This window comes from Sphingomonas sp. R647 (genome assembly GCF_020177055.1).
In the GTDB taxonomy this organism is placed as follows: domain Bacteria; phylum Pseudomonadota; class Alphaproteobacteria; order Sphingomonadales; family Sphingomonadaceae; genus Sphingomonas.
On sequence record NZ_JAIQXT010000009.1, the window covers coordinates 56,694 to 112,909 of the forward strand.

The 56,216-nt window shown below is 66.6% G+C and carries 55 protein-coding genes (2 of these 55 cut by a window edge); 21 read left to right on the top strand and 34 right to left on the bottom strand.

Annotated features, from left to right (window positions below; genetic code table 11):
- The 6 genes from K9B35_RS18975 to K9B35_RS19000 all read right to left on the bottom strand — a co-directional run.
- Positions 1-1,299 carry the 5' portion of a S41 family peptidase gene (locus K9B35_RS18975; RefSeq protein WP_224923572.1) on the bottom strand. It extends 681 nt beyond the left edge of the window, so 1,299 of the gene's 1,980 nt are visible here — the first part of the coding sequence; its start codon is at positions 1,297-1,299; its stop codon lies beyond the left edge, outside the window.
- 69 nt (positions 1,300-1,368) lie between these two features.
- On the bottom strand, positions 1,369-2,484 hold the full coding sequence (locus K9B35_RS18980; RefSeq protein ID WP_224923573.1) for a helix-turn-helix domain-containing protein: 1,116 nt from the start codon (positions 2,482-2,484) through the stop codon (positions 1,369-1,371).
- Between the two features lie 8 nt (positions 2,485-2,492).
- Positions 2,493-3,863, bottom strand: a complete 1,371-nt coding sequence (locus K9B35_RS18985; RefSeq protein ID WP_224923574.1) for a tetratricopeptide repeat protein — start codon at positions 3,861-3,863, stop codon at positions 2,493-2,495.
- 452 nt (positions 3,864-4,315) lie between these two features.
- Positions 4,316-5,926 carry a hypothetical protein gene (locus K9B35_RS18990; protein ID WP_224923575.1) on the bottom strand — a complete coding sequence of 537 codons (1,611 nt, stop codon included), beginning with the start codon at positions 5,924-5,926 and terminating at the stop codon, positions 4,316-4,318.
- Positions 5,927-5,972: 46 nt separating this feature from the next.
- Positions 5,973-9,446: a transcription-repair coupling factor gene (mfd, locus tag K9B35_RS18995; protein ID WP_224923576.1), complete on the bottom strand. Its 3,474-nt coding sequence runs from the start codon at positions 9,444-9,446 to the stop codon at positions 5,973-5,975.
- A 129-nt stretch (positions 9,447-9,575) separates the two neighbouring features.
- On the bottom strand, positions 9,576-9,842 hold the full coding sequence (locus tag K9B35_RS19000) for a succinate dehydrogenase assembly factor 2 (protein ID WP_224923577.1): 267 nt from the start codon (positions 9,840-9,842) through the stop codon (positions 9,576-9,578).
- Between the two features lie 169 nt (positions 9,843-10,011).
- On the opposite strand from K9B35_RS19000, the gene recG reads away from it, so the two are divergent.
- Positions 10,012-12,069, top strand: a complete 2,058-nt coding sequence (gene recG, locus K9B35_RS19005; RefSeq protein WP_224923578.1) for an ATP-dependent DNA helicase RecG — start codon at positions 10,012-10,014, stop codon at positions 12,067-12,069.
- Between the two features lie 125 nt (positions 12,070-12,194).
- A complete protein-coding gene (locus K9B35_RS19010) occupies positions 12,195-12,590 on the top strand; it encodes a hypothetical protein (RefSeq protein ID WP_224923579.1) in 396 nt (131 codons plus the stop codon).
- Between the two features lie 221 nt (positions 12,591-12,811).
- On the opposite strand, the gene K9B35_RS19015 is transcribed toward K9B35_RS19010, so the two are convergent.
- Together K9B35_RS19015 and tyrS are read right to left on the bottom strand one after the other, a co-directional pair.
- Complete coding sequence (locus K9B35_RS19015) at positions 12,812-13,150, bottom strand: PilZ domain-containing protein (RefSeq protein ID WP_224923580.1); 339 nt, start codon at positions 13,148-13,150, stop codon at positions 12,812-12,814.
- 114 nt (positions 13,151-13,264) lie between these two features.
- The gene (gene tyrS, locus K9B35_RS19020; protein WP_224923581.1) at positions 13,265-14,491 is read right to left on the bottom strand and encodes a tyrosine--tRNA ligase; all 1,227 of its coding nucleotides are present in this window, start codon (positions 14,489-14,491) and stop codon (positions 13,265-13,267) included.
- An 18-nt stretch (positions 14,492-14,509) separates the two neighbouring features.
- Between tyrS and K9B35_RS19025 the strand changes: the two genes are divergently transcribed.
- Together K9B35_RS19025 and K9B35_RS19030 are read left to right on the top strand one after the other, a co-directional pair.
- Positions 14,510-15,184, top strand: coding sequence for a DOMON-like domain-containing protein (locus K9B35_RS19025; RefSeq protein ID WP_224923582.1), 675 nt, complete (start codon positions 14,510-14,512; stop codon positions 15,182-15,184).
- A 152-nt stretch (positions 15,185-15,336) separates the two neighbouring features.
- A complete protein-coding gene (locus K9B35_RS19030; protein ID WP_224923583.1) occupies positions 15,337-17,730 on the top strand; it encodes a TonB-dependent receptor in 2,394 nt (797 codons plus the stop codon).
- 55 nt (positions 17,731-17,785) lie between these two features.
- Here the strand turns inward: K9B35_RS19030 and K9B35_RS19035 are convergent, their stop codons facing one another.
- On the bottom strand, positions 17,786-18,232 hold the full coding sequence (locus K9B35_RS19035) for a DUF4126 family protein (protein ID WP_224923584.1): 447 nt from the start codon (positions 18,230-18,232) through the stop codon (positions 17,786-17,788).
- Positions 18,233-18,343: 111 nt separating this feature from the next.
- Here K9B35_RS19035 and K9B35_RS19040 point away from each other — a divergent pair, with 111 nt between their 5' ends.
- The 5 genes from K9B35_RS19040 (at position 18,344) to K9B35_RS19060 (ending at position 24,647) form a co-directional block, all read left to right on the top strand.
- Positions 18,344-19,540: an exo-beta-N-acetylmuramidase NamZ domain-containing protein gene (locus tag K9B35_RS19040; protein ID WP_224923585.1), complete on the top strand. Its 1,197-nt coding sequence runs from the start codon at positions 18,344-18,346 to the stop codon at positions 19,538-19,540.
- A 215-nt stretch (positions 19,541-19,755) separates the two neighbouring features.
- The gene (locus K9B35_RS19045) at positions 19,756-20,922 is read left to right on the top strand and encodes a hypothetical protein (RefSeq protein WP_224923586.1); all 1,167 of its coding nucleotides are present in this window, start codon (positions 19,756-19,758) and stop codon (positions 20,920-20,922) included.
- Positions 20,923-20,956: 34 nt separating this feature from the next.
- A complete protein-coding gene (locus K9B35_RS19050) occupies positions 20,957-22,057 on the top strand; it encodes a DUF2336 domain-containing protein (RefSeq protein WP_224923587.1) in 1,101 nt (366 codons plus the stop codon).
- Positions 22,054-23,427: a sensor histidine kinase gene (locus tag K9B35_RS19055; protein ID WP_224923588.1), complete on the top strand. Its 1,374-nt coding sequence runs from the start codon at positions 22,054-22,056 to the stop codon at positions 23,425-23,427. Before K9B35_RS19050 ends, K9B35_RS19055 begins: the two co-directional genes overlap by 4 nt.
- Positions 23,428-23,432: 5 nt before the next feature.
- Positions 23,433-24,647: a S41 family peptidase gene (locus K9B35_RS19060; RefSeq protein WP_224923589.1), complete on the top strand. Its 1,215-nt coding sequence runs from the start codon at positions 23,433-23,435 to the stop codon at positions 24,645-24,647.
- Between the two features lie 5 nt (positions 24,648-24,652).
- On the opposite strand, the gene K9B35_RS19065 is transcribed toward K9B35_RS19060, so the two are convergent.
- From K9B35_RS19065 to gltX, 3 genes are all read right to left on the bottom strand, one after another.
- Complete coding sequence (locus K9B35_RS19065; RefSeq protein WP_224923590.1) at positions 24,653-24,844, bottom strand: hypothetical protein; 192 nt, start codon at positions 24,842-24,844, stop codon at positions 24,653-24,655.
- Between the two features lie 88 nt (positions 24,845-24,932).
- Entirely contained in the window at positions 24,933-26,207 is a 1,275-nt protein-coding gene (locus K9B35_RS19070; protein WP_224923591.1) for a citrate synthase, read from the bottom strand.
- Between the two features lie 29 nt (positions 26,208-26,236).
- Positions 26,237-27,664 (bottom strand): glutamate--tRNA ligase, encoded by a 1,428-nt coding sequence (gltX, locus tag K9B35_RS19075; protein ID WP_224923592.1) that lies wholly within the window; start codon positions 27,662-27,664, stop codon positions 26,237-26,239.
- A 178-nt stretch (positions 27,665-27,842) separates the two neighbouring features.
- Between gltX and K9B35_RS19080 the strand changes: the two genes are divergently transcribed.
- Complete coding sequence (locus K9B35_RS19080; RefSeq protein ID WP_412103492.1) at positions 27,843-29,945, top strand: ComEC/Rec2 family competence protein; 2,103 nt, start codon at positions 27,843-27,845, stop codon at positions 29,943-29,945.
- 9 nt (positions 29,946-29,954) lie between these two features.
- On the opposite strand, the gene K9B35_RS19085 is transcribed toward K9B35_RS19080, so the two are convergent.
- The 10 genes from K9B35_RS19085 to K9B35_RS19130 all read right to left on the bottom strand — a co-directional run bounded on the left by K9B35_RS19085 (position 29,955) and on the right by K9B35_RS19130 (position 37,540).
- Positions 29,955-30,332 carry a hypothetical protein gene (locus K9B35_RS19085; protein WP_224923593.1) on the bottom strand — a complete coding sequence of 126 codons (378 nt, stop codon included), beginning with the start codon at positions 30,330-30,332 and terminating at the stop codon, positions 29,955-29,957.
- A gap of 207 nt (positions 30,333-30,539) precedes the next feature.
- A complete protein-coding gene (locus K9B35_RS19090; RefSeq protein WP_224923594.1) occupies positions 30,540-30,950 on the bottom strand; it encodes a GFA family protein in 411 nt (136 codons plus the stop codon).
- 115 nt (positions 30,951-31,065) lie between these two features.
- On the bottom strand, positions 31,066-31,737 hold the full coding sequence (gene lexA, locus K9B35_RS19095; RefSeq protein WP_224923595.1) for a transcriptional repressor LexA: 672 nt from the start codon (positions 31,735-31,737) through the stop codon (positions 31,066-31,068).
- Between the two features lie 71 nt (positions 31,738-31,808).
- Positions 31,809-32,993, bottom strand: coding sequence for a molybdopterin molybdotransferase MoeA (locus tag K9B35_RS19100; RefSeq protein ID WP_224923596.1), 1,185 nt, complete (start codon positions 32,991-32,993; stop codon positions 31,809-31,811).
- A 38-nt stretch (positions 32,994-33,031) separates the two neighbouring features.
- Entirely contained in the window at positions 33,032-33,973 is a 942-nt protein-coding gene (locus K9B35_RS19105) for a PilZ domain-containing protein (protein WP_224923597.1), read from the bottom strand.
- Positions 33,974-34,137: 164 nt separating this feature from the next.
- Positions 34,138-34,608 (bottom strand): cyclic pyranopterin monophosphate synthase MoaC, encoded by a 471-nt coding sequence (gene moaC, locus K9B35_RS19110; protein ID WP_224923598.1) that lies wholly within the window; start codon positions 34,606-34,608, stop codon positions 34,138-34,140.
- Positions 34,605-35,390, bottom strand: a complete 786-nt coding sequence (trpC, locus tag K9B35_RS19115) for an indole-3-glycerol phosphate synthase TrpC (RefSeq protein WP_224923599.1) — start codon at positions 35,388-35,390, stop codon at positions 34,605-34,607. Before trpC ends, moaC begins: the two co-directional genes overlap by 4 nt.
- Positions 35,387-36,382, bottom strand: a complete 996-nt coding sequence (gene trpD / locus K9B35_RS19120; RefSeq protein WP_224923600.1) for an anthranilate phosphoribosyltransferase — start codon at positions 36,380-36,382, stop codon at positions 35,387-35,389. The genes trpC and trpD overlap by 4 nt, the downstream gene beginning before the upstream one ends.
- Before the next feature lie 76 nt (positions 36,383-36,458).
- Complete coding sequence (locus K9B35_RS19125; protein ID WP_224923601.1) at positions 36,459-36,812, bottom strand: PilZ domain-containing protein; 354 nt, start codon at positions 36,810-36,812, stop codon at positions 36,459-36,461.
- Between the two features lie 143 nt (positions 36,813-36,955).
- Complete coding sequence (locus tag K9B35_RS19130; protein ID WP_224923602.1) at positions 36,956-37,540, bottom strand: anthranilate synthase component II; 585 nt, start codon at positions 37,538-37,540, stop codon at positions 36,956-36,958.
- A 76-nt stretch (positions 37,541-37,616) separates the two neighbouring features.
- Here K9B35_RS19130 and K9B35_RS19135 point away from each other — a divergent pair, with 76 nt between their 5' ends.
- Both K9B35_RS19135 and K9B35_RS19140 read left to right on the top strand, forming a co-directional pair.
- Positions 37,617-38,183: a carboxymuconolactone decarboxylase family protein gene (locus tag K9B35_RS19135; protein WP_224923603.1), complete on the top strand. Its 567-nt coding sequence runs from the start codon at positions 37,617-37,619 to the stop codon at positions 38,181-38,183.
- On the top strand, positions 38,180-38,965 hold the full coding sequence (locus tag K9B35_RS19140) for an SDR family NAD(P)-dependent oxidoreductase (RefSeq protein WP_224923604.1): 786 nt from the start codon (positions 38,180-38,182) through the stop codon (positions 38,963-38,965). Before K9B35_RS19135 ends, K9B35_RS19140 begins: the two co-directional genes overlap by 4 nt.
- Before the next feature lie 28 nt (positions 38,966-38,993).
- On the opposite strand, the gene K9B35_RS19145 is transcribed toward K9B35_RS19140, so the two are convergent.
- Positions 38,994-40,427 carry a carotenoid oxygenase family protein gene (locus K9B35_RS19145; protein ID WP_224923605.1) on the bottom strand — a complete coding sequence of 478 codons (1,434 nt, stop codon included), beginning with the start codon at positions 40,425-40,427 and terminating at the stop codon, positions 38,994-38,996.
- Between the two features lie 33 nt (positions 40,428-40,460).
- The gene (locus tag K9B35_RS19150; protein WP_224923606.1) at positions 40,461-41,396 is read right to left on the bottom strand and encodes a D-2-hydroxyacid dehydrogenase; all 936 of its coding nucleotides are present in this window, start codon (positions 41,394-41,396) and stop codon (positions 40,461-40,463) included.
- Between the two features lie 163 nt (positions 41,397-41,559).
- On the opposite strand from K9B35_RS19150, the gene K9B35_RS19155 reads away from it, so the two are divergent.
- The 3 genes from K9B35_RS19155 to K9B35_RS19165 all read left to right on the top strand — a co-directional run bounded on the left by K9B35_RS19155 (position 41,560) and on the right by K9B35_RS19165 (position 44,650).
- Positions 41,560-43,269 carry a DUF1800 domain-containing protein gene (locus K9B35_RS19155; protein WP_224923607.1) on the top strand — a complete coding sequence of 570 codons (1,710 nt, stop codon included), beginning with the start codon at positions 41,560-41,562 and terminating at the stop codon, positions 43,267-43,269.
- A gap of 11 nt (positions 43,270-43,280) precedes the next feature.
- On the top strand, positions 43,281-43,541 hold the full coding sequence (locus K9B35_RS19160; RefSeq protein WP_224923608.1) for a twin-arginine translocation signal domain-containing protein: 261 nt from the start codon (positions 43,281-43,283) through the stop codon (positions 43,539-43,541).
- A 62-nt stretch (positions 43,542-43,603) separates the two neighbouring features.
- A complete protein-coding gene (locus K9B35_RS19165; RefSeq protein WP_263622756.1) occupies positions 43,604-44,650 on the top strand; it encodes a DUF1501 domain-containing protein in 1,047 nt (348 codons plus the stop codon).
- Between the two features lie 56 nt (positions 44,651-44,706).
- Here K9B35_RS19165 and K9B35_RS19170 read toward each other — a convergent pair whose 3' ends face one another.
- The 10 genes from K9B35_RS19170 to K9B35_RS19215 all read right to left on the bottom strand — a co-directional run bounded on the left by K9B35_RS19170 (position 44,707) and on the right by K9B35_RS19215 (position 52,322).
- Complete coding sequence (locus tag K9B35_RS19170) at positions 44,707-45,306, bottom strand: hypothetical protein (RefSeq protein WP_224923609.1); 600 nt, start codon at positions 45,304-45,306, stop codon at positions 44,707-44,709.
- 41 nt (positions 45,307-45,347) lie between these two features.
- Positions 45,348-46,778 carry a cysteine--tRNA ligase gene (cysS, locus tag K9B35_RS19175; protein WP_224923610.1) on the bottom strand — a complete coding sequence of 477 codons (1,431 nt, stop codon included), beginning with the start codon at positions 46,776-46,778 and terminating at the stop codon, positions 45,348-45,350.
- Between the two features lie 51 nt (positions 46,779-46,829).
- Entirely contained in the window at positions 46,830-47,075 is a 246-nt protein-coding gene (locus K9B35_RS19180) for a hypothetical protein (RefSeq protein WP_224923611.1), read from the bottom strand.
- An 87-nt stretch (positions 47,076-47,162) separates the two neighbouring features.
- On the bottom strand, positions 47,163-47,969 hold the full coding sequence (locus K9B35_RS19185) for a TrmH family RNA methyltransferase (RefSeq protein ID WP_224923612.1): 807 nt from the start codon (positions 47,967-47,969) through the stop codon (positions 47,163-47,165).
- Entirely contained in the window at positions 47,969-48,241 is a 273-nt protein-coding gene (locus K9B35_RS19190) for an HPr family phosphocarrier protein (protein WP_224923613.1), read from the bottom strand. The genes K9B35_RS19185 and K9B35_RS19190 overlap by 1 nt, the downstream gene beginning before the upstream one ends.
- Positions 48,238-48,645 carry a PTS sugar transporter subunit IIA gene (locus tag K9B35_RS19195; protein ID WP_224923614.1) on the bottom strand — a complete coding sequence of 136 codons (408 nt, stop codon included), beginning with the start codon at positions 48,643-48,645 and terminating at the stop codon, positions 48,238-48,240. The genes K9B35_RS19190 and K9B35_RS19195 overlap by 4 nt, the downstream gene beginning before the upstream one ends.
- Positions 48,646-48,669: 24 nt before the next feature.
- Positions 48,670-49,590, bottom strand: a complete 921-nt coding sequence (gene rapZ, locus K9B35_RS19200; RefSeq protein WP_224923615.1) for an RNase adapter RapZ — start codon at positions 49,588-49,590, stop codon at positions 48,670-48,672.
- Complete coding sequence (locus K9B35_RS19205) at positions 49,587-50,018, bottom strand: HPr kinase/phosphorylase (RefSeq protein WP_224923634.1); 432 nt, start codon at positions 50,016-50,018, stop codon at positions 49,587-49,589. The genes rapZ and K9B35_RS19205 overlap by 4 nt, the downstream gene beginning before the upstream one ends.
- Before the next feature lie 26 nt (positions 50,019-50,044).
- Positions 50,045-51,637 carry a sensor histidine kinase gene (locus tag K9B35_RS19210; protein ID WP_224923616.1) on the bottom strand — a complete coding sequence of 531 codons (1,593 nt, stop codon included), beginning with the start codon at positions 51,635-51,637 and terminating at the stop codon, positions 50,045-50,047.
- Positions 51,606-52,322: a response regulator transcription factor gene (locus K9B35_RS19215; protein ID WP_224923617.1), complete on the bottom strand. Its 717-nt coding sequence runs from the start codon at positions 52,320-52,322 to the stop codon at positions 51,606-51,608. The genes K9B35_RS19210 and K9B35_RS19215 overlap by 32 nt, the downstream gene beginning before the upstream one ends.
- 189 nt (positions 52,323-52,511) lie before the next feature.
- On the opposite strand from K9B35_RS19215, the gene K9B35_RS19220 reads away from it, so the two are divergent.
- The 6 genes from K9B35_RS19220 to K9B35_RS19245 all read left to right on the top strand — a co-directional run.
- Positions 52,512-52,811: a hypothetical protein gene (locus tag K9B35_RS19220; protein WP_224923618.1), complete on the top strand. Its 300-nt coding sequence runs from the start codon at positions 52,512-52,514 to the stop codon at positions 52,809-52,811.
- 360 nt (positions 52,812-53,171) lie between these two features.
- Positions 53,172-54,797 carry a phosphoenolpyruvate carboxykinase gene (locus tag K9B35_RS19225; RefSeq protein WP_318245990.1) on the top strand — a complete coding sequence of 542 codons (1,626 nt, stop codon included), beginning with the start codon at positions 53,172-53,174 and terminating at the stop codon, positions 54,795-54,797.
- 158 nt (positions 54,798-54,955) lie between these two features.
- Positions 54,956-55,132 carry a hypothetical protein gene (locus K9B35_RS19230; RefSeq protein ID WP_197421923.1) on the top strand — a complete coding sequence of 59 codons (177 nt, stop codon included), beginning with the start codon at positions 54,956-54,958 and terminating at the stop codon, positions 55,130-55,132.
- Positions 55,126-55,401: a hypothetical protein gene (locus tag K9B35_RS19235; RefSeq protein WP_224923619.1), complete on the top strand. Its 276-nt coding sequence runs from the start codon at positions 55,126-55,128 to the stop codon at positions 55,399-55,401. Before K9B35_RS19230 ends, K9B35_RS19235 begins: the two co-directional genes overlap by 7 nt.
- Positions 55,402-55,440: 39 nt before the next feature.
- Complete coding sequence (locus K9B35_RS19240; RefSeq protein WP_224923620.1) at positions 55,441-55,797, top strand: hypothetical protein; 357 nt, start codon at positions 55,441-55,443, stop codon at positions 55,795-55,797.
- A gap of 72 nt (positions 55,798-55,869) precedes the next feature.
- Positions 55,870-56,216, top strand: partial view of a mechanosensitive ion channel family protein gene (locus K9B35_RS19245; protein WP_224923621.1) — the beginning only. It continues 781 nt past the right edge of the window; only the first 347 of its 1,128 coding nucleotides appear in the window; its start codon is at positions 55,870-55,872; the stop codon falls past the right edge of the window.

A 56,216-nucleotide genomic window follows, 5' to 3' on the forward strand; every position in this document is an offset into this window, starting at 1 on the left:
GACGATGGTGGCGCCCGCCTTTTCCTTAAGCTGCGCGATGGCCATGGTGGTGGCGGAGCCGGCGTGCGGGCCGCTGAGGATCGTCAGCCGCCCGGTGAAGCGGTTCTGGCTGACCGGTTGCTGTTCGAAGCGGGTGTCCTGATCGGTGACCGCCGCGCCACGCAGCACCGGCGTGCGCTCATACCAGCCATCAGCGGCGCGGGTGAACGCGTCGAGCGGCGGGTTGAACAGCGCGTCCCGGTCGCCCCAGGCGCTGATATGGTTCGGCAGGTCGCCATAGCGCACCGCCTTGAGCCGCTGCGGTTTCGTCCAGACAAAGGGCTTGTCGATGAGATAGCGGCCCAGCGCCACCGGCACTTCGTCCGACCCGCCGCCATTGCGGCGCAGATCCAGGATCAGATGATCGGTCCCGGCCTCTGCCATCGCGGCGAAGAAGCCGTTCAGGAATGCGGTTGCCTGAACCGGGTTGCGGTAGTTGACGAAGGTATCGATGCCCAGCCGCGCCGTCTTGCCATTCATCCGCCAGCTGACGCTGTTGTAGAAGTCTCCACGATAGCGGGCGCCCGGCCCGGCGAGGCTGGTCCATTGCGCAAAGCGGATCGGGCGAAGATCGGCGGTGGTCGACGCGGTGTCGCCTACAGGCTTCCATTCGATCCGCCATGCATCGGGAAAGCCGAACAGTGCCGGGTAATTCTCGTTGAAGTCATCGCCCATCAGGTCGCTGTCATCGGCGAGCTTGGCCGCGATCGCCTGATCGGTCGTGCCGTCATAGGAGGTCAGCGGTGCCAGTTGGAGCAGCAATCGTGGGACCGGCATGCCGTTGATGCTGAGAATTTCGCTCCCGACCGGCGGCGCGCCGGCCTGCGCATCGGTCGAAAGCACGATCATCCGCCCTTCGATCAGCTGGAACCGCAGTGGCAGATGCGTGGGGTTGGCGGTGCGGAATGCGGTGATCGCGTCGGACATTTCCGCCTTGGTATGATCGCAGTGGATCGTCGCGAGCAGGCGGGCAACTTCGCCATGCAGGGCAAGGTCGGTGATCGGCGCGCTGGCGGCGGACTCCAGCCGCGCAAATGCTGCGTCGATCCCGGCTTTGGTGGTGTAGCGATAGAGTCCGGGATGCACCGTCTCGAGTGCGCGGCGCAGCAACGCGACATCGCGGCGCGCCTCTTCGGCGGAAAGCAGGCGGGGGGTGTAGCGCGGCGTGGCTGGAGTTTCGGCGAGATTGGGATTGGCCGCCGCTGCATTTAGTGGGAGGGGCAGGGCCAACAGGGCAGCGGCAAGATACAGGCGGTTCATCGGGGTCGCTCCAGCGGGTCGGTAACGAAGCCGATGTGGCGCAAACCCCGCGCCGTCGCGCCTCAATGCTCAGGCGGCGCGCGCTTTTTGTGATTTGAGCCGCCACTGGCTCGGGCTCATTCCCGCCATCTCCAGAAAGGCGCGGTTGAAGCTGGCCTTGGAATTGAACCCGACCTCGAACGCCAGGGTCAGCAGGTCGCGGTGTTCGTTCGGCTCCTCGAGAAGCACCTGCAACGCGATCACCCGGCGGCGGTTGATGATCGCGTTGAAATTCTCGCCCGCAGCAGCGCCCAGCCCGCGCGACAGATAGCTGGTGTTGGTGCCGAGCAGCCGCGCCAGCGCGGCCAGCGTCAACGCGGGATCGCGCCACCATTCCGCGCTGTCCAGACGGGCCAGCCAGTCGGCACCCTGCGCCGCCCAGTCGCGCCCGGTGGCGGGCTCCGCTGGGTCTGGCTGGGGCGGCGGGAGTGCGGGCGGGAACGCGGTCTCCGAATGGCGCCAGCCGCCGATGCCGAGATAGAGTACCAGCACGGAGAACGCGACGTAGAGCGGGAACTGGGCGAAATAATCGCGTGCCGGATCGGCCCATTTGGCGATCACGAACCCGGCCCAGATCAGCATGATCACCGCCAGCGCAGCGATGAAGTTGCGGATCCAGTTGGGCTCGTAATCCACCCCGTCGGTGCGGTTGCTGTCGAGCCATAGGCGGTAGGCGCGGTAGCCGCGATACGCGATCGCGGCATAGGCCGCGATGCTGATCGGCGCGGCGATGTCGAACAGCGGGTCGATGACCGGCGCATGGACATGGGTGTTCCACCAGTCCTTGGTCGCCAACGGCAACGGGAATAGCGCCGCGTAGCTGACGAACTGCACCGCCACCGGCACGAAATGCACCCACAGCCGCGCCGGGCGCTGGCCGATCAGCGCGGTGGTGTAGAGGAACAGCAGCGGGCCGAAGGCGAGGGTGTAGGACAGCGGCGCAAAGCTGAGCCAGGGCCATTTGTCGTAAAAGCCGGCATAGCCGATGATGTACGGCGTCATCAGTGCGGCGACCGCCACGATCAGCAGCGCCAGCCAGCGGTTCGCCGCCCGGTTACGGCGGGCGCGCAGCAACAGTGCGGCGAGCAACAGACCCTGTACCGCGCAGATCAGCAGCGTGATGCTCATCGGCCCGAACCGGATCATCGCCGCAGCTAGGCCCCGGAGTCCGCCAATGGCATCAGGATCAGCGTGATCCGGTCGTGGCCGACGGCGATGTCGAGCGTTTCGCCGGCCACCACATCGATCGGCGCGGGGAAGCTGTGGAGCAGTTGCAGCCAGCCGCCGTCGGTGGTGCTGGCGGGGTGGTTTTCGAAGGCGATGCCGTCCCACAGGTCGATGTGCATCCACTGGACGATGCCGATCGCGCGGCCGCTGGCGGTGACCGGGATGCGCAGTCGGGCGAGCGTCGCGTCATGCTTGTGCTGGGTCAGGTCGAGGCGGACCAGTTCGACATCGTCGGACAGGCGGTTCCAGGCGGTCATCGTGCCGTGCACCGGCAACCGCTGTGGCGCAAAGCTGGTGAAGGGCGAGAGGTCGAAGCCCGAGACCTGTCCGACAAAGGCATAGTCGGCGAGGGAATCGCTGGCGACGAGGCAGCCCATTGCGGTGGCGGCGCGGGGGATCACCAATGCGTCGGGGGCGAGGAGGCGGCGGTGGGCGTCCTCGAACGTGTCCAGCACCTTTTCGGTGAGCAGGTCGCTCGACAGGATTTCGGAGACGAGGATGTCGGCCGGGGCATCGAGTTCGGCGCCGACGGCAAGGTCGGTCGACGGCTTGGCATGCACGGTGATGCGGTCGGCATAGCCGTTATGGGCGACGATCAGTTGCGCCATTTCGGCGATCATCGGCTCCATCTCGCACGCCACCACGTTGCGCGCCCCGGCCCGCGCGGCCATCAGCGAGAGCAGGCCGCTGCCGGCGCCGATGTCGAGGACGCGGGCTTGCGGGCCGGCCATCGCCAGTGCGGCCTTGAGCGCGGCTTCGAACGCGTCGTTGCGCGGCGCGTCGTTCATCATCGGGATGTGCCAGAAGGGCACCGCGGCCGAGCCGAGCCGCCGCAACTGATGCTGAAGATGCAGATTGCCGGGCTGAAGCGTCAGCGCCCGGCGGAACTGGCGGATCGCGTCGAGCGTGCGGCCCGCATCGGCCAGCGCGACGGCGAGGTTGCCGACGGCGATCGGATTGTCGGGGTCGAGCGCGCAGGCACGTTCGAGCGCGACGATCGCCGCTTCGGTGCGGCCGAGCCAGTGGAGCGTCAGGCCCTGTTCGTGCAGCGCGATGGCGTGATCGGGTTCGATCGCCAGCAATTCACCCCAGGCGGCGAGCGCGTCTTCGGCGCGGGAGAGGCGACCGAGCAGGCCGGCGAGCAGCGGCAGCACGTCGGTCGCGCGATAGTCGAGCGCCAGCACGTTGCGATAGCCGGCCTCCGCGCCCTCAAGATCGCCGCGTTCGTGCAACGCCATCGCCGCGGCAAGCGCCGCGCGCGCCTCGGCCAGGCGATCAGGGGATGCGGTGTCGGTCACGCGGTCGTCCTTACCATATCGATCGTCCGACGCACCCGCCGATGCGCCGATCATCGCCACTAGCCGATCTTGCGGCGATTGCGATTCGCGATTGGCATTGGGTGGGGGCGGGGACGCGGTGGCCGGGCGGCGGATCGGCGAACCTGACGAAATTACGCTGAACGCGATTCATCCTGTCAGCTTCGGACGGTTTTTGCGCGGTGACGGCGGGGCGGGACTGACGAAGCTGACAAAAATACGGGTGTGTAAGGCGGGGTGTCAGGTTCGGGCCGGGGGCAGCCGAGGTCCTGCGGCGGGGCGATCGACGGGGTCAAAGAGCGGTCGGGGTTCGACCGAGGGATGAGAACATATCGGGTCCAACATTGCAAGGGGTTACTCCGCACGTTGGCAGCGCCAATCGACTTAGACGGATCATCTTAGCGAGATGAAAGCTATGATGATCAAAGTCGATCTCACGCGCACGCATCCCCTGCAAACTCCTCAAGTTGGTCCTGATAGTGTGGGGTGCTGGCTGCAAAGTAGCTCATCACTCCGGTCTTGGATTTGATGCGTTCGATGTATCGATCGTAGTCGGCGTCCGTCCCACCGACATAGGCGATATCAATTAGAGCGGGAACGCTGCCTGTCCATACGATCATTTCTCCCTCGATCTTCGCTGCAAGTGTTAATTCGGTTGCATAAGCTATATTCACAAGTCCAAGAGGAAAGCGCTTGAAGTATATCGCTTGAATCGTATCGCCTTCAACAGGCCCCGGCATGCGCACCGTGGTCGTTGATAGGCGGGATAGTGTACTCGGGTCATTGATAACTGCATCAAGAACTGCGAGATCTTGATCCACTGCGCCGATATCGGCAATCGAGAGTTCGGTGTCCTCCCGGCCGATCAGCTTGAGAGCATGGTTGGCGATAGCGCAAAGCTGCGCCGGCCTACTCCACTTTGTGTTTGCATCGGCCTTGTCGCTGGTCATTGTGCCGACGATAGGCTGCGCGATCTTATTAAAGTTGATCTCAAACGTTAAAGGTCGCTCTCTAAAAGCTGCGAGAAATCCGTACAGCGCCGACCATTTTTCCGCTGTTGCGGTCGCTGTTTCGAGGCGCGCACTGTTAGTCCGTAAATTGAGTGAGAGAGAGGCCCTTGCTTCATTTGAAAATTCTGCACTTAGCAGGAAATCAAGTAGTGGAGTACGCAAAAGTAATCGCATTTGATCGCATGGAAGCAAATTCGATGGGAGTCTAATTACGTTTGCGTGGAACTTGAATGGCGGGCGACTCGGTTCATCATATACGATGATAGTTGCAGTGTCAGTCGGTATCGGTTCGAATTTAACACTGCTCCACTCTTCCGATAAGCTGGGGATCGGGACATCCATGCCAAACCGACGTTCGTAGGCGGTCGTTCTGATATTATCGAGGGGCTGCATGCCGAAGAACGCTTCGACTATATGATCGATAGTGCCGGTAAACGTTGTTGTGATGAAGTGGCCGCCACCATTCTCGTATCCCACTTCCCGGAGTTCGCGTTGTTTCTTCAAGTTGTATTCATACAACGAAGGCCCAACCGCCCCTTCCATCGCGGCGCGTAGTGCTTCCCCTGTCGCTGGTAACGTCTCGAACCAAGGATCTAGCCGAACTCGGATAGTTACTGAATTGGGGGCTGAATCGGAGAGGCGTGCCTTTCGCAACTCGGCCAAAATGAGAGCGAGAAAATCGCCATTGATGTGTATAATTCGCGCGTCGACAAACGTCAGATCGTCGTTGGCGCGAAGCACATAAATAAATGTGGGCCTAGAATCTTTTGCAAGATACTCAATAGACGAAAGCCGAAGCTTGATTGTCTTAGAACTTGTCCAGATCGTCTTTAACTGAACTAGGCAGGAGAGCGGAGCGGGGCGGGCGTCGAGCGCTGATGATCCGTAGGGGTGATGCCAGTCAACGATAAAGTCCCAGCCGCGTCGATCGTACGTTGAAGCATTGGGAACCAAGCCGGCGTCTATACAAAGATCCGGAAAGCGACTCTCGCCCTTTTTTCCTAGCTGGTCAGAGTTCAGCGTTCTCTTCGTCATGCAGTCGATAAATGCATAGCATCGTTGAGCTAAGGGGAACACCCCCTCACCCCGCCGCCTTAGCCAACCCCCGCGAAATCTGCACCGCTGCGTTCAGCCGGGCCCGTGGCGTCGCGAACGCGCGGGAGACCACCAGCTTCATGTCCGGGCGCAGTTTGGCGGTTCCGTCCAGCCGCTCGACATAGGCCAGCAGCCCGTCGACGCTGGGGAATTTGTCTTCGTGGAAGGTGACGAGCGCGCCCTTTGGGCCGACGTCGATCTTGGCGATGCACGCCTTTTTGGCGTTCAGCTTGGCCTCGATCAGCAGCAGGAGGTTTTCGGTTTCTTGCGGAAGTTTGCCGAAGCGGTCGATCATTTCGGCGGCGAATTCCTCGATCCCCGCGCGGTCCTCGACATCGTTGAGGCGGCGGTAGAGGCCCATGCGCAGGTCGAGGTCGGGGACGAAGCCCTCCGGGATGAGGATCGGGGCGTCGACGGTGATCTGGGGCGAGAGGTCGCGGGGGCGGTCGCTGGCCATGCCGCCGGCCTTGGCGTCCATGATCGCTTCCTCCAGCATCGATTGGTAGAGTTCGTAGCCGACTTCCTTGATGTGCCCGGACTGTTCGTCGCCGAGCAGATTGCCGGCGCCGCGAATGTCGAGGTCATGGCTGGCGAGCTGGAACCCTGCGCCCAGCGATTCGAGGTCGGAGAGGACCTTGAGGCGCTTTTCGGCGGCTTCGGTCATCTGCCGCTGGGGGGCGGTGGTCATGTAGGCATAGGCGCGGGTCTTGGCCCGGCCGACGCGGCCGCGCAGCTGGTAGAGTTGGGCGAGGCCGAACTTGTCGGCGCGGTTGACGATCATCGTGTTGGCGCTGGGGATGTCGATCCCGGATTCGATGATCGAGGTGGAGACGAGCACCTCGTACTTCTTGTCGTAGAAGGCGGACATGCGCTCTTCGACCTCGGTCGGGGCCATCTGGCCGTGCGCGACGACGTAGCGGATTTCGGGCACGTCCTCGCGCAGGAACTTCTCGACATCGGGCAGGTCGGCGATGCGCGGGGTGACGAAGAAGGACTGTCCGCCGCGATAATGTTCGCGCAGCAGGGCTTCGCGCAGGACGACGGGATCCCACGGCATGACATAGGTGCGGACCGCGAGGCGATCGACCGGCGGGGTCTGGATCACCGACAGCTCACGCAGGCCCGACATCGCCATTTGCAGCGTGCGCGGGATCGGGGTGGCGGTGAGGGTGAGGACGTGGACGTCGGCCTTGAGGCCCTTTAGCCGTTCCTTGTGGGTGACGCCGAAGCGCTGTTCCTCATCCACCACGACCAGGCCGAGGCGCTTGAATTCGATCCCCTTGGCGAGAACGGCGTGGGTGCCGACGACGACGTCGAGCGTGCCGTTCTCGAGCCCCTCTTTGGTCGCCTTGGCCTCGGCAGCGGGGACGAGGCGGGAGAGGCGGCCGATGCGCAGCGGGAACCCTTCAAACCGGGCGACGAAGTTGGTGTAATGCTGGCGCGCGAGCAGCGTGGTGGGGCAGACGATCGCGACCTGATAGCCGGCCATCGCCGCGACGAAGGCGGCGCGGAGAGCCACCTCGGTCTTGCCGAAGCCGACATCGCCGACGACGAGCCGGTCCATCGGGCGGCCGGCGGCGAGATCGTCGAGCGTTTCGCCGATGGCGCGTTCCTGATCGTCGGTCTCGCTGAACGGGAAGCGGTCGACAAAGGCGGGGTAGGCGCCGGGATCGGGGTCGATCACCTCGCCCGGGCGGACGGCGCGGGCGGCGGCAGTGGCGATGAGTTCACCCGCGATTTCGCGGATGCGCTCCTTCATCTTCGACTTGCGGCGCTGCCATGCTTCGCCGCCGAGGCGGTCGAGGGTCGCGCTCTCTTCGGACGAGCCGTAGCGGGTGAGGACTTCGAGGTTTTCGACCGGAACGTAGAGCTTGTCGCCGCCGGCATAGGAGAGCGCCACGCAATCGTGCGGTGCCTTTTGCACCGGGATTTGCGTGAGCCCTTCGTAGCGGCCGATGCCGTGTTCGGCGTGCACGACGAGGTCGCCGGGGGAGAGGGTGGCGAGTTCGGCGAGGAAGGCGTCGGTCGACTTCTTGCGCTTGTTGCGGCGGATCAGCCGGTCGCCGAGCATGTCCTGTTCGGTCAGCAGCGCGATGTCGGGCGCGGTGAAGCCGTGGTCGAGGGGTAGGACGATAAGCGCGACATTGGCGGAATCGCGCCCGCCCGCTGCGGCGCCCAGCGCCTCCTGCCAGCCGTCCGCCAGCACGGTGCTGGTCAGGCCGTGATCGGCGAGCAGGCCCTTCAACCGCTCGCGTGAGCCGGTGGAGTAGCTGGCGAGGATCGGCTTCTTGCCGGCCTTGCGCAGCCTGGCGAGGTGGTCGGTGACGGCTTCGTAAATGTTCGATTGCGCCGCGCGTTCGGGGGCGAAGTCGCGCGGGCCATCGACGTTGAAGTCGAGGACGGTGGCGCTTTCGGGCTCGTGGAACGGGGTGGCGAGGTGCGCGCGGGCGGATTTGAGGCGCGTCTCCCACTCGGCAGGGAGGAGGTAGAGCTGGTCGGTGCCGAGCGGGCGGTAGCTGCCGGCGTCGGTCGACTGGGCGCGGACGCGGTTGGCCTGATAGTCGGCGATGGCTTCGAAGCGGGCTTCGGCGGCGCCGGCGTCACCCGCGTCGCGGACGACGACCGCGCCGGCGGGGAGGTGGTCGAACAGGGTTTCCATCCGCTCTTCGAACAGCGGGAGCCAATGTTCCATGCCGGCGAGGCGGCGGCCGTCGCTGATCGCCTGATACAGCGGGTCGCCGGTGGCGGTGGCGCCGAACTTCTCGCGGTAACGGGTGCGGAAGCGCTTGATCGTGTCCTCGTCGAGCAGCGCTTCGGACGCGGGGAGGAGGGTGAAGCCGTCGACGCGGCCGGTGGTGCGCTGGTCGGCGGGGTCAAAGGTGCGGACGCTTTCGATCTCGTCGCCGAAGAAATCGAGCCGCAGCGCCTGTGGCGCACCCGAGGGGTAGAGGTCGACCAGGCCGCCGCGCACCGCGAACTCGCCGCTGTCGTGGACGGTGTCCGTGCGGACATAGCCGTTGGAGGACAGCAGGGTGGCGAGCTTGTCGAGCGAGATGCGCTCGCCCGGGGCGAGGCGCGCGGTCATCTGGCGGATGCGGAACGGGGTCAGCGTGCGCTGGCTGGCGGCGTTGACGGTGGTGAGGATCAGGCGCGGTTTGGTGGTGGTCGTCTGGAGCGCGGACAGCGCGGCCATACGCTCGGCCATGACGCGGAGCGTGGGGCTGGCGCGGTCATAGGGGAGACAGTCCCAGGCGGGGAACTGGATAACCTCAAGCTCGGGCGCGAAGAAGGTCGCGGTGGAGGCGACCGCGCGCATCGCGGATTCGTCGGGGGCGATATAGACCGCGCCGCTGGTCGAGGCGCGCGCGAGGTCGGCGAGCAGCCAGGGGAGGAAGCCCGTGGGGACGCCGGACAGGGTCAGCGGGGTCTTGGCAGTGAGGATGCGGTTGAGGTCGGGCAATTTTGATCTCTTTCGTCACCCCGGCCCTGTGCCGGGGTCCACTGTGCCGCTCGCGCATCGGCAAGAGGCTCTATCGTCGCGCTGGCCGCCCGGTGGACCCCGGCACAAGGCCGGGGTGACGGCTTGGAGTTAGCGGGCGATCGGCACGTAGTTCAGCGTCTTGAGCGCGGCCATGATCGTGCCTTGATATTCGGCGGGAACCGGCTGCATCCCCATCGCCCAGGCCATGATGTCGACATCCTGTTCCTCAAGCAGCGCTTCGAACGTCTCGATTTCGGCATCGGTCCAGCCGGCGTGATGCGCGTCGAAGAATCCGCCGATCATCAGGTCGGCTTCTTTGACGCCACGGTGCCAGGCGCGGAAGCGGAGGCGTTTGATGCGGGTTTCGCGGTCCATGGGTTCCAACACAGATTAGCCGACGGCGCGAAATTGCGCTGTCGGCTGGGGTGGGTTTGATCCCATTTAGGCCCGGGGTGGGCGAATTGCCAGCGGGCGGCATCTTCCCCTTCGGACAGGGCGTCGCGGCGCATGGCGCGACGCGGGGGAGGGTGATAGTCAGGCCGCGATGCGTCCCGAAGTGCTCAATCCCCTCTTTGCCGAAGTCACCGTCCTCAAGGGCGTGGGGCCGCAACTGGCCAAGCCGTTGGAGCGGCTGGGGCTGGCGCGGGTGGTGGATGTCGCGTTTCATCTGCCGAGCGGGTGGATCGACCGGCTGCCGCGTGAAGAGCTGGATCAGGCCGATGTCGGGCGGACGATCGCGATTCAGCTGACCCCGGTGAATTACCGCATGAGCGGGAGTGCGCGGGCGCCGGCGCGGGTCGAGGCAACCGATGCGCGCGGCAATTATGTGACGTTGGTGTTCTTTGGCGGGAACAGCGGCTGGGCGAAGAAGCAGCTGCCGCTGAATGAGGCCAAATGGGTGTCGGGGCGGCTCGACCAGTACGGGCAGGAACTGCAGATCGTGCATCCCGAGATCGTCGCGCTGAGCGAGCCGCGGCCGGGCGGGCGTGAGGCGATCTATCCGCTGTCGGAGGGGATGACGTCGAAGCGGCTGGCGGATTTTGCGGCGCAGGCGGTGGCGCGCGCGCCGGAGCTCCCCGAATGGATCGAGCCGAGTTTGAAGGACCGCCATGGCTGGCCCGAGTGGCGCGAGGCGCTGGCGCGGATTCATGCCGATCCCGCGGACACCAAGGCGCGCGACCGGCTGGCCTATGACGAGGTGTTCGCCAATCAGCTGGCGCTGATGCTGGTGCGCGGCGCGGCGCGGGCGAAGAAGGGGCGGGCGCTGGCCGGGGACGGGCGGCTGCGCGATGCGCTGAGCCTGCCCTATACGCCGACCGGGGCGCAGGCGCGGACGATCCGCGAGATCGAGGGCGACATGGCGCAGCCGCGCCCGATGCTGCGCCTGCTGCAGGGCGATGTCGGCGCGGGCAAGACGCTGGTGGCGGCGATGGCGCTGCTGATCGCGGTTGAGGCGGGGGCGCAGGGGGCGATGCTGGCCCCGACCGAAATCCTCGCGCGCCAGCATTATGAGACGCTGCGCAAGCTGTTCGCGGGCCTTGGCGTCGAAATTGCGATCCTGACCGGGCGCGACAAGGGGCGGGTGCGCGAGGCGACGTTGATGGGGGTCGCGGATGGATCGATCGACATCCTGATCGGCACGCATGCGATCTTTCAGCAGGGGGTCGAGTATCGCGATCTCGGCCTCGTTGTGGTGGACGAGCAGCACCGCTTTGGCGTCGCCGAACGCATGATGCTGCAGGCCAAGGCAAAGACTGCGCCGCATCTGCTGGTGATGACCGCGACGCCGATCCCGCGCACGCTGCAACTCGCGACGCATGGCGAGATGGATGTCAGCAAGCTCGACGAGATGCCGCCGGGGCGGATGCCGATCGAGACGAGCGTGATCAGCGAGGAGCGGCTGGAGGAGATCGTCAACGGCCTCGCCCGGCATCTGTCGGGCGGGGGGCAGGCCTATTGGGTGTGCCCGCTGGTCGAGGAGAGCGAGAAGACCGACCTTGCCGCTGCCGAGGCGCGGGCCGAATCGCTGCGCGCGCGGTTCGGCGAGCGCGTCGGCCTCGTCCATGGCCGGATGAAGGGGCCGGAAAAGGACGCGGTGATGGCGCGCTTTTCCGCCGGCGAGCTGGGCGTGCTGGTCGCGACGACGGTGATCGAGGTGGGGGTCGATGTCCCCAACGCGACGCTGATCGTGATCGAGGCAGCGGACCGGTTCGGGCTCGCCCAGCTGCACCAGCTGCGCGGCCGGGTCGGGCGCGGCGGGGGGCGGTCGGTGTGCGTGCTGCTGCGCGGGGGCACGTTGAGCGAAACATCGCGCGCGCGGCTGGCGCTGATGCGTGAGACCAATGACGGGTTCCGCATTGCTGAAGAGGATCTGCGCCTGCGCGGCGCGGGCGAGATGCTGGGGACGCGGCAATCGGGGGAACAGACGTTCCGGCTGGCCCCGCCGGAGAAGTTCGCCGAGCTGATCGCGGCGGCGACCGCCGATGCGCGGCTGCTGGTCGATCGCGACGGCGGGCTGGACGGCGCGCGCGGGCAGGCGGCGCGGGTGGCGTTGTATTTGTTTGAGCGGGATGCTGCGGTGGGGTTGTTGCGGGCGGGGTAGGGGGCGGTGCTGCATAATCGCCGATTGGCCGGTTTCCGCACCCTTGCGGACATCAGCTGACGCCAACCTTCAACAGGCGCATCGATTTAATTCATACGTAAATCCAGAGCGAAGCATTGGAAACCATGGAAAACGATCGGTCGCCAATCCTACTGAAAGAGGAGCTTCTCAGTCTTTGGGAAAGCTACAGCACAGCGCTTGAGGGCGACGAACCCGAAGCCGTTGTGGACGCTTGGATTGGCAAGATGGACCAGCAGGTGCCGCACGGGACACTAAGTGATTTGCTTTTTTGGGGGGAGCGCGAACGGACGCCCGAGGAAGCGATCCAGGAGGCCATTTGTAGAGAAATGATTTGGCGCAACGAGGGGGAGTTGGCTCTGCTAATATATAGAGAGCGATCCCTCGAGGAAGCCTTGTCCAGCGGTGACGATCTGCCGCCGTGGGCCAAACATTACTCGGAAAGTGAGTTGCCACGCGTGCGCGCATTGATAGCCTCGCTAACGCCTAAAACTGTCCAATAGTTGAGTCTTGGCGAGGCTCGCTACTCAGCGTTTACGACCCAATTTCAGCCGTCACCCCGGCCTTGTGCCGGGGTCCACCGGGAGGCGGGCGTCGGGCTTGAGGCTGGAGCGCTGCGCCTGGGGAGGGGTGGACCCCGGCACGAGGCCGGGGTGACGATGGGGTTTTGGCGGGGCGGGTGAGGCAATCTCGCCCCTCCCCTTCAGGGGAGGGGCTAAGAAGATCACCCCGCCTTCAGCATCTGCGCCAACAGCTCGTAGTAGCTCGCCAGATCGACCGCGCTATCGAAGCTGACCCCGATCCGGCCGCCGAGCGCCCAGCGGATTTCTGCAGGAGCCACGCCGACCACCGGGAGCATCACGCGCAGGCGGTCGCCCTCGGCGAAGGGGTGTTCGCACCGCGCCATCAGGCCGTGGGGGGAGATGTTGACGATCAGCAGGGTGCGCGGCTGGGCGTCGGGGCCGAAGGCGCGGGCGCGGAAATGGACTTCGTCGCGGTCGGTGTTCCGACGATCGCTGTCGGCGGCGGTGGCCCGCACAATGGACGAGAACTGAAAACTCATACTGGCCCCCACCGACTCGTGGCTCGATGTCAATCTGGGTAGGCCGCCGGGCGTAAACAGCTCCGCAAGGGGATTGGTTACCAGTCGTTACTTACGTAGTCCTACGGGTGCCTATCACTCCGGGCGCAGCAGGCCGTGATGCTTCTTGCCCGCCGAGACGCGCACTTCCGCCGCACCGACCGTGACGGTTGCCGCCTCGTCGCTGACCTTTTCGCCATCGATGCGTGCGCCGCCGCCCTTGATCAGGCGGCGGGCTTCGCCCTTGGACGCGGCAAAGCCGAGGCCGACGAGCGCGTCAACGACGCTGATTTCGCCGCTGACCGACAGGGTCGGGAGCGCGTCGCCCGAAGTGCCTTCCTCGAACGTCTTGCGGGCGGTTTCCTCCGCAGCGAGCGCGGCGTCGCGGCCGCGGCACATGGCGGTGGCTTCGGTGGCGAGGATCTTCTTTGCCTCGTTGATCTCGGCGCCCGGCAGCGCTTCCAATCGGGCGATCTCGTCCAATGGCAGATCAGTGAACAAGCGCAGGAAACGGCCGACATCGCGGTCGTCGGTGTTGCGCCAGAATTGCCAGTAATCGAAGGCGGGGAGCGCGTCCTCGTTGAGCCACACCGCGCCCGACATGGTCTTGCCCATCTTGCCGCCGTCCGCCGTGGTGATCAGCGGGGTGGTGACGCCATAGACTTCGGTCCCGTCGACGCGGCGCGACAGTTCGATGCCATTGACGATGTTGCCCCACTGGTCCGACCCGCCCATCTGCAGGCGGCATCCGGCACGGCGCGAGAGCTCGAGGAAGTCGTAGCCCTGGAGGATCATGTAGTTGAATTCGAGGAAGCTGAGCGACTGTTCGCGGTCGAGGCGCAGCTTGACCGAATCAAAGCTGAGCATCCGGTTGATCGAGAAATGCTTGCCGATGTCGCGCAGGAACGGGATGTATTCGAGCTTGTCGAGCCAGTCGGCATTGTCGACCATCACCGCGTCGGTGGGGCCGTCGCCGAACGTCAGGAACTTCTCGAACACCGTCTTGATCGACGCGACGTTGCTGGCGATGACCTCGTCCGTCATCAGCTTGCGTGCTTCGTCCTTGAAGCTGGGGTCGCCGATCTTGCCGGTGCCGCCGCCCATCAGCACGATCGGCTTGTGCCCGCTCTGCTGCATCCGGCGCAGCAGCATGATCTGGACGAGGCTGCCGACATGCAGCGAGGGCGCGGTGGGGTCGAATCCGATATAACCGGGCACGATCTGCTTGGCGGCCAGCGCGTCGAGCGCAGTGGCGTCGGTGACCTGGTGGATGTAGCCACGGTCGGACAAGGTGCGGAGCAGATCGGATGCGTATTCGGTCATGGTGCGCGGGCGGTTAGCATGGAGGCATTGGTCTTGGAAACGTTCTTGAGCGTGGTGCCGCTTATCCCCCATCCGGACACGCCGCCGAGCGCGATCGGGTCGGTGGTGTGCTCGATCAGCTGGCAGGGGCCGGGAAACTGGAGTTTCGATTACATCGTGGGTGAGCCGCCGGAAGCATTGCGCCTGCCGCCGGCCGTGGTTCCGGCGCGCGCGGACGGGCTTTGGCAGCGGACCTGCTTTGAGCTGTTCCTGCGACGTCCCGGCGAAGCGGGGTATTGCGAGTTCAACTTTTCACCCTCGGGCGAGTGGGCGGCCTATCGATTCGACGGTTATCGCGAAGGGATGGAGCAACTGGTGGTGAAGCCGCCGCGCATCACCTCCACCGATCCGGCGCAGTTCGCGGCCGGGATGACCGCGCACCTGACGGCCCTGGGTATCGATGCCGAGACTGCGAAGATGATGGCGGAGCTCAATGTCGGCGATGTCGGTGACGGGCCGTCGTCGCAATATGCGTTGAGCGCGCTGCTGGAAGATGCGGAGTTCGGTTGGGCGGGGGGTGCGCTGGCATCGATCACCGCCGTGATCGAAGAAGCCGATGGCACCAAATCCTATTGGGCGCTGGCGCATCCGGGGGAGAAGCCGGACTTTCATCACCCGGACGGGTTCGTCCTGGAGCTCCCCGCCGCACCGTAATCGCGACGACAGTAGATCGTTGTAATTGCAAACCATCTGCGCTCCGCACGAATAGTTTCACCGCATAACTGTTATTGACAAGAACAATTCCGGATGTGAGTAATATCGCACCGCCGATCGCCAAGAATCGCGGGTGACAGGGGAGTGTGACGATGGGTCGAGGGACTTCGCGCGCGCAGGGACGCGCAGCATCCAGCATCGCCGCGATTGCGGCTTTTTTGAGCTTTACCGCAGCCGCGCCGGCACTGGCGCAGGATGCAGCGGAAGAGGCGACTCCGGCGGCGGAGGGCGAGATTCTCGTCACCGCGCGGCGCCGTGAGGAAAGCCTTCAGGATACGCCGGTCGCCATCTCCGCGTTCAGCGCGGAGATGCTGCAGGAACGGCAGATCACCCAGACGCAGGATCTCGAGCGGATCACGCCGAGCCTGCAGTTCAAGCCCGCCGGCCAGTTGTCGGGCAACAGCGCATCGTCGGTGGTGTTCATCCGCGGCGTCGGGCAGGTCGATCCGACCGCGGCGGTCGATCCGGGTGTCGGCGTCTATCTCGACGAAGTGTATCTGGGCCGCGCCGTGGGTGGCGCGATCGATTTCGGGGATATCGCGGGCGTCGAAGTGCTGCGCGGGCCGCAGGGGACGTTGTTCGGTCGCAACACGATTGGCGGCGCGATCCTCGTCCGCACGCAGCAGCCCAAGCTCGGCGAATTCAGCGGCCGGGCGCGGGTGCGTGGCGGCAGCGAAAACCTGATCGAGGGCTTTGGCGTCGTCAACGTGCCGCTAGGCACGACCGCAGCGGCGCGCGTGTCGGGCGGGTTCCGCAAGCGCGATGGCTATGTGATCCGTGCGGTCGATGGTCTCGATCTGGGTAACGAAAACCGCTTCTCGCTCGCCGCATCGTTGCTGTGGGAGCCGTCGAGCGACTTCGACCTGTTCCTGCGCGCCGATTACAGCAAGCAGGACGAGAATGGCGCGCCGTTTACCTTTGCCGGGATCAACGAGCAGGCGCCGGTCGCGGCGATCGCCAGCGTCGCGGCGGGCTGCCCCGGCGCGACGATCCCGTTCGCGCCGCTGGTGCCGGGTGACCCGCGTTTTGGTGCGCCGAACGTGCCGATGGTCAACGATATCCGCTGCGCCAATGACCTGCAGGATCGCGGGCCCTATGTGAATGGTGGCACTGCGCCGGTTGAGAGCAATTCGGAAGTGTGGGGCCTCGCCGCGACCGCCAACATCCGGCTGACCGATGTCGCGTCGGTGAAGCTGATCACCGCGTATCGCGAGACGCAATCGCGCGGCATCCGCGATGGCGACAACACGCCGTTGCTGCTGATCACCACCGATGTCGCCGCGCAATCGGCGCAGTTCAGCCAGGAGGTCCAGCTTCAGCTCGACTTCGGATCGGTCAATGCGATCGTCGGCGGCTATTATTTCAACGAAGTCACCGACGAGCGCGCGACCGTGCCGCTCGCCTTCCCGCCATCGCCGCCGGTGATCGGATCGCTGCTGGCAGGCGGGCCGGGATCGCGCGACCTTCAGGTCTCGCGGCTCAAGACCGACTCCGTCGCGGTGTTCGGCGAACTGGCGTGGAACATCACCGACGCGCTCGAGATCAGCGGCGGTCTGCGCTACACCAGCGATCGCAAGAATTATCGCGGGACGGTGCTGAACCTGTTCCCCGCGACGCTGCCGGACCCCAGCCCGCTGCCGACGCTGGCGACGTCACAAGGCGGGCCGCTGTTCATCTTCAACCGCCCGTTCCAGCAGGATTTCTCGGCGCTGACGGGTTCGGCGAGCATCCAGTATCGCTGGAACGACGCGATCAGCACCTATGCGTCCTACGCGAAGAGCTTCAAGTCGGGCGGCTACAACACCCGCTACAATGCGGCGCCAGCGGGCAATCTGCCGGTGCCGTTCGCCGAGGAAAGCGTCACCAGCTACGAGATTGGTGCCAAGACCAATATCGGGCGGTTGCGCCTGAACCTCGCCGCGTTCCAGGCCGAGTATCAGGACATTCAGCTGATCTTCCGCCAGGGCGTGGTGCCGCTGCTGTTCAACGCGGGAGAGGCGCGGATTCGCGGACTGGAGGCCGAGGCGAGCCTGCGGACCCCGTGGGGTCTGGTGTTTGACGCCGGCATCAGCATCCTCGACGACAAGATCAAGACCATCACGCCGATCCCCGGTGCGACCGCGACGGTAACGCCCAACGATGATCTGCCCTTCACGCCCGATATGCAGGCCAATTTCGGGGTGGGCTATGCGATCCCGTTGGGTGGCGGCACGACGCTGACGCCGCGCGTCGATGGCAGCTACCAGTCTAAGATCACCTTCATCACCGGCAGCATCCCGCTGATCGAGGAGAATGGCTATTTCGTCGGCAATGCCTCGCTGACGCTCAAGCTCGATAACGGGATCGAGGTCAGCGGTGGCGTCAACAACCTGTTCGACGAGCAGTATCTGATCCAGGGCAACGCATCGCTGGCGACGCTGGGCTATGCCGAGCGCATCTTCGCCCGCCCGCGCAGCTGGTATGTGCAGGTGGCGGCTTCGTTCTGATGGTCCGAACCTGAGGGAAAGGGGGCGACACGGGAAACCGGGTCGCCTCTTTCCGTTAGCGCGCGGTGGCAGCCGCGATGGCGGCGGGGACGACCAGTGCGTCCTCGATAAAGCCGGTCGCTTCCTGGCTGTTGCGCTCCATCGATTTCATGCGAATTCGCCAACTGATATAGGATGCGACCGCCGCCGTGGCTCCGGCTGCGGCGGCTCCGGCCCAGCGATGCCGGCGCGGCGCGACCATCGCCCCGGCGAACGCGGCGTTGAGCGTGCGGATCACGACGGCGGGGGTGATGATGCGGTCCGGCGCGCTGTGCTGCTTGTCGCCGATCAATTCATAGACGGCGAGTGCAGTGGTCCCGGCCGAGACCAGCGGATGCGCGAGCAGGTCGGGGGCGTCGCTATCCCGGGGTAGCGTGCCGGTGCGGGCAGCGTTGGCGACGGCCGCAAGAGGGGTCATGGCGCGGGAGCCGGCGGCGACGCCAAGCAGGATCGATCGAAGCATCTGGAAATTCCTCGTGATTTAACCGCTCAACGGCCAGACCGACGCTTGGGTCCGGCGCGGCGACGACAAAGCCGATTGCGTTGCACGGCGAACCCCGGCACCTGAAGCGCCATGAACTTCGGTATCGACCGGCTGATCGCCGACCCCGCGCTGCTTGGACAACTCAAGGGCCGTCGCGTTGCGCTGCTCGCGCATCCGGCGTCGGTGACGGCGGACCTGACGCACAGCCTCGACGCGCTGGTCGCGGCGGGGCTGGACGTGTCGGCGGTGTTCGGGCCGCAGCATGGCGTGCGCGGCGACCTGCAAGACAATATGATGGAATCGCCGGACTATACCGATCCCACTTACGGGATGCCGGTGTTCAGCCTGTATGGCGAAGTGCGGCGGCCGACGGGGCAGTCGATGCACACGTTCGACGTGGTGCTGATCGACCTGCAGGATCTGGGCTGTCGCATCTACACCTATGTCACGACCCTGCTCTACATGCTCGAAGCGGCGGCGGCGCATGGTAAGGAAGTGTGGGTGCTCGACCGCCCCAACCCGGCGGGTCGCCCGGTCGAGGGGCTGACGCTGCTGCCCGGGTGGGAGAGTTTCGTCGGGGCGGGGCCGATGCCGATGCGGCATGGCATGACGCTGGGCGAGATGGGCGCGTGGTTCATCGATCACTTCAAGCTGAACGTCGAATATCGCGTGATCGCGATGGAGGGATGGGTGCCCGATGCGGCACCGGGGTTCGGCTGGCCGCCCGAGCGGGTGTGGATCAACCCCAGCCCCAATGCCGCCAACGTCAACATGGCGCGCGCCTATGCCGGCACGGTGATGCTGGAGGGGACGACGCTGTCCGAGGGGCGCGGGACGACGCGCGCGCTGGAGCTGTTCGGTGCGCCCGACATCGACGGCAAGGCGGTGATTGCGGAGATGCGGCGGATCGCGCCGGAATGGACCGCGGGCTGCACGCTGCGCGACTTCTGGTTCCAGCCGACCTTTCACAAGCATGTCGGGCAATTGTGCAGCGGCGTGTTCATCCATGCCGAGGGGGCTGGGTACGACCATGACGCGTTCCAGCCGTGGCGGCTGCAGGCGCTGGGGTTCAAGGCGATCCGGGCGCTCTACCCGGATTACGATCTGTGGCGGGACTTCCCGTATGAATATGAGTTCGAGAAGCTGGCGATCGATGTGATCAATGGCGGGCCGGGGCTGCGGGCATGGGTTGATGATGCTGCGGCGGCGCCGGGGGATCTGGATGCGGCTGCCGGGGCCGATGAGGCGGCGTGGGTGGAGCTGCGGGCGCGGTTCTTGCTCTACTAAAGCTATTCCTCCCCTGCGCAGCAGGGGAGGGGGACCGCTCGCGCAGCGAGTGGTGGAGGGGCGGCCGCGCAGACGGCCGGGAGCAGCCCGGCAAAACTCCGCCCTCTGCGAGGGAGGCCCCTCCGTCAGCGCTGCGCGCTGCCACCTCCCCCAGCAAGCTGGGGGAGGATTTCTGCCCCTTCCCCCGCCGAATCAATTCGCCTAACCGGATCAACATGCTGGCGGGGCTGATCTTTGCGACGGAGGATGCGGGCGATCGCGCGGGAGTGCTCGCCGCGACGCTTCCGTTCGGGGGGATGACCCTGCTCGAATATCAGGCGCGGCTGCTCATTGGCGCGGGCGCGGGGCATATTCTGGTGGCGGTCAGCCGGGTTACGCCGGCCTTGCTCGGCGCGGTCAGCCGCGCGGCCAAGCGCGGGGTGCCGGTCGATATCGTGCGATCGGCGGCGGAGGCGGCGGCGCGGGTCCATCCGCTCGCGCATGTCGTGGTGGTCGCCGATGGTCTGGTCACCACCGACGATGTGATCGACAAGATGGCGGGCGAGGGCAAGGACGCGATCCTGGTGACGCAGGATCCCGCCGCGTCGCTCGAGCGGATCGACGCGCGCAATTGCTGGGCGGGGGTTGCGCACACCCCGGCGCGGCGGATCAAGGACATTGCCGACTTCCCGCCCGATTATGATTTCCAATCGACGCTGCTGCGCGCGATCGTGCAGGCGGGGGCGGAGCAGGTGCCGCTGTCGGCAGGCGCGGTGCGCGCCGGCCATGGTGTCGAGCGCGAAGGCGCGGCGCTGGCGAGCCGCAGCAACGCGGTGCTGGCGGCGCTGACCGAGCGGCGGACAAGCTGGGCCGACCGTCATGTGTTCACCCGCGTCGCGCGACTGGTGCTGCCCAAGGTGGTCGAGCGGGGCATTCCCGCCTGGCTGTTGATGGCCGGCGGCGCGCTGACCGGGGCGGCGGCGACCGCGCTGATCGCGTTCGGCTATGGCTGGGGCGCGGCAATCGCGATTCCGGGGGTCGCGGCGCTGGCGACCGGGGCGGCGCTGTCGGCGCTGCGGGGCGAAGAAAAAAGCGCGCTGATGCAGGAGGCGCTGATCGGCGCGATCGTCGGTGCGGTGGTCGGCGCGCTGGGGTTGCTCGAAATGCGCCTCGATCAGACGCTCGACGGCGTCATCCTCGCGCTCGTGACGATCGCTGCGACCGCGATTGCCGAGCGCAGCCAGGCGGTGATCCGTCGCTGGTGGGGCAGCCCAGCGGCGTATCTGCTGCTCGTCACCCCCTTTGCGATGGCGGGCCGGGTGAGCTGGGGACTGGCGGCGATTGCGATCTACGCATTCGTTACGCTGGCGGCGGCGGTTGAGAGCAAGCGGGAAAAGCCTTAGGGCGACCTTAACCGCATTCCGTTATCCGGAGACCATGTCCGACCCGAATGTCGACATGAGTGACGGCGCCACCAATCGGGGCGCCCGCACGTTACTCGCGCACGCCGCGAGTGCGGACGCTGCCGCTTACCGGGGGCTGGCGACCGCGATCGACGACTTTTTCCTCCCCGAATCGCACCGGCTGGACGAGCGGACGCGAGTCGGGCTGGGTCGCCTGCTGCGTGCACTGGTCGATACCGTCGAGGGCGAGATTCGCGACCATGGCGTGCGCCAGTTGCATGTGCAGGGCGAGACCGGGCTGGCCGATGCGCTGGCGGGGGCCGATGGCGTGTTCGCTGCCTTGTCCGAGTCGGGCCTGTTGCGTGACCGCGAGCTGATGGCCGAACTGATCGCGCAGGTGCGGCAGGAGATGCTGGCGAGCAGCATGCCGGTGCAGGCGCATGACGATCCCGAACGGCCGAGCCTGATCAACCGATTCGTCCAGCATCCGGACCGAGTTTTGGCGCAGAGTGCGATGGGTGTGCTGATTGCTGAAAGCCGTCGCCGCAGCCTGCCGGAGACGGGGCCGTTGCCGCAGACCGACCTGCCCGCCGAATTGCATCACAAGCTTGTCTGGTGGGTCGCCGCCGCGTTGCGTGCGCGGGTGGCTGCTGAGGACACTGTAACGCTCGACCGCGTGCTGGCGGAGGCGGCGCAACGCAGCCTGACCGCGCATGACGAAGGTGACCGGGTCGAGGCCGCGGTGATGCGCCTTGCTGCCGCAATTGATGCGCAGCCGGACGAGCTGCCCGAATTACTGAACGAAGCGCTGGGCGACCGGCGCGTGACGTTGTTTGCTGGCCTGCTGGCGCATGCGCTGGGGGTGGAATATCCCGTGGCGCGCAGCCTGGCGCTCGATGCGGGCAGCGGGCGGCTCTGGGTTGCATTGCGCGCGCTGGACCTGGATCGGGAGGCGATTGCACGGCTCGGCCTTGCGCTGACCGAGGCCGATCCGCGCCGCGATATCGAGGCGTTTGCCGAGACGCTCGACACGATCATGGCGGTCGATGTGGAGGAAGCGCGCGCGGCGCTGGCCGGGCTGCGGTTGCCCGCCGACTATCGCGCTGCGGTGCAGGCATTGGGGCGCGCGGCATGAACGCGATGGATCCGCATATTCCGATCGCGATCGGCCGGGTCGGTCGCGACGGGCGGCTGCTCGATGCCGAGCCGCGCCTGTCCGACCTCAACGCCCGCGCCGGCGGCAAGCAGGGCGAGCCGCTGGCGGTCCCTCAGATCGCGTCGATCGCGCGGCTGGCGCTGCGGCTGGGCATCGCGATTTCGCGCAACATCGTCGCGGCGGATGGCGAGGATGATATCGACCTGTGGGTCCGCGCCGAGCCCGATAGTGATGGCGTGCGGCTGGAGGTCAGCGGATGGCGTCCGCGCGCGGCGTGGCGCGCGGCGGAGGATGAAGGGCGCGAGGATGATTTCCTGCGCTCCGATGCCGATTGGGTGTGGGAATGCGATTCGGCGATGCGGTTGACGCACCTCTCACTCGAGGCGGGCGCGCGTTACGGGTTCGATGCGGGCAAGATGCTGGGCCAGCCGCTCACGCTGTTGTTCGCGCTGGAGGCGGATGATGAGGGCGCGTTGCCGATCCTGACCGCTGCGGCGGAACAGGGGCGGTTCGAGGGACAGGTTGCGGAATTGCGCGGCACCGGTCGCCGCGTGCGGCTGTCGGCGAGCCCGCGCGTCGATGCGCAGACGCGCTTCGCTGGCTTTACTGGCGCGGCCGAGATGATCGATCCGGCGGAGGATGCGCCAACGCATCCGCCCGCAGCGCCGGCGGTGTTCACCAGCGAGTTCGGCCAGCGGCTCGACCGCGCGCTGCGCAAGCCGTTGAGCCGGATCATCGCCAATGCCGATAGCATCAGCGCGCAGCTGGATGGACCGCTGCGCGCCGATTATGCCGATTATGCTGGCGACATCGCCAATGCCGGGCGGCATCTGCTGTCGCTGGTCGATGACCTCGCCGATCTGACTGCGGTCGAGGGCGATGATTTCGAGGTTGAGGCCGAGCCGATCGACCTCGCCGATATCGCGCGCCGCGCCGCCGGACTGCTCGCGGTGCGCGCGAGCGAGGCGGATGTGCGGATCGACAAGCCCAAGGCGGACGAGCGCCTGCCCGCGACCGGCGAATTCCGCCGCGTGCTGCAGATCATGGTCAATCTGATCGGCAATGCGGTGCGCTATTCGCCGCCGGGCGGATCGGTGTGGGTGCGGCTGGAGCGCGAGGGCGCATTGGGCTGCGTCATCATCGCCGATCAGGGCAAGGGGATTGCGGCGGAGGATCATGGCCGCATCTTCGAGAAATTCGGACGGGTCGATCCGAGCGAGCCGGGCGGCAGCGGCCTTGGCCTGTACATCGCGCGGCGGCTTGCACGCGCGATGGGCGGTGATATCACCGTCGACAGCGCGCCGGGACAGGGTGCGCGCTTCGTCCTGACCCTTCCTGCCCGCGAGTAGTCCGCATGATCACCCGCCGCGCGACGATGGCTGGCCTTACCGCCGGCCTGACGCTCCCTGCCTTCGCCAAAGAGCCGATGCGCGACATTGCGATGGCGCAGGACTTCGACGAGATGTGGGAGACGCTGCGGGACCGCTACTGCTTCTTCGGCGAGAAGGCGACCGATTGGGCGGCGGTGCGGCGCGTCTATCGCCCGCTGGCGCTGGCCGCGCCGGACTGGGATGCGTTCGCGCTGGTGCTGCGCGGGGCGCTGGGTGAGCTGTACGATGCGCACACCAATGTGCGGACCGCGCCAGACGGCACGCCGCGCATGCCGCCGTTCGACCTGATCGTGGAGCGCGCGTCCGATGGGCTGCGCGTGACGGCGGTGCAGGAGGAGTCGGCGGCGGCAAAGGCGGGCATCGCGATCGGCGATGTGGTGAGTGCGGTGAACGGCCTGCCGGTTGAGGCGGCGATCCAGGCGGCCGCGCTGCGCTGTCAGCGGCGCGCCGACCCGGAAGCCGACGCGTTCGTAATCAACACCGTGGTCGCTGGCGGGCGCGGGATGCCGCGCACGATCCAGCTGCGCGCGCCGGGCGGCTCGCGCGAGGTTGCACTGCCGCTCAACCAGCGTGGCCCTGTGCCGGATGTCAGCCACCGGCGGCTCGATGGCGGCATCGGCCTGATCGCGATCCGCAGCTTCTCCGACGACGCGGCGATTGCAGCGTTCGATGCGGGACTGGCCGAGTTTCGCGACGCCCCCGCGCTGATCATCGATGTGCGCAACAATGGCGGCGGCGACACCGCAGTCGCCCGCCCGATCATGGGGCGCTTCATTAGCGAAACCCGCCCCTATGCGCGGATGCGCCGCCGGGCGGGGGCGGGGCTGGGACCGGCCTGGACCGAAGTCGTCGCGCCACGTGGCCCGTTCACCTATGATCGGCCCGTCGTCGTGCTGTGCCACCATTGGAGCGCGAGCATGGCCGAAGGGTTCCCGATGGGGATGCGCGGGATCGGGCGCGCGCGGATCGTCGGCACGCGCATGATGCGGCTGGGCGCGGCGGTATTCCCGCTGCGCCTCGACCGCAGCGGGTTGGAGCTGCAATATTCGGCTGAGCCGGTTTATGACGTGCAGGACCGCCCGCGCTGGTTGCTCGAACCCGACGTGCTGGTGCCGGATGGCGCGGACATCCTCGCCGCCGGCCTCGCCGAGGCGCGGCGGATGATTGTCGCGGGCTGAACGCTTCAGCGGCGACGCAATGCCGCGATCAGGATCGCGCCCACTCCGGCGAGAAGCGCACCGCGCAACGCCCATTGTCGGTCGGCGACCATAAAGCTCTGCGGCGGCCAGTTGAGCAGGTCGAGCCCTTGCGCGACCCAGAGCAGGCCAATCAGAATCGCGAGAACGCCGGCGAAAACGAGGATCGTGTGGCGCATTGGAGTCTCCGGTCGTTTCGACCACTCAAACAAAAAGGGGACCGCCGCGTTGCGACGATCCCCGTTTCAATTTCACCGTGCGCGTGGCTCAGCGCTGGCTGACCGGCACGTAATCGCGCTGGGTCGGGCCGGTGTAGAGCTGGCGCGGGCGGCCGATCTTCTGGTCCGGATCGCTGATCATTTCGTTCCACTGCGCGACCCAGCCGACGGTGCGGGCGAGGGCGAAGAGGACGGTGAACATCGTGGTCGGGAAGCCGATCGCGGACAGGATCACGCCCGAGTAGAAATCGACGTTCGGGTAGAGCTTCTTGTCGATGAAATACTGGTCGCTGAGCGCGATCCGCTCCAGCTCGCGCGCGGTGTCGAGCACCGGATCGCTGATGCCGAGCTTGTCGAGCACTTCGGTCGCCGCCTTCGACAGCACCTTCGCGCGCGGGTCGAAATTCTTGTACACGCGGTGACCGAAGCCCATCAGGCGGAACGGATCGTCCTTGTTCTTGGCGCGGGCGATATATTCCGGGATGCGGTCGGGATGGCCGATCTCACGCAGCATGTTGAGCGCGGCTTCGTTGGCGCCGCCATGCGCCGGACCCCACAGGCAGGCGATGCCCGCCGCGATGCACGCGAACGGATTGGCGCCCGACGAGCCGGCGAGACGGACGGTCGAGGTCGACGCGTTCTGCTCGTGGTCGGCGTGGAGGATGAAGATCTTGTCCATCGCCGATTCGATGATCGGATCGACGACATACTCTTCCGCCGGAACGCCGAACGTCATGCGCAGGAAATTGCCGGTGTAGGACAGCGAATTGTCCGGATACAGGAACGGCTGACCCACGCTGTACTTGTACGCCATCGCCGCGATCGTCGGCATCTTGGCGATCAGCCGGTGGCTGGCGATCATCCGCTGGGTCGGATCGGTGATGTCGGTCGAGTCGTGGTAGAAGGCCGACAGCGCGCCGACCACGCCGCACATGATCGCCATCGGGTGTGCGTCGCGACGGAAGCCGCGATAGAAGGTCGCGAGCTGTTCGTGCAGCATCGTGTGGCGGCTGATCGTGTGGGTGAACTTGCCCAGCTCGTCGCCGTTCGGCAACTCGCCGTTCAGCAGCAGATAGGCGACCTCCATGAAGCTCGACTGTTCGGCAAGCTGGTCGATCGGATAGCCGCGATGCAGCAGCACGCCGGCGTCACCGTCGATATAGGTGAGGCCACTCTCGCACGATGCGGTCGAGGTGAAGCCCGGATCATAGGTGAACATGCCCGATTGGGCATAGAATTTGCGGATATCGACGACCTCGGGGCCGACGCTGCCCTGTCGCACAGGATAGCCCTTGTCGCCCAGATTGAGGGTGGAGTCGGTCATCGTAACTTCCTTTCCTTCAGCCGTCCGTTTCATGCGCCCGGGGAGGCCGTCATCTGATCCGCAATCCGGCCGAGGCTTTCGTCGCGCCCCAGCAGGAAGAGCACGTCGTAAATCCCCGGCGAGGTGCGCTTTCCGGTGAGCGCCGCGCGCAGCGGCTGTGCCACCGCGCCCAGTTTGACGCCCGCCGACTCCGCAACTTCGCGTACCGCGGTTTCGAGTGCTTCCGTATTCCAGTCCGCGACCGCGTCAAGCGCGCTGTGCACTTGCGAAATAAGTTCGCGTGCCTGACCTTCAAGCAGCGGGGCCGCATCCGCGTCGATTTGCAGCGGCCGGGTGGCGAACAGGAAGGCGGCACCGGCCGCAATTTCGATCAGGCTGGCGGCGCGTGGCTTCAGCGCGTGCATGCTGCGTTGCAGAAGATTGAGCTGCTCGGGCGTGGGGACGAACGGCAGGAAAGGCGCGGCCAGCTGCGCCAGCCGGGCATCGTCCGCCGCGCGGATATAATGGCCGTTGATGTTATCGAGCTTCTTGAGGTCGAAGCGCGACGGGCTCTTGCCCACGCCCTCCAGCCCGAACCATGCGATCGCCTGTTCGCGGCTGATGAACTCGTCATCGCCATGGCCCCAGCCGAGGCGGAGCAGGTGGTTGAACAGCGCTTCGGGCAGCACGCCCAGGTCGTCACGGTAATCATTAACACCAAGCGCGCCGTGCCGCTTGGACAGCTTCGCCCCGTCCGCGCCGTGGATCAGCGGGATGTGCGCGTAGATCGGCTCGGGCCAGCTCATCGCGCGCAGGATCGTGAGCTGGCGGAAGGCGTTGTTGAGGTGGTCGTCGCCGCGGATCACATGGGTCACGCCCATGTCGTGATCATCGACCACCACCGCGAGCATATAGGTCGGCGTGCCGTCCGAGCGCAGCAGGACCATGTCGTCCAGCTCGGCATTCTGCACCGTCACCTCGCCCTGCACCAGATCGCGGATCGTCGTCGCGCCCTCGCGCTCCGCACGGATGCGGACGACGTGCGGCTGGTCGAGCGGGCCGTCGGTGCGGTCGCGCCATGGGCTGCGGATGCGATAGGGGGTCTTGGCTGCCTGTGCCGCCTCACGCTGCGCGGCGATCTCCTCCTGCGTCATCCAGCAGCGATAGGCGTGGCCGCTCTCCAGCATCGCGTGCGCGACTTCAGCGTGGCGATCGGCGCGGGCGAACTGATAGACTTCCTCGCCATCCCAATCGAGGCCGAGCCAGCGCATTCCGTCGAGAATCGCGGCGATGGCCGGATCGGTCGAGCGGGCGCGATCGGTATCCTCGATGCGCAGCAGGAACTTGCCGCCGTGATGGCGCGCGAACAGCCAGTTGAACAGCGCGGTGCGTGCGCCGCCGATGTGCAGGAAGCCGGTCGGCGAGGGCGCAAAGCGCGTGACGATGTTCGTGCCCGAAGGCTCAACTACTGCGCTCAACCGCGCGATCTCCAGCTTGCAAAGGGTGGCCGGGATGGCCGGCTGCGCCCCTAGCACGCGGTTTCGCAGGCTTCAAACCGCAGTGATACGTAGGGTATTGGAGTGGGTTGCGTAGGGACTATGGCTGGCCCAAGCTGTGGCCCCGATGGGGACCGACGCCGCGCGCGCATGGGGGCCGATGCGGGTCCCGCACCTGGCATGGCCGGGCGGCGTCGGCGCGCGGGTCGAGCGCTGGCTGGAGGCCGAGCGCGGGCAGTTGTTCCTGTGGGTTCCGGTGATGATCGGCGGTGGCATCGCGGCGTGGTTTGCGCTGCCCGATGCGGCGCGGTGGGGCGCGGTGATCCTGATCGGGTTGGCGGTCGCGGCGGCGGCGCTGGCGGTGGGGCGTAGCGGGCGCGCGGCGCGGGCGTTGGTGTGGGCGGGGCTGCTGGTCGCGCTGGGCTGTGCGCTGGTGTGGTGGCGAGCGGAGCGGGTTGCCGCGCCGGTGCTGGCGCGTCCGGCGGTGGTGCAGGTGACGGGGACGGTCGCGCGGATCGAGCCGATGCCGGCGCGGGAACTGGTGCGGCTGCGTATTGCCACCGATGCCGGGATTGGCTTGCCCGCGCTGGTGCGGGTCAATCTGGCGGTGAAAGATATGCCCAACGGGCTGACGCCGGGCGCGCGGGTGCGGGTACGGGCGCGGCTGATGCCACCAGCGCCGCCGGCGGTGCCGGGGGCGTATGATTTTGAGCGAGTCGCATGGTTCGACGGGCTGGGCGCGACGGGGCGCGGGTTTGCACCGGTCGAGGTGCTGGCACCGGGGCGGCCCGATAGCGGGCTGCGCGCGCGGCTGACCGCGCATGTTCAGTCGCGGGTTGAGGGCAGCGCGGGCGGGATTGCCGCGGCGTTGGTCACCGGTGATCGCGGGGCGATTTCCGAGGAGGATGCCGAGGCGCTGCGGCGATCGGGGCTGGCGCATCTGTTGTCGGTCAGCGGGCTGCATGTGACGGCGGTGGTCGGGGCGACGATGCTGCTGGTGTTGCGGCTGCTCGCGCTCAGCCCGACGCTGGCGCTGCGCTGGCCGTTGCCGGTGATCGCGGCGGGCGTCGCGGGGGTGACGGCGGTGGGCTATACCTTGCTGACCGGGGCGGAGGTGCCGACGGTGCGGTCGTGTATCGCGGCGCTGATGGTGCTGGCGGCGATGATGCTGGGGCGACAGGCGATCACGCTGCGCCTCGTCGCGTTCGGCGCGCTGGTGGTGCTGTTGCTGTGGCCCGAGGCGCTGGTCGGGCCGAGCTTTCAGATGAGCTTTGCCGCGGTCACCGCGATTGTCGCGCTGTATGAAAATCAGCGCGTGCGCGGCTGGTTCGAGCGGCGCGAGGAGGGCTGGGGTCGGCGGCTGGCGCGCGGGATTGCTTCGCTGTTGCTGACCGGGTTGGTGGTCGAAATCGCGCTGACGCCGATCGCGCTCTACCATTTCCACAAGTCCGGCATTTACGGCTCGCTCGCCAACATCGTGGCGATTCCGCTCACCACCTTTGTCGTGATGCCGTTCGAGGCGGCGGGGCTGTTTCTGGACGTGGTGGGGCTGGGCGCGCCGTTCTGGTGGGTGGCGGAGCGGGGGCTGCACCTGTTGTTGTGGATCGCACATAGCGCCGCGAACGCGCCCGGGGCGCTGGCGATGCTGCCGGCGATGCCGGGGGGTGCCTATGCACTGATGGTCGCAGGCGGCGTGTGGATCGCGTTGTGGCGGACGCGGGTGCGGCTGGCCGGAGTGGTGCCGGTGGTGGCAGGCGCGATCTGGGCGTTGGCGACGCCGATGCCGGACCTGCTGGTCACCGGCGACGGGCGGCATCTGGCGCTGCGGATGCCCGGCGGCGAGCTGGCACTGCTGCGCGACCGGGCGGGCGACTATGTCCGCGACACGCTGGCCGAGAATGGCGGGGTGGATGCCGAGCTCCCCGCGCTGGCCGAGCAGCGCGATGCGCGGTGCAGTGCGGATCTGTGCATGGTGACGGTGGAGCGGGGCGGGCGCGAATGGCGGATCGCCGCGACGCGCAGCGGCTACCGCGTGCCGTGGCTCGAGATGGTGGCGTTTTGTGCATCGGCAGACATCATCGTCGCGGATCGCTGGCTGCCGCGTGGATGCGTGCCGAAATGGCTGAAGCTGGATCGGGCGAAGCTGGAGGAGACCGGCGGGGTTGCGATCACCTTTGGGGAGCAACCGACGGTGGTGGCGGTGCGGCGCGCGGGGGCGCGGCATCCGTGGCTGGAGGCAGAGACGGTGATGCCGCCGCGTTGAGCGGGCGGGTCAACAGGGGCCGTGCCAGAACACGCCAGCGGCAGGCTCTGAATAACATTCCCGCGGCATCGGAAGGGCGGGCTCATCGTGCGGGATATGATAGCCCCAGCCGCCGTCGAAATAGGATTTGGTGGTGATGTCCACGCCCCAGCCCTTAACCTGCACGTGTTCCGGGTGCAGGCCGGCAATCGTGGGGGGCCAGTCGCGCTTCGGCACTTCAACCCATTTGCCGGACGCTGTCACTGGATGCGTTCGTGTCAGCACGCGCGCCTCTGCCTTCATCGTCGCCAGCTTTGCGCGATCGAAAATCGGGCCGTTCCAGACCTGCACGACGAGGATCGTCGACAGGAGGCATAGTGCACTCGCGATGATCAACCAGCGCTTCATTCCGCCAGATCAGCGCAATTTCCCCGGAGCGGCAAGGCCAACCGCTTCAAGCCTAGCCAACCAAGGCTTGCGCTGGGGGACACCGCTTCCCGCATTCGGTCGATAGGCCTCACGCTCCGCGCCTGCCTCCCGGTGGACCCCGGCACAAGGCCGGGGTGACGAGTAAGGGGTGTCACCCGCGATCAGCCCACAGCAGCTGCGAGGCTGCTACGCCCCGCCTGGAAACCGCTCAAACTCAGGCAAGCCATGCGCATCCTTCATCCAGCCGATGCGGTCGGCGGTCTGGATGTGGGCGGCGGCGGGGACGGCGTCGGGGTTGTCGAGGGTCGATGCCTGGACGTCGACAAGGCCCGGCAGGTTGGTCGCGTTGCGGTAGAGCAGGCCGGTGCCGCAGGTTTCGCAGAACCAGCGGCGGCCGGTGTCTGACGAGGCGTATTCGCGTGGGGACCCCTGCGTCACCGTCACCGCGTCCTCAGGGTACATCGCCCAGCCGACCATCGGTGCGCCAGCGCAGCGGCGGCAATCGCTGCAGTGGCACAGCGCCTGACCGCCGTGCAGCGGTTCGCCGTCGATCTGATAACGTACCGCGCCGCAATGGCATCCGCCGGTCAGGGTCATGCTGGCTCTCCTTGCGGCTCGCAATGCCCTTCGACAGGCTCAGGGCGAACGGGGAGAGTGTGCCGCAACTGCCCTCCCCAAACCCCTCCCATGAATGGGAGGGGTTTTAAGTGTGTCAGTAGCGGCGCAGCAGGCCGGCGAGGCGGCCCTGTACGCGCACCTGATCGGGGCGGTAGCGCTGCGGGTCGTAGCTGCGGTTCGCCGGGTCGAGGCGGACCATGCTGCCTTCGTTCCGGAAATACTTCAGCGTCGCTTCCATCTCATCGATCAGCGCGACCACGATCTCGCCATCGCGCGCCGTTTCCTGGCGGCGGATCAGCGCATAATCGCCGTCGAAGATCCCGGCCTCGACCATCGAGTCACCGGCGACTTCCAGCGCATAATGATCGCCTGACCCCAGCAACGCGGCGGGGACGGGGAGCATCGTCGATCCCTCCATCGCCTCGATCGGTACGCCTGCAGCGATGCGGCCGTGGAGCGGGATTTCGATCACGTCATTGGCCGGTTGCGGCGCGGGGCGCGGCATCGCGACGACGGTCGACTTGGACGTTGCCGCCTTCTTGGTCTCGCCGCGCTCGGGCATCTTGACCACTTCGAGCGCACGCGCACGATTGGGCAGGCGACGCAGGAAGCCGCGTTCCTCCAGTGCCGAGATCAGGCGGTGGACGCCCGACTTCGACTTGAGGTCGAGCGCATCCTTCATCTCCTCGAACGAGGGCGAAACCCCGGTCTCGGCCAGACGGTCGGCGATGAAGCAGATCAGCTCATGCTGCTTCTTCGTAAGCATTGGACGTCCCCTATCAAGAACAGACGTGGAACGTTTACGCCTTGTTCCACGGCGCGTCAAGCGGGTGCGACTCAGCTGATGTCGAGGATTTCCACCGAGTCGCCCGGTGCGGCCGCCGGAACATGTGGAGCACGTATGATCAGGCAGTCCGACGCGGCCAAAATGCGCAGCATCGAGCTGTCCTGACGGTCGGCGGGGACCACGCCCCGGTCGCTATGGACCGCGCGGATATGGTCGGCGCGCGGGCCATTGGCGGGCAGCGCTGCGCCGAGAATGGCGGTGCGGCGGCGGGGCAGGGGATCGCTCGCGCCGCAGAGATAGGCGACCATCGGCAGGACGAAGAGCAATGCGGTGACATGCGCAGACACCGGGTTGCCGGGCAGGCCGAGCACGACGGTATCGCGCATTCGCCCGGCCATCATCGGCTTGCCGGGACGCATCGCGATCCGCCAGAAATCGATCTCGGTGCCGGCAGCCGCGAGCGCGGGGCGGACGAGGTCATGGTCGCCGACCGACGCGCCGCCGGTGGTGACGAGTAGGTCGGCGTCGACTGCGGCAAAGGCAGCGGTGAGCGCATCGATCCGGTCGGGGAGGATGCCGAGGTCGATCAATTCGACCGGCAGCGCGCCGAGCAGCGCGGTGAGCATCGCGCCGTTGCTCTCGGGAAGCTCGCCGGGGCTGACTGGCTCCCCCGCTGCGCGCAACTCGTCGCCTGTGGCGGCGATGGCGATGCGGATGCGGCGGCGGACGGGCAGGGTGGCGTGGCCCGCGATGGCGGCGAGCGCGATCCGTGCGGGAGTCAGCGGCAGGCCGGGTGCGATCAGCGTCTCGCCTTGGGTGAAGTCGAGCCCTGCGACGCGGACATGCGCGCCATGGGCGGGCGGGCCTTCGCCATCGAGCGACAGCGTGTCCCCCTGACGCGCCGCCTCTTCCTGCACCAGGATCGTGTCCGCGCCGTCGGGCATCGCCGCGCCGGTGAAGATGCGCACGGCTTCACCCGGCGCGACCGATCCCGCGAACGGGCGCCCCGCCGCGCTTTCGCCAATGACACGCCACGGGCCGGGCGGCTCAGCAAAGCGGATCGCATAGCCATCCATCGCCGATAGCGGGAGCTCGGGTTGGGTGCGCAGCGCAACCACCGGCGCGGCGGCCCAGCGCCCGGCGGCGTCGCGCAGCGGCACATGCTCGACCGACACCGGGTCGGCCAATGCGAACAGGCGTTCTTGCGCTTCGGCTAAAGAGATCATGTCGGCCATGGCCCCGATTAGCCGGGGCGAGGCCTATGGTCGAGGCGTCACCGGGGCCGCGCGGACTCGCTCAGCCGTGCCATTTCGTGCGGGCGCAGCGGCAGGCGGAATTCGGCGACGTGGCGCGCGCCGTGGCATTCGATCACGCGGATCGGCCAGCCGCCGATCTGCGGCAGCGACAGCCACAGGCCGCACAGCGGCGCGAATTCGGTATCGCTCTCGAACTCGACCAGCGCGTTGCTGAGCGAAGTGATTTGCGCGTTCCACCAGCTGCTGCCCGAGCGGACATGCGTCGCCGCGTCGAGCCGGATCGCGTTCTTGACCGCACCCAGCGGCGACACGCTCCCGACCATCGGCTCGTGCGCGACCGGCGGGCGGCGATCGGCGACCTGACGCAGCCACGGCATCAGGATCTGCCAGCCAATCTCCTCGGCAAAGGCGATCCCCGCCTGGCCATGTTCGATCCAGCGGATCTCGCCCGCGATCGGGCGTAGCCCGTCGAGCGTGATCTCCACGACCTCACCGACCTTCAGCGATGCGCGGATCTCGATGCCGAGGCCAGCGGGGGAGAGGTTGCGGGTCCAAGCGAAATCGACCTGATCGCCGTGACGCAGGCACAGCCGCTGGCGCAGCTCGATCCGCGGCATCTGGCGACGTTCGGCGGGCAGTGCGGCGAGGCATCGGGCGAGCGCCGCGACCACATCCAGCGGCGCGTCGAAGCGGAAGGCGAGCGAATCGGGATCGTCGCCGACCACCGACCCCTCCGCGCTGACGCCGAAGGGCAACTCCATCGTGGCGCGTTCGCCATGGGTGATCGGCCCGGTGACGGTCAGGGTCGCGCCGGCGGAGGTAATGCGGTGGATGAAACAGTCGCGCGTGCCATGCGCGCCAACCAACCGGCCATGCGCGGCGTTCTCGCCGTTACCCGGCTGAACCGGATCGAGCCCGCCCGATAATGAAAATATGGCCGACCGCCCCAAACTCGACATAACGCCCCACAACTGAACGAAAAATATGTGGGGCCTGCGGCATCAAGATTCGCTGAGCGAGCGCGGTAAGGGGCGGGTTAACCCTGCTTGGCGTGCCAGTTTCGATATCCTCCCCCGCCAGGGGGAGGTGGCGCCGCCTCCCCCTGGCGGGGGAGGATTATGTCCTAGTCGGCGTGCCAGTCGCCGGACTTGCCGCCGCGCTTTTCGATCAGCCGCACTGCGCCGATCTCCATCGTGCGGTCGAGCGCCTTGGCCATGTCGTACACGGTCAGCAGCGCGACGGTGACGGCGGTCAGCGCCTCCATCTCCACGCCCGTCCGCCCGGTCAGGCCGACGGTCGCGGTGGCGGTGACGCCGCTGTCGTCGGGGACCAGGTCGAGCGTGACCTTGCTCAGCGCGAGCGGGTGGCAGAGTGGGATCAGGTCGCTGGTCTTCTTCGCCGCCATGATCCCGGCGATGCGCGCGACGGCGATGACATCGCCTTTTTTGAGCAGTCCGTTGCGGATCGCCGCAGCGGCCTCCGCCGACATCGTGATCCGCCCGGTCGCGATCGCGACGCGCTCCGTCTCGGCCTTCCCGCCGACATCGACCATGCGCGCCGCGCCGGTGTCGTCGAGATGGGTGAGGTCGCTCACCCGATCATCGCCCGCGTCGCCGCCTCGACATCGTCCTGCCGCATCAGCGACTCGCCGATCAGGAAACAGCGCACGCCCCGCTCAGCCATCGCGTCGAGGTCGGCGCGGGCGGTCAGTCCGCTTTCGGCGACGAAGGTGCAGCCGTCGGGCGCGCGGCCGACCAGTTCATAGGTGCGGTCGAACGAGACGGTGAAGTCCTTGAGATTGCGATTGTTCACCCCGATCAGCCGCGAGCGGAGCGCCAGCGCGCGGTCGAGCTCTTCGGCGTCATGCACTTCGACCAGCACATCCATGCCCAGGCCGATCGCCGCATCCTCGATCTCCGCCATCTGCGCGTCTTCGAGCGCGGCGACGATGATGAGGATCGCGTCGGCGCCGATGCTGCGCGCCTCCAGCACCTGCCACGGATCGACCATGAAATCCTTGCGGATCACCGGCAGCGGACAGGCGGCGCGCGCGGCGATCAGATAGTCTTCATGCCCCTGAAAGAACGGCGCATCGGTCAGCACCGACAGACACGCCGCGCCGCCGGCGGCATAGGCGCGGGCGTGCGCGGGAGGATCGAAATCGGCGCGGATCAGCCCCTTGGAGGGCGAGGCCTTCTTGATCTCCGCGATCAGGCCGTATCCGTTCGCCGCCTTGGCATCCAAAGCGGCGCGAAAGCCGCGCGGTGGGGTTTGCGCCATCGCCAGCGCCTGAAGGTCCGCCAGCGACGTCGTCGCCCTGCGGTCCGCCACTTCGCCGCGCTTCACCGCGATGATTTCATCCAGCATCGTGCTCATGCGGCGGCGATCCAGCAGTCGAGCAGCGCTTTGGCAAGCCCCTTGTCGATTGTCTCGGCCGCTTCCTCCGCGCCTTCGCGCAGATCGATCGCTTCACCTGCGACGACCAGCGCCGCAGCTGCGTTGAACAGCACGGCGTCGCGATAGGCCCCGCGCTCGCCGTCGAGCAGGCGGCGGAGCGCTGCGGCATTTTCCTGCGCATCGCCACCGCGCAGTGCGGACAGCGGGTGGGCGGACAGGCCGGCATCGGCGGGCGTCACGCGCGCGGGCAGGCTGACATCGCCGATGCTGACCACCAGCGAGCCGCCTTCCGGCGACAGCTCGTCCAGCCCCTCTTCACCCGCGACGATTGCCGCGCCCTTGACGCCCAGCTGCGCCAAAGCCTCGGCATAGATCGGCGCATAATCGGGGCGGGCGATGCCGATCAGCTGGCGCTGCACCCCCGCCGGATTGGCGAGCGGCCCCATCAGGTTGAAGATCGTGCGCCGCCCGATGCGCTTGCGGATCGGGGCGACGCGCGCCATCGCCGGGTGGTGCTTCGCCGCGAACAGGAACGCGATGCCGAGGTCGTTGAGATGCGCTTCGGCATTGGCGGCAGCGCGGTCGAGGTCGAGGCCGAGTGCCTCCAGCGTGTCCGCCGCACCCGATTTGGAGCTCGCCGCGCGGTTGCCATGCTTGGCGACCGGCACGCCCGCTGCCGCGACAACGATCGCGACGGCAGTCGATACGTTGAGCGTGTGATGCCCGTCGCCGCCGGTGCCGCATACGTCAATCGCGTTGGCGGGGGCGCTGACCGGGATCACCCGCGCGCGCATCGCCCGCGCGGCTTCGGCGATCTCGATGCTGGTTTCGCCGCGATCGGATAGGGCGATCAGGAACGCCTCGATCTCGTCCTCGGCGGCGCGGCCATCGAGGATATCGGCGAACGCCTGCGCGGCGCTTTCGCGTGCGAGCGGGCTGGTTGGATCGGGGAGGAGGCTGAAGTTGGTCACGCCGTCTCTATTCCGGCGCGCGCGGCTCAAGTCGAGCAATTCCTGTTATGCGTCGGGCAAGCGCGGGCGCATGGGGTCAGCGCCGATACGGGCTGCTGAGGTCGCGTACCCAGCCTGCGGTCGCGCCCTGATTGGTCACCTGGGTCGGGCGCGGCGTGGGCGGAGCGATGATCGCCTTTGACCGCGCTGCGTCGGGGTCGATCTTTTCGGCAAAGCGCAGCCCCGCCAGATCGTCCTTCACCCACACGACGGTTGCGCCGACCGCCTTGAGCACGCCGACCGAGACCAGTACGGTCGCGCCGGGCCGTAACGTACCCGCGCGGTCGATTCGCGCACCGCCAGCCGACAGGTCCTTGATCCGGTGCTTGGTGGGCGCACCGCCACCAAAGCCGCAAATCTCAGCACCCAACAGCACCTGCTGGCGCGGCATTCGAGGGGGGAGAGATTCGTGGATCGCTGGTTCGCCCATGGTTTGACCTTCCGGCTCCGCGCGAACGCGGACCCGCAATTACGACTTAGGCGAAGATGGTAGCGCCAATGGGTTAAGCCGGTGTTGACTGCGGCCCGGGGATTTCACGCCAGTGTTTTTGCGTCGAGCCCGGCGATCTTCATGAAATTCGCCAGCATCGCATGGCCATGTTCCGTCGCGATACTCTCCGGGTGGAACTGGACCGAGTGGATCGGAAGATCTCGGTGGCGGAACGCCATGACGCTGCCGTCCGATGCGGTCGCGTTGACCACCAGTGCATCGGGAATCTCGGTGACGATCAGCGAGTGGTAGCGCGTGGCGGTGAAGGGGCTGGGCAGTCCTTCGAACAGGCCGGTGCCGTCATGGCTGACCGGGGACGTCTTGCCGTGCATCAGACCGCCGCGCACCACCTTGCCCCCGAAATGCTGGCCGATCGACTGGTGGCCAAGGCACACGCCGAGCAGCGGCTTGCCCGCCTCGGCACACGCGGCGACGAGGTCGAGGCTGATCCCCGCTTCGTTCGGGGTGCGCGGGCCGGGGGAGAGCAGGAATGCCTGCGCGTTGCTGGCGATCGCCTCCTGCGCGGTCAGCGCGTCGTTGCGCACTACCTTCACTTCCGCGCCCAACTCCATCAGGTAGTGGACGAGGTTCCAGGTGAAGCTGTCGTAATTGTCGATGACGAGGATCATGGATTCACCGCTAGTGCGTTCCGTGCCGAAATGCCATAACATACCCGAAACTCGAAAGGTGAAATGAGGAGCGGATATGCGGCTGGACGAGGCACGGATCGCGCCGACGCGCGACGAGGAATGGGACGACGAGCAGCGCCGGGTACTGGCATCGCATATCGAACGCGGATCGGTCCTCAACATCTTTCGCACGATGGCGGTCAAGCCGAAGGCGCTGGAACGCTTTCTGACGTGGGGCAGCTATATTCTCGGTCGATCGAACAGCCTTCCGGCCCGCGAGCGCGAACTGGCGATCCTGCGCACCGGTTGGAATTGCCGTTCGGGTTATGAATGGACCCAGCATGTACCGATCGGGATTCGCGCCGGGCTGTCGGACGCAGAGATTGAGGGGATCAAGCATGGCGCGGACGCGGGCGGCTGGGCGCAGGGGGACGTAGCGATCCTGAACGCGGTCGACGATCTTACCGGCGATTTCCATATTTCCGACGCCAGCTGGACTGCACTGTCCACCCATTTCAGCCGTGAGCAGTGCATGGACCTTGTCTATACCGTCGGTCAGTACACGCAGGTGTCGATGGCGCTGAACAGCTTTGGGGTTCAGCTTGATCCGGGCCAGACGCTCGATAAGGACTTTCCGCGATGAGGCTGGCGGGCAAGGTCGCGCTTGTTGCCGGGGCGGGGCAGATGCCAGGCGAGACGCGCGGCAATGGTCGCGCGATCGCCGAACGCTTCGCGGCGGAGGGCGCGCAGGTGCTGTGCATGGACCGGTTGCTCGACCGCGCCGAGGCGACAGCGACTGCGATCGGCGAGGCGGCGGTCGCGATGTCGGGAGACGTGACTCAGGCTGAAGACTGCGCCGCGGCGGTCGCGCTGGCGGTCGAGCGGTTCGGGCGGATCGACATCCTGGTCAACAATGTCGGCATCGGCGGTGGCGACGGTCCGGCCCATGCGCTCGAAGAAGCCGCATTCGACCGCATCATGGCGGTGAATTTGAAGGGTGGGTGGCTGATGACCCGCGCCGCGCTGGCGCCAATGCGCGCGCAGCGCGGCGGGGCGATCGTCAACATCTCGTCGCTCGCCAGCCTCGCCGGCGGATTTCAGATGGCCTATGAAGTGTCGAAGGCGGCGATGAACCGGATGACGCTCTCGGTCGCCAACGCCAATGCCGGGCGGGGCATCCGCTGCAACGCGATCCTGCCGGGGTTTCTGGATACGCCGATGGCCGTCGCCGGAATTGCCGGGGCGACCGGGCGGAGCACCGACGCGGTGCGCGCTGAGCGGAATGCGCGCGTTCCGCTCGGCGGGCGGATGGGCGATGCGTCCGACACCGCCAATGCGGCGCTGTTCCTCGCGTCGGACGAGGCGCGCTTCATCACCGGCGTGCTGCTCCCGGTGGATGGCGGCATGGCGACGCGGGTCGGGTGACGCAGCGTCAATAACCCGCGTCGTGGCGTCAGCTATCGGCGATCCAGTTGCCGTGGAAGCCGGGCGGCACGCGATGCGGGATGCGGATGCTGGCGACAGGTTTGCGGTCGAACCGTTGCGCGTCGAGGATCACGAGGTCGGTGGACTCACTGTTGCGGTCGATGACCAGCCCGATCAGCCAGCCTTCGTCCTCACCCTTGTCGCCGGGGACGAACACGAATTCGCCGGGCACCTTGGTCTTCCCGAAATCATGGGTGAGGCGCCCGCCCGTTTTGAGGTCGTGGCGGAAGATCTTGCCGTCGCCGAGTTGATCGGGCGAGGCCACGCCGGTCAGGCCGAGCGTATAGGTGTAGCGGTGTTGGCGCGTGGTCAGCCGCTCGTCGATCCGGGGGAACTCCTGCGGCGTCTTGTCGATCACCGCGCGGTCGATTCGCCGCGCCTTCGGATCGATCGTCCAGCGTTCGAGCGCGCGCGGATTGACGTCCGGCCCCATCGTGCTGGTCGCGAACATGCTGTCATAGACGATTGCGTCGAGCAGGATCTTGCCGTCCGCCGTCTCCTGCGCATTGGCGGCGTGGAAGATGTAGAGCGGATCGACGTCGATCCAGACCATCTCCGCTGCGGTGCCGCGGCGCGGCATCAGGCCGATCCGCGCCTTATGCTTCGGGTTCCAGATATAGGGGAAGGCATAGCCCGATATCGCCCGCTTCATCGAGAAGATGACAGGCAGGTCGAACACCAGCACGTAATTCGGCGTTACCGCACAGTCATGGACCGACGGTCCGTCCTGCACCGGGATCGGCTCGCTGCGGATCACCTTGGCATCGGTGTTCAGCGCGACGTGCCACAGCTGCTTCTGATTCATCCCGAAATAGCAGACGGCGTGCAACTCGCCGGCATAGGGGTCGAGATGCGGGTGCGCCGAGATCGGCCCCTTCAGCGTGCCGCCGAACCGGTCATAGGCTTCGGAGTCGAGCGTTTCGGACAGTCGCACCGGCGCCTCGCCCGCTTCGACCAGCGCCCATGCCTTGCCGCCGATGCCCAGCACATTGGTGTTGACCGATCCGCCCGCGCCGGGCGCGGCGGGCAGGCCGGTCATCTTCGCAACGCGGTTCGAGCGGATCCAGCGGTTACGATACCAGGCCGCCTTGCCACCCTCGATCCGGATGCCGTGGACCATGCCGTCGCCGGTAAACCAATGGGTCTTGGCCGCGTCGATATCTCCTGCCGGATTGGGGCCGATGCGCAGATAGCGGCCGCTCAGCGCGGGCGGGATCGTGCCGGTCACCTTGAGATTGGCGAGCGTCTTTTCCTCGGTCATCGGCTTGTGGATGCCGTTGAGGAATGGGTTGGCCATCGGTTCGGCAAAGGCGGCGCCGGGGATCGCCGCGCCGGCGGAGGTGAGCACGGCGGCGCGCAGCAGGGCGCGGCGGTCGAGTGCGATGTCGTCGATTGGCGGCATGTCGTTCCCCCCTTTTGCCGAGTGTAACCGGCTTCAATAGCCCGCGTCGAGATCGACGATATTCGTCATCGGCGTGCCGCCCATGAAGGCGCGCGCATTCTCCAGAAACAGCGCGGCGGAGCGCATGAACATCTTGGTCTGCGAGCGCCCTGAGAGGTGCATCGAGTGGATCGTGTTGGGCGCGGTCCAGAGCGGGTGGTCGGCGGGCAGCGGCTCGGGCGTCACCACGTCGAGGAACGCGCCGCCGATCCGCCGCTTGTGCAGCGCCGCGATCAGTGCGTCCTGATCGACCATATCGCCGCGCGCGATGTTGATCAGCCACGCGCCCGGCTTCATCGCCGCCAGCTCCGCCGCACCGAACATCGCGCCGGTCTGCGCGGTCGAGGGCGCTGCGAGGACGATCCAGTCATACGCGCCGATCCGCTCGCGCCATGTGTCGGGGGTCAGGGTGCCGTCGCTGCCTGAGCGGGTCACGCCGGTGACGGCGACGCCGAACGCCTTGAGCCGATCGCCGATCATCCGCCCGATCGTGCCATAGCCTATGACCAGCGCGCGCGTTTCGAACAGTTCGGTCTTGCCCGGCGCATCGCCCGGCCATTCGCGGCGGTCGGCGATCCGCACCACTTCGTCGAAGCGCTTGGCGGCGGCGAGGATGCCGAGCACCGCATATTCGGCGACCGCGATCGCATTGATGCCGACGCCATTGGTCAGGACCGTCCCACGCGCCTTGAGCAGGTCGATGTCGAACGCGTCGATCCCGGCATAGATGGTCGAGAGCCATTTGAGCCGCGCGCCCGCCGCCGCGATCTCGCCGGTCCAGCCTGGCCGGTTCATGTCGACCCAGCCGATATCGGCGTCGCCGATCATCGCCAGCGCGTCCTCGCGGCTGGTGAACCAATGCGCATCGATCCCGGCGGGCAGGCCGGGTTCGATCAGCGGGCGGGTGAGCGCGGGCAGCACGGCTTTCATGCGTTGCAGGATGGCGCGATCCGCGCGCCGGGGCAATCGCGGCGCGGGGATATGGTTTGCGACAGATTGATACTCTTTTGGACTGGCGCACGCTGCTGGAAAGGAGAATGCTGGTGGTTGGGCGACATGGCGCGGGAGGTGCCGTGCGTCCGGGGTGGGACCGATGGACAAACTGGAAACACCGCTGATCGCGGTGGATGAACCGCTCGCGCCGCAACCGGCGGTCGCGGGCGATGTGGCACGCGCGGGTGGCAGCTTCACGGCAGTCGGCGTCAGCGGCCTCGCGCTCGCGCTGGCGGCATGCGATTCGGGCGGCAGCGGGGGCGGGGTGGTCTCCACCCCCGGCCCGACGACGCCGACGCCCACCCCCGCCCCGCCGCCTACTGCTGCACAGGCCAGCCGCTTCCTGTCGCAGGCGACGATGGGCGCGACTGCCGCCGATATCGCGGACGTCCAGGCGCGCGGCTATGATGGCTGGATCACCGCCGAATTCGCCAAGCCGCGCCCGACGAGCCTGTGGGACTGGCTGGTGAGCAAGGGTTATAACGCCAGCACCAACGTCAACAACGAAAACGGCTTCGACAATGCGATGTGGAGCCAGCTGACGGGGGCGGGCGATCAGCTGCGCCAGCGCGTCGGCATGGCGTTGCTCGAAATCCTTGTCGTCGGGATCGACGGGGTCAACCTCAGCTGGCGGCAATTTGCGATGGCCGCCTATGTCGATGTGCTGATGGACAATGCGTTCGGCAATTTCCGCACGCTGATCGAGCGCGTGACCTATACCCCGGCGATGGGGTCGTTCCTGACCTTCCTTGGCAACCGCAAGGCGGACAGCCGCACCGGGTCGGTCCCCGACGAGAATTATGCGCGCGAACTGATGCAGCTGTTCACGATCGGCCTGACCCGGCTGAACATGGACGGCAGCGTGGTGACATCGAGTGGTCAGCCGGTCGAAACCTACACGCCGGCGGATGTGTCGGGGCTGGCGCGGGTGTTTACGGGCCTTGTGCTCGACGGGTCGGACAACACCACTCCCGATCGGTATCGCCGGGCGATGATCTTCAACACCGGCCTGCATGAAACCGGTGTTTCGAACTTCCTTGGCGCCACCGTCTCTGCCGGAGCGTCGGGCGCAGACGCGGTGCGGCAGGCGCTCGACACCATCTTCGCGCACCCCAATGTGCCGCCGTTCGTGTCGAAACAGCTGATCCAGCGGCTGGTCACCAGCAATCCCTCGGCGGCCTATATCGGGCGCGTTGCTGCGAAGTTCACCGACAACGGATCGGGCGTGCGCGGCGACATGCAGGCGGTGATCCGCGCGATCCTGATGGACAGCGAGGCGCGGACCGAGCCGACCGCGACCAGCGCGGGCAAGCTGCGCGAACCGGTCATGCGCCTGACCGGCTGGGCGCGCGCGTTCGGGGCGACCAGCGTGTCGGGCAACTGGACCACCGGCAATACCAGCAATTCCACCAACCGGCTGGCGCAGTCGATGGGCCGCAGCCCGTCGGTCTTCAACTTCTTCCGCCCCGGCTACACCCCGCCCAATACGCCGATCGCGACGGCGGGGCTGGTCGCGCCGGAATTGCAGATCACCAATGAAATCAGCGTCGTCGGCTATGTGAACTACATGCAGGCAGTGGTGAATAATACGACCGATCTGCGCACCGATTACGGGGCGATCAGCGGTATCGCCGGGGACAGCGCGGCGCTGGTGGACCGGATCAATCTGTGGCTCGCCGCCGGACAGGTGTCGAGCGGCACCATCACCGCGATCCGCACTGCGGTGGACAGTTCGACCAACACCAACAACCGCATCGCGATCGCCGTCCTGCTGACGATGGCATCGCCCGAATTTCTGACGTTGAAGTGAGGGGCCGGGACATGGACCAGAACCAATCGCGCCGCGCCTTCCTCAAACGCACTGCCGCGCTCGGCGCCGCCGGCGCCGCCGCGCCCTTCGTCACCCAGCTTGCCGCGATTGGCGAAGCATCGGCGGCGGTCGCCAGCGATTACAAGGCGTTGGTGTGCATCTTCCTGTATGGCGGCAATGATTACGCCAACACGCTGCCGCCCTATGACAGCGCGACCCACGCCGCCTATCTCGCGCAGCGCCCGACACTGGGCCATACGCGCGACGCCTGACCGCGACGCTGCTCAACCCGGGCAATTCGCTGGGCGGGCGGCAATTCGCGCTCGCGCCGACGATGGCGTCGCTGCTGCCGTTGTTCAACGCGGGCAAGCTCGCCCCGGTGCTCAATGTCGGCACTTTGGTGCGCCCGACGACCAAGGCCGAATACAACGCCCGTTCGGTCGCGCTGCCGCCCAAGCTGTTCAGCCATAACGACCAGCAAAGCTATTGGCAGGCATCGAGCGCGGAGGGCGCGACGTCGGGCTGGGGCGGGCGCATCGGCGATCTGCTGCAAAGCGGCAACGGCACGTCCGCGCTGACCTGTATCAGCGCGTCGGGCAATGCGACCTATCTGTCGGGGCGCAGCGCGATCCAATATGTCACCGGCACCAACGGCCCGACCGCGCTGATCAACGGGGCGTCCAGCCTCTATGGTTCAGCGGCCGCGGCGAGCGCGTTGCGTTCGATCATGGGCGGGGCGCAGGCGAACCTGATCGCCAACGAGCACGCCACCGTGTCGAAACGCGCGCTCGACCTCTATGCGCAGGTCAATGGCGCGCTGGGCAGCGCACCGGCCGCGAACTTCCCGCTGTTCCCGACCGGCAATTCGCTGGCCGACCAGTTGAAGATCGTCGCGCGGCTGATTTCGGTGTCGCAGGAACTGGGCGCGAAGCGGCAGGTGTTTTTCGTGTCGATCGGCGGGTGGGACATGCACGACTTCCTCGTCCGCGATCACCCGACTTTGGTCGGCCGCGTCGCCGACGCGATGCGCGCTTTTTACGACACGACCAACGCGCTGGGCATCGCGGACAAGGTGACCAGCTTTACCGCATCCGATTTCGGCCGCACGCTGGTCCAGAATGACGACGGGTCGGACCATGGCTGGGGCAGCATGCATTTCGTGCTGGGCGGCGCGGTGCAGGGCGGCCGCATCTACGGCACAGCCCCCGATTTCGGGCACAATACGCCAAGCGATGTCGGGCAGGGGCGGCTGCTGCCGACGACCTCGGTCGATCAATATGCCGCGACGCTGGCGAGCTGGTTCGGGGTGTCGGCGGGGAATATGTCGACGGTGCTGCCGAATATCGGGAATTACTCGACGACAAATTTGGGGTTTGTTTGAGGGTCCCGAGTGGGGGAGCCGCCCATTGGTGTTTGTACCCCCATCGATGCCATCATTCAGTTTGGACTCCACACATCCCGATGTGGCTTTGGAGGGACGGCATAGTCGGCGGGCTGGAGGTCATTGCACCCACCCGTATGATCCGTCGTAAGTTTGGTGCCGTTGGCGGCGGATAGTCGCTGCTCGACTTGTTTGAGCATAGCGCGCTCCTCGTCGGTATCCGCAGCGTAACGAGCTTCCCTGGCGAGCTTCAAATATTCGGCAATCTCCGACGATGGAACGGTAAATGGACAGGGTCTGCCGCCGATCCAAGCGTCGCCACCGCGATCAAAGACTACATGCGCGTCAAATGATGCGTAATGGAGGGATCTGCCCTTGCCGTCGCAGTGCTCTTGGCCGCGAGCAAGTGTGACGGTTGCCCACAGGTCCATTGCCATCCAGTTTGCGCAGCCATGCGACATGGCCCGCCGCCATCTCCAGAATATCCCGTCTTTAAAGCTGTAAGCTGCCGCGGCTTGTTTTGGCACCCCGTCCGGCCGGGGTACTACAGGTCCGAGCACCGGCACCAATTTATCGGCAAATAGCAGGCCGACCACGGGCATCAACAAGCCCGTCGTCACGATTAGCACAACGACGATCCGCTTTGATTTCTTCACATGCAGTTCCGTCTTTCAGGTGCCAATTCCAGTTGCCCGACCTACAGCTCCACCCGCCAGTCCCACCCGATCGGGTCGCCGTCCATCACCTCGACGCCCGCACCGATCAGCTCATCGCGGAGCGCGTCCGAGCGGGCGAAGTCCTTCGCGGCGCGGGCTTCCTTGCGCTGCGCCAGCCGCGTTTCGATCTCCGCTTCGGTGACCAGTGCATCTGCAGGGCGGACGCGCAGGTCGGCGCGGGACAGGTCGAGCAGGTTGAGGCCGAGCGCAGTGTCGAACTGCGTCAGCGTCATCAGCCGCGCTTCCTGTCCCAATTGCTTGTCGGCGAGCAGTTCCTCCAGCACCGGTAGCGCCTTGGGGGTGTTGAGATCGTCGGACATCGCCGCGTCGAGCCGCTCGAGATAGCGCGCGGCATTGCCACCGCCCTTGCCCTCGGTCGCGCGGAATTTCTCCGCCGCCAGCACCAGCCGCCGCAGCCGTACCAAAGCGGCCATCAGATTCTCGCCGCTGAACTCCAGCTCGCTGCGATAATGCGCCGACAGGCACATCAGGCGATAGGCGAGCGGATGCACTCCCTTTGCCACCAGCGCGTCGAGCGTCGCGATGCCGCCCTTGGACTTTGACATTTTCCCGCCGCGATCGACCAGGAAGTTGTTGTGCATCCAGACCTTGGCGCCGCTGTCGCCGCAGCCGCAATGCGCCTGATTCTGCGCGATTTCGTTGACGTGGTGGATCTCGCGATGGTCGATCCCGCCGGTGTGAATGTCGAACGGCAGGCCGAGCAGCTCGGCGCTCATCACCGAGCATTCAAGGTGCCAGCCCGGCGCGCCGCGGCCCCAGGGTGAATCCCACTCCATCTGTCGCGTCTCACCCGGCGGGGTGGTGCGCCAGATCGCGAAGTCCTGCGGATGGCGCTTGCCCTCGACGCTCTCGATGCGGCCTTCGCCGGCGTCGTCCTGCCCGCCCGACAATTTGCCGTAATCGGGCACCGTGCTGCTGTCGAAATACAGGCCGCTGTCGAGTTGGTAGCAATTCGCCTCGGCAAAGCCCTTGGCGAAGTCGATCATCTTGGCGACGTAATCGGTCGCCAGCGGCATATGATCGGGGGTGCGGATGTTGAGGTCACGCAGATTGCGGCGGAACACATCGGCATAGTGGCGCGAAATGTCCCACGCGCTCATGCCGCGCTTCTTCGCCGCCGCCTCCATCTTGTCCTCGCCCGCATCGGCGTCGGAGGTCAGATGGCCGACATCGGTGATGTTGAGGACATGGGTGAGGCGATGCCCCTTCCACCGCAGCACGCGGCTGAGCGTATCGGTGAACACATAGGCCCGCAGATTGCCGAGATGCGGGTCGCTATAGACCGTCGGCCCGCATGAATAGACGCGCACGCCCTTGGCGTGATCGATCGGCGCGAACGGTTCGAGCGCGCGCGTGAGGCTGTTGTAGAGGGTGAGGGGTGCGCCAGTCATGGCGCGCGCCATAGCGCGGGGGAGGCGGCTTACCAACCTCCCCCCGTGTAATTACGCCGCGATCGTCCTGGCGCCCTGACGGGTGTGGAGGCTGCTGCCGCCGATGCTGCCGCCATTGTTGATCGGCAACGCGGTGGCACAGAAGGCGCATTCGGCGGTCATGCGCCCAATCATCCAGTGCGACTGGCCGCATCCGGGGCAGATATTCTGCTCCCCCGGGCGAAAGGCAACGCGGTAGCCGCTCTGGGCGGCGGTAAAGGGTGTCGTGTCGTAAAACATCGGTTCGTCTCCAGACATGCCCGGTTCGACGCACGGAATCGCGATATTGTTCCAAGCGCGTATCGACGGAGCGGCGGGAGTGTCGCCGTTCGGCAACAGTCCGGCTCAGCTGGCGGGACGGATCCGGTCGAGCACGGTATAGGCCGTCACTGCAGTGGCGACGGCCGCATTGAGGCTGTCGGCCTTGCCCAGCATCGGGATTTTGACCCGCACATCGCACGCGGCGGCGTAGTCTGCGGGCAGGCCCTGCGCCTCATTCCCGGTCAGCAGGAACACCGGCGCGGCGAAGTCCGGCGCGCGGTAATCGACCGCGCCCTCCAGCGCGAGGCCGACCAGCTGGCCCGGCCCGGCACGCAGCCAGTCGTGGAACTCCGCCCATGGCGCACGCGCGATCGGAATCGTGAACAGCGCGCCCATGCTCGCCCGCACCGCCTCGACACTGAACGGATCGACGCACTCGTCCACCAGGATCAGCCCGCCGGCGCCGACCGCGTCGGCGGTGCGCAGGATCGTGCCGAGATTGCCCGGATCGCGCAGCCGCTCGGCGACCAGCCAAAGCGGCGCGGTGGTGCGGTCGATACGGGCAAGGTCGGTGGGCAGTTCGGCATAGACGCCGACGACGGCGCCCGGATTGTCCTTGCCCGACAGCTTGGACAGGATGTCGTTATCGGTCTGGATGACCTCACCGCCCGCGGCCTCGGTCGCGGCGATCAGCTCCTGCGCCAGCGGGTGGGTGTCATGCCCCTTGGCGAAAAACAGATAGGCCGGCAGATGCCCGGCCTCCCGCGCTTCGGTCAGGATGCGCAGCCCCTCGGCGAGGAACAGCCCCTCGTCGCGACGATGCTTCTTGTCGCGCAAGCTGCGGACCCGCTTGACCAGCGGGTTGGAAAAGGCGGTTATTTCGCGGGGCATCAATCCTCGCCGAAGCGATCCTCGACCAGTTCGACCAGCTTGAACACCGCGTCCTCGGCGCCGTTGCCGGCGGCACTGATCGTGATCGTGTCGCCCATGGCCGCGCCCAGCATCATCAGGCCCATGATCGACGTGCCGGTGACCGCGTTGCCATCCTTCTCGACGGTCAGCTCGCACGGCTGGGACGAGGCGAGCGTGACGAATTTTGCGCTCGCCCGCGCGTGCAGACCGCGGCGGTTGCCGATCAGGACGGTGCGGCTGACCCGGCTCAAGCGGCGGCCTCGCCCAGAACCTCGGATGCGACGGTGATGTATTTGCGTCCGGCTTCACGCGCGGCGGCGACCGCTTCGGTCACCTTCATCGTCTTGCGCGCACCGCCAAGGCGAATCAGCATGGGCAGGTTGATGCCCGCAATCACCTCGACCTTGCCGGCATCCATCAGCGAAATGGCGAGGTTCGACGGAGTGCCGCCGAACAGGTCGGTCAGCAGGATCACGCCGCGCCCGCCATCGACTTCACCGATCGCGGTCGCGATATCGGCGCGTCGGCCCTCCATATCGTCGTCCGGCCCGATCGCGATCGTCGCGATGCGTTCCTGTTTGCCCACGACATGCTCCATCGCGACGACGAACTCCTCCGCGAGCCGCCCGTGCGTCACGAGTACCAGTCCAATCATGTCTTTACGCTTGTCCCATGCGGTTCATCTTGCAGCCGGCGGGCCTTCTAGCGAGTCCTGCGGCGCGGTTTGCAAGTCACGATGCGTTACCGTGGGCGAAAAACCCGCTTCGCGCAACCGGCCAGCGACGCGTTCGGCGACATGGACCGACCGGTGTCTCCCGCCGGTACAACCAAAGGCGATGGTAACATAGGATTTTCCCTCCGCCTGATAGCGGGGGAGGAGCAGCAGCATCAGCTCCTCGATTCGGGTAACCGCCTCGGCATAGGCCGGGTCGTCGGCGACATAAGCGGAGACATCGGCGTCCTTGCCGGTGCCCGGACGCAGCGATTCGACCCAGTGCGGATTGCGCAGGAAGCGCATGTCGAACACCAGGTCCGCGCCCGCCGGAACGCCGCGGGCAAAGCCGAACGACATCACCGACACCACCGTCTCGCCCAGGCCGGGGCCGGAGAAACTCTTGCGAATCTGCTGCGCCAGTTCGTTCGACGACAGGGTGGTGGTGTCGATCACCCGGTTGGCCCAGCGCCGCAGCGGCTGAAGCAACTCGCGCTCGCGATGGATGCCGTCGCTGGCCGGGCGGTCGAGCGCCAGTGGGTGGCGGCGGCGCGTCTCCGAATAGCGGCGCTCAAGCTCGGCGCCCGAACAGTCGAGGAACAGCGTCCCCATGTCATACCCGCGTTCATCGCGCAGCTTCTTGATCCGGCGCACGATGCTGTCGGCGTCGAACGCGCGGGTGCGGGTGCCGATGCCGATCGCCAGCGGCCGCTCGTCACCGTCGCTGCCCTCGGGCGGGTCGGTATCGAGCAGGCGGTTGAGCAGCAGCAGGGGCAGGTTGTCGACGACTTCCCACCCCAGATCCTCCAGCGTGCGCAACACGGTCGACTTGCCCGCGCCCGACATGCCGGTGACCAGCAGGATTTGCTTGGGCCGCCGCTTGCTCATCGTTTCAGCTCCGTCAGATGGCGCAGCGCCAGTTCGACCTTGATCGGCGCGGAGGGTTCGAGGGCGGGTAGCGCCACCACGGGCACATCGACTCCGGCGATCTTCCGCGTCTGTGGCCCCTCCGGCATGCGGGGCGGCGCGTCGAGAATGGTGACGAGCAGCGCGATCGGCGCGCTATCGGCATGGGGCAGGGTGACGAGGCCGATCCCGCGCACCTCGATCTTGCCCGCAATCGTCGCCGGGGCCGCAGCGTGCAGCACGCCATCGCGCCGCGTGCAGATCGTATAGTCGTCGGACACCAGCAGCGCGCCCCGGTCGATCAGCCGCAGTGCCAGGTCGGACTTGCCCTCACCCGACCGCCCCTCGATCAGCACCGCGCGACCATCGATCGCGACGCACGACGCATGCAGCGTTTCGGAAGACAGGATCGCCAAGCTCTACACTCCCCGCTCTCTCACCCCGGCTGCACGAACGGCAGGCGGACGACGAAGCGCGCGCCCTGCATCCGGTCCTCGCGCGTCTCCACGTCGATGCTGCCCTGATGGCCTTCGACGATGGTCCGCGCGATCGCAAGCCCTAGCCCGGAATGCTTGCCGAATTCCTCGCCTGCGGGCCGGTCGGTGTGAAAGCGGCGGAAGATCGCCTCGCGCGCATCTTCCGGCACCCCCGGCCCTTCGTCCTCGACCCGCGCCTCGAGCATGTCGCCCGATGCCGCCAGCGACAGCGCGACCGTGCCGCCATCGGGTGAGAAAGACACGGCATTGTCGATCAGGTTCGCGAACACCCGCTCCAGCCGCGCGCCTTCGCCCATCACGCGCGGCATCGGCCCCATCGGCGCGTCGAAACGCAGGCGGATGTCCCGCTCGACCCCGCGGCTGCTGCGCTCCTCGACCATCGCGGCGAGCATCGCGGACAGATCGACCGGATCGAACTTGGCGCGGGACAGCTGCGCGTCTAGCCGCGACGCCTCCGAAATATCGCTGATCAGCCGGTCGAGCCGCAGCACATCGTCGCGCACCACCGCCAGCAACTGTTCCTGCAACGCCGGATCGCGCACCGCCATCAGGCCGTCGACGGCGGAGCGCAGCGAGGCGAGCGGGTTCTTGATCTCATGCGCCAGATCGGCGGCGAACGCCTCGGTCGCGTCGATCCGCGCACGCAAGGCGAGGCTCATGTCCGACAGCGATCGGGCGAGGTGCCCGATCTCGTCGCGCCGCTCGGGCAGGCGCGGCACCACCACTTCGCGCGCACGCCCCAGCCGTACCCGCACCGCCGCGCGGGCGAGGCGGCGCAGCGGGCGGACGATGGTGCGGGCGAGGAACAGCGACAGGAACACCGACAGCCCCGCAGTGAACGCCAGCACCAGCCCCAGCCGGAACCGCTCGATCCGCACCCGCTGGGTAATGTCGCGCGCGTTGGAGCTGGTGAACACCGCCCCCTCCGGGCCGTATGGCGCGGCGGCGGTGATCACCGGCGTGCGATCGGGCGCGCGCCACACGGTCGCGCTGGATTCGCCGGAGCGGAGCGCGGCGGCGAGGTCGGGCCAGTCGAGCCCCTTGGCGGGCGCGCGTTCGCGAAACTGCTGCGCCCGGTCCGCGCCCGCGACGGTGTCAAACACCGCGTCGAGGAAACGCGCCGCGCTCTGGTTCCACGGATCCTTGTCGGGATCGCGCAGCACAAAATTGTTGAGGCCCAGCGCGCGCGTATCCAGCGTCATCCGCCCGGCGCGATCATACAGCCGGATGCGGATATCGGCCTCGCTCGCCACGCGTTCGATCAGCGCGGTGCGGTCGCTCGGCGGGGTCATCGCGACGGCCTGCGCGATCAGCCGCGCCTCACGGCTCGCCTGCTCGACCCGGCTGTCGACGATCCGCGCGCGATAGCTGTCGAGGTAAAAGAACCCGCCTGCCAGCATCACCAGCGCAAAGATATTCACCGCCAGAATGCGCGGCGTCAGGCTGACCCGGCCGGACCAGCGCAGCGACAGGTCGCGCTCTTCCCGCGTCGTGGCGGGTCTATTCGTCGGAGAAGCGATATCCGGCGCCATAGAGGGTCTCGATGGCGTCGAATGTGGGATCGACCTGCCGGAACTTGCGGCGCACGCGCTTGATATGGCTGTCGATGGTGCGGTCATCGACGTAAATGTCGTCCTGATATGCCGCATCCATCAGCTGGTTGCGCGTCTTGACGATGCCGGGCCGCTGGGCGAGCGTTTCGAGGATCATGAACTCGGTGACGGTCAGCGTGACGTTGTCGCCCTTCCACGTCACCTTGTGTCGCGCCGGGTCCATCGCCAGCGGGCCACGCTCGATCACCGGCTGTGCCTCGGCGGCCGGCGCCTCTTCGCCTTGCGCCGTCGCAGCGACCAGCTCGGTCCGGCGCAGGATCGCGCGGATGCGCGCGATCAGCAGCCGCTGGCTGAACGGCTTGGCGATGTAATCGTCCGCGCCCATGGCGAGGCCCAGCGCCTCGTCCAGCTCGTCATCCTTGCTGGTCAGGAAGATCACCGGGATCTGGCTCTTCTCACGCAGCCGCCGCAACAGCTCCAGCCCGTCCATGCGCGGCATCTTGATGTCGAGCACCGCCAGCTCGGGCGGATTATCAACCAGCGCCTTCAGCGCCGCCTCTCCGTCCGAATAGACCCGCGTCACAAACCCTTCGGCCTGCAACGCGATCGACACGGACGTCAGGATGTTGCGGTCGTCATCGACCAGCGCAATCGTTGCGGTCATGCGGAGGGGGTAGCGGAATGTGGGGCGGGGCTCAACGGGGGAGGGGGCTGTGAGCTTGGTGGAATTCGGAAGCCGCGGCCTTAAGCTGAAAAAGGCGCGGCGAGTCGCGAGAGCCTAGATGACAACTAGAGTCAGTTTATGAAATTGGAGGATCTGTATCTTATCGTTCGGTCTAAATGGCCCCAGTCCGTGTCGCTCGATGGGGCGACGGTGCTAGCTGGTGGAGGCTTCCTCTGCTGGGAACTCAACGGTGTAGCCGACCGTGTGATGGAAGCATGCGACCCAAATGACATAGAGTATGTTGCAGCATGGTCGTTTCACCAGGCGATCGCTGAGATTGCGCAAAATAACGTAAAAATGGGTGTGGGGAACGTTGATTCAGGAGAGGTCGATCTGCCGCTATTTGCGAGGCAGCTGCGGTTTAATTTGGAAGATTCCAGTTGGGCCAAGGTCCTGATTGAGTTTGAGTCAGAAAACCCTGGTTTCTAAGATGCTTGTGGAGCTGTATCGGTCACGCCGCCCGCAACGTGTCGCGCTTCATGCTCTTCTTGAGTCCCCACATACTGACTCAGGCCTGCCTAAGCCGAATTGTCGGTAACGGCGAACATCGGCAGCCCGTTTGTCCGATTAGTCGCAATCCCTGCAGGTCGCCTTGCTCGACTTGCTCTCCCAAATTGCAACTCACCCAACCCCTTTGCAACAGGTCAGCGTTGTCACCAAAAATAAGCGCGTTCGGTCACAATTGACACCGGTTACTGTTGTTGACCCCCCTTTTTTCCGCCGCCTATGCGCGACTCAACGCATACGAATGCAATGCCGTGCGGAGAGGTGCGGCGTGAGGAGAGAGACGTGACCGATCGTACCCCGAAGATCGGCCTCGACGCGCTGGGCGTCGCGGCGGATAAACCTGTCCATTGGAACCTGCTGACCGCGCCGTTGGTCGAACATGCGATCCAGCGCGGTGAGGGCCGCATGGCCAAGGATGGGCCGCTGGTCGTCGAAACCGGCAAGCACACCGGGCGCAGCGCGAAGGACAAGTTCATCGTCCGCGATGCCGAAACCGAGAACAGCGTCTGGTGGGGCAACACAAATGTCGGGATGACGCCCGAGCATTTCGCTGCGCTCAAGGCCGATTTCCTCGCCGCTCTCGGCACCAAGGACACGCTGTTCGTCCAGGACCTGTATGGTGGGTCGCAGCCCGAGCATCGCGTCCGCGTCCGCGTCGTCAACGAATTCGCGTGGCACAGCCTGTTCATCCGCACCCTGCTGTGCCGGCCGGAAGCGGACGAGCTGCCCGGATTTGACCCCGAATATACGATCGTCGACCTGCCGAGCTTCCAGGCCGACCCGGCCAAGCATGGCTGCCGCAGCGAGACGGTGATCGCGGTCAATCTGACCGAAAAGCTGATCCTGATCGGCGGCACCGCCTATGCGGGTGAGATGAAGAAGAGCGTGTTCGGGCTGCTCAACTATCTGCTGCCGGTGAAGGGCATAATGCCGATGCATTGTTCGGCCAATATCGGCCCGGATGGCGACACCGCGGTGTTCTTCGGCCTGTCGGGCACCGGCAAGACGACGCTGTCGGCCGATGCCAGCCGCACGCTGATCGGCGATGACGAGCATGGCTGGTCGGACACCGCGGTCTTCAATTTCGAGGGCGGCTGCTACGCCAAGATGATCAACTTGTCGGCCGAGGCCGAGCCGGAGATTTTCGCGACCACCAAGCGCTTCGGCACAGTGCTCGAAAATGTCGTGATGGACGCCGAGACGCGTGAGATCGACCTGTTCGACAACAGCCTCGCGGAGAACAGCCGCGGGTCCTATCCGCTCGACTTCATCCCGAATACGAGCGCGGACAATCTCGGCCCGGTGCCGAAGAACATCATCTTCCTCACCGCCGACGCCTATGGCGTGCTGCCCCCGATCGCGAAGCTGACGCCGGAACAGGCGATGTACCACTTCCTCTCGGGGTACACCGCGCGCGTCGCGGGGACCGAGATCGGCGTGACCGAGCCGTCGGCGACCTTCTCGACCTGTTTCGGTGCGCCGTTCATGCCGCGCCACCCGTCGGTCTATGGCAATCTGCTGAAAGAGCGGATCGCCAAGGGTGGGGTCGATTGCTGGCTGGTCAACACCGGCTGGAGCGGCGGCAAGGCGACGATGCCGGGGATCAAGCGGATGCCGATCCGCGTCACCCGCGCGCTGCTCAACGCCGCGCTCGACGGCAGCTTGAAGGATGCCGAGTTCCGTCAGGACCCCAATTTCGGCTTCATGGTCCCGGTCGCGGTCGGCGACATCGACCCCAACATGCTCGACCCGCGCGCCGCCTGGGCCGACAAGGGTGAATATGACGCGACCGCCGCCAAGCTGGTGGACGAATTCGTCGCCAATTTCGCCCAATTCGCGGACCATGTCGACGAAGGCGTGCGCCAGGCCGCGCCGCAGAGCCGCAGCAAGGCGACCGAGCCCGTCTGATCCCTTCACCATCCTCCGCCGACACGTTTCGGCGGGGGATGGCGCTGGCTATTTTCCGGTCGCTCACCTATATAGCAATCATCGTTGGCACATTGCTCCGTAGGCGCCGACGACTGAGAGATTCTTCGCGCTCCCGCTTACATGACGGGAGCCGCCTTATGGACCTCAACTACCTCCTCTATCGACATCAGGTCTCGCTGATGCGCGCCAAGGCATCGGATTGCCTGTGCGCCACGCGGTCGCATCGCGACCTCGCGCGCGGCTATGCCGACCGCATCCGCGTGCTGCGCAGCGCACTTGGCGAGGAAGGGTCGCTGACGCGCGCGCCATGCTGACCCCGACCCCTGCCGAAACCGATAAGCCGCGCACGCGCCAGTTCCGCCGTCACAGCGACAAGCCGCGCCTCGCCCCCGATGCGGTGGCACGTCAGGGCCGTGTGGCGACGCTCGTCTGGGAACGCCTGCGCGACAATGCGGCCGTGCTCGAGTTCCTCAATGCGCATGACGATGGATTGGACGGGCGTCCGATCGACCTCGCCATCGCGAGCGATGACGGCGTCCGCGCGGTGATCGCGCGCCTCGACGTCCTCCATCCGGCGGGGTAGGATCGCGTGGGGCATTTCCCCACGCAAGGAGCGACGCAGATGAGCATCCTCGACACCATTCTCGGTCAGGTCGGCGGCACCGACGGCCTCACCAATCTCGCGGCCAAGGTCGGCCTGTCGCCCGAACATGTCGAGTCTGCGGTGCAGGCGCTGGCCAAGCATCAGCAGATGGCCGGCGACACGGCCGAGGGGGCCGCCGCCGCGACCGGCCTGCCGCTCGACAAGATGCAGGACCTGATCGCGCAGATCGGCGGCGAAGGCGCGCTCGGCAAGTTCGCGACGATGCTGCAGACCGACGGCGCTGCCGGCATCCTCGGCGCGCTCGACCGTGACGGTGACGGCAATCCGCTCAACGACCTGACCGGCTTGGCCTCGGGTTTCTTCGGCAAGAAATGACCGCGACGGGAACCGGCCCGTTCGCGGCCGGTTCCTGTTGCAATGCAGCACGTTTTTCCCGCGCACTGGGCAATGCCCCCAATCCTCATTGACGCGCTGACCGTGACGGTCGCGGTCGTGGCGGCGCTTGTGCTGCACTGGATCGCGATCCGGGTCGCGCGCAGGCTCGCCGCGCGCACCCCGGATTCGATCGACGACGTGTTCGTCGACCGGGCGGAGCGCCCGTTGCGCTGGATCTTCGTCGCGCTGGCGCTCGCATCGGTCCGGCGGCTGCTGCATCTGGGCGACGGGGCGAGCGCCTTCTGGGGGCAGGCGGCCGGGATGATCGTGCCGCTGCTGCTCGGCTGGCTGGCAGTCAACATGATCCGCGCAGGCGGCCGGGCGGTCGAACTCAGCGCCGATATCAGCGTCGCCGACAA

Bases quoted from the DNA above. Each gene is read 5' to 3' on its own strand.
- K9B35_RS18980 (WP_224923573.1), bottom strand. From the start codon at position 2,484: ATGATCCGGTTCGGGCCGATGAGCATCACGCTGCTGATCTGCGCGGTA.
- K9B35_RS18990 (WP_224923575.1), bottom strand. From the start codon at position 5,926: ATGACGAAGAGAACGCTGAACTCTGACCAGCTAGGAAAAAAGGGCGAG.
- K9B35_RS19000 (WP_224923577.1), bottom strand. From the start codon at position 9,842: ATGGACCGCGAAACCCGCATCAAACGCCTCCGCTTCCGCGCCTGGCAC.
- recG (WP_224923578.1), top strand. From the start codon at position 10,012: ATGCGTCCCGAAGTGCTCAATCCCCTCTTTGCCGAAGTCACCGTCCTC.
- K9B35_RS19010 (WP_224923579.1), top strand. From the start codon at position 12,195: ATGGAAAACGATCGGTCGCCAATCCTACTGAAAGAGGAGCTTCTCAGT.
- K9B35_RS19015 (WP_224923580.1), bottom strand. From the start codon at position 13,150: ATGAGTTTTCAGTTCTCGTCCATTGTGCGGGCCACCGCCGCCGACAGC.
- tyrS (WP_224923581.1), bottom strand. From the start codon at position 14,491: ATGACCGAATACGCATCCGATCTGCTCCGCACCTTGTCCGACCGTGGC.
- K9B35_RS19025 (WP_224923582.1), top strand. From the start codon at position 14,510: ATGGAGGCATTGGTCTTGGAAACGTTCTTGAGCGTGGTGCCGCTTATC.
- K9B35_RS19030 (WP_224923583.1), top strand. From the start codon at position 15,337: ATGGGTCGAGGGACTTCGCGCGCGCAGGGACGCGCAGCATCCAGCATC.
- K9B35_RS19035 (WP_224923584.1), bottom strand. From the start codon at position 18,232: ATGCTTCGATCGATCCTGCTTGGCGTCGCCGCCGGCTCCCGCGCCATG.
- K9B35_RS19040 (WP_224923585.1), top strand. From the start codon at position 18,344: ATGAACTTCGGTATCGACCGGCTGATCGCCGACCCCGCGCTGCTTGGA.
- K9B35_RS19045 (WP_224923586.1), top strand. From the start codon at position 19,756: ATGCTGGCGGGGCTGATCTTTGCGACGGAGGATGCGGGCGATCGCGCG.
- K9B35_RS19050 (WP_224923587.1), top strand. From the start codon at position 20,957: ATGTCCGACCCGAATGTCGACATGAGTGACGGCGCCACCAATCGGGGC.
- K9B35_RS19055 (WP_224923588.1), top strand. From the start codon at position 22,054: ATGAACGCGATGGATCCGCATATTCCGATCGCGATCGGCCGGGTCGGT.
- K9B35_RS19060 (WP_224923589.1), top strand. From the start codon at position 23,433: ATGATCACCCGCCGCGCGACGATGGCTGGCCTTACCGCCGGCCTGACG.
- K9B35_RS19065 (WP_224923590.1), bottom strand. From the start codon at position 24,844: ATGCGCCACACGATCCTCGTTTTCGCCGGCGTTCTCGCGATTCTGATT.
- K9B35_RS19070 (WP_224923591.1), bottom strand. From the start codon at position 26,207: ATGACCGACTCCACCCTCAATCTGGGCGACAAGGGCTATCCTGTGCGA.
- K9B35_RS19080 (WP_412103492.1), top strand. From the start codon at position 27,843: ATGCGGGTCCCGCACCTGGCATGGCCGGGCGGCGTCGGCGCGCGGGTC.
- K9B35_RS19085 (WP_224923593.1), bottom strand. From the start codon at position 30,332: ATGAAGCGCTGGTTGATCATCGCGAGTGCACTATGCCTCCTGTCGACG.
- K9B35_RS19090 (WP_224923594.1), bottom strand. From the start codon at position 30,950: ATGACCCTGACCGGCGGATGCCATTGCGGCGCGGTACGTTATCAGATC.
- lexA (WP_224923595.1), bottom strand. From the start codon at position 31,737: ATGCTTACGAAGAAGCAGCATGAGCTGATCTGCTTCATCGCCGACCGT.
- K9B35_RS19100 (WP_224923596.1), bottom strand. From the start codon at position 32,993: ATGGCCGACATGATCTCTTTAGCCGAAGCGCAAGAACGCCTGTTCGCA.
- K9B35_RS19105 (WP_224923597.1), bottom strand. From the start codon at position 33,973: ATGTCGAGTTTGGGGCGGTCGGCCATATTTTCATTATCGGGCGGGCTC.
- trpC (WP_224923599.1), bottom strand. From the start codon at position 35,390: ATGAGCACGATGCTGGATGAAATCATCGCGGTGAAGCGCGGCGAAGTG.
- K9B35_RS19125 (WP_224923601.1), bottom strand. From the start codon at position 36,812: ATGCCGCGCCAGCAGGTGCTGTTGGGTGCTGAGATTTGCGGCTTTGGT.
- K9B35_RS19130 (WP_224923602.1), bottom strand. From the start codon at position 37,540: ATGATCCTCGTCATCGACAATTACGACAGCTTCACCTGGAACCTCGTC.
- K9B35_RS19135 (WP_224923603.1), top strand. From the start codon at position 37,617: ATGCGGCTGGACGAGGCACGGATCGCGCCGACGCGCGACGAGGAATGG.
- K9B35_RS19140 (WP_224923604.1), top strand. From the start codon at position 38,180: ATGAGGCTGGCGGGCAAGGTCGCGCTTGTTGCCGGGGCGGGGCAGATG.
- K9B35_RS19145 (WP_224923605.1), bottom strand. From the start codon at position 40,427: ATGCCGCCAATCGACGACATCGCACTCGACCGCCGCGCCCTGCTGCGC.
- K9B35_RS19150 (WP_224923606.1), bottom strand. From the start codon at position 41,396: ATGAAAGCCGTGCTGCCCGCGCTCACCCGCCCGCTGATCGAACCCGGC.
- K9B35_RS19155 (WP_224923607.1), top strand. From the start codon at position 41,560: ATGGACAAACTGGAAACACCGCTGATCGCGGTGGATGAACCGCTCGCG.
- K9B35_RS19160 (WP_224923608.1), top strand. From the start codon at position 43,281: ATGGACCAGAACCAATCGCGCCGCGCCTTCCTCAAACGCACTGCCGCG.
- K9B35_RS19165 (WP_263622756.1), top strand. From the start codon at position 43,604: ATGGCGTCGCTGCTGCCGTTGTTCAACGCGGGCAAGCTCGCCCCGGTG.
- cysS (WP_224923610.1), bottom strand. From the start codon at position 46,778: ATGACTGGCGCACCCCTCACCCTCTACAACAGCCTCACGCGCGCGCTC.
- K9B35_RS19180 (WP_224923611.1), bottom strand. From the start codon at position 47,075: ATGTCTGGAGACGAACCGATGTTTTACGACACGACACCCTTTACCGCC.
- K9B35_RS19185 (WP_224923612.1), bottom strand. From the start codon at position 47,969: ATGCCCCGCGAAATAACCGCCTTTTCCAACCCGCTGGTCAAGCGGGTC.
- K9B35_RS19195 (WP_224923614.1), bottom strand. From the start codon at position 48,645: ATGATTGGACTGGTACTCGTGACGCACGGGCGGCTCGCGGAGGAGTTC.
- rapZ (WP_224923615.1), bottom strand. From the start codon at position 49,590: ATGAGCAAGCGGCGGCCCAAGCAAATCCTGCTGGTCACCGGCATGTCG.
- K9B35_RS19210 (WP_224923616.1), bottom strand. From the start codon at position 51,637: ATGGCGCCGGATATCGCTTCTCCGACGAATAGACCCGCCACGACGCGG.
- K9B35_RS19215 (WP_224923617.1), bottom strand. From the start codon at position 52,322: ATGACCGCAACGATTGCGCTGGTCGATGACGACCGCAACATCCTGACG.
- K9B35_RS19230 (WP_197421923.1), top strand. From the start codon at position 54,956: ATGGACCTCAACTACCTCCTCTATCGACATCAGGTCTCGCTGATGCGC.
- K9B35_RS19235 (WP_224923619.1), top strand. From the start codon at position 55,126: ATGCTGACCCCGACCCCTGCCGAAACCGATAAGCCGCGCACGCGCCAG.
- K9B35_RS19240 (WP_224923620.1), top strand. From the start codon at position 55,441: ATGAGCATCCTCGACACCATTCTCGGTCAGGTCGGCGGCACCGACGGC.